Raw genomic sequence first — 57,671 nt, forward strand, 5'->3', positions numbered from 1 at the left:
TTCCACCACATTGGCGAACTGGTTTCTAAAGAATCCCATCGATACTCCCATCCCTTCTGTTAAAATGAACCTCTGCTGCCGCTGTGCGAATGCCCGCCGGAAGTCCGGCCCCCGCCGCCACCTCCGAAGCCGCCACCGCCAGAGTTGTTGTTTCGTTCGATTTTCCTTTTGGTTGTTGTCGTATGAAGATATTGGTCTCTGCGGGCCCGTACGCCCGACACGCTTGAGTTCTCATAAGTGCGGCCATTGACGGTGACCCGGCCTCCGGCATTGTAAAGCATCAGTCCGACCACAACGCCGCCGATGACAACGGAGATGCCAATCTGAACCCAGATATTATTAAAAATGCTGTCGTCAGCCTCACGCGATGGGGAATACGCCGAACCGGAACCGCCGCCTCTACCGGAACTCGAACTGTTCCCTCCGCCCGAGCCTGTGCCCGAGCTGGTTCCCGAGCTGGTTCCCGAACCCATACCTGAATTCGAATCCGTGCCCATATCCGGTTCCGGGGTTATGCCCATGTATTCATATACATCCTCGATGTACTTCTGGAAGGCAAGTTTATAGTCGCCGTTCGCCATATCGGGCGTAATGTGATCACGAATCTCGTCCGCCCTCTGATTGTTCACATATTCCTCCGCCTTCTTAAAACCGGCAACATAAAACTCGCGGTGGTACATATCCACCATCAGGATGGCCGTGTTTCCGTGAGGCTGATCGTAACCTGGCGCATATTCATCATAAAAGTCCTGTGTCATCCTCATCACATCATAGGCATCCGGACCATCCACCGTCAGGATCATAATGTCCGTCTCTCGTTCAGCCGACCGTTCATTTGCCAACTGATTCAGCTCTTCATACTCCTCGGTTGTGAGCAGACCGGCATCATCAAAGATCAGCTGTTTCTCATCGGCCCTGGCCTCCGTCGCCCAGGAAAGAGCCCCTGTCACGATCATCACGATGAAAAGAAGGGAAGCCAGCAGGATCCGAGCTCTTCTCATTAGGAACCACCTCCCTGTATGATGAGTGATATCAGCTGTTGAACGAGGAATGCTGCTCCCGAGATGCCGGTGAACCACGCAGTCACTTTCAGCTTGCTGATCGGCGGCCTCCCTACCACCTTTCCGGTCTGTCCGTTCATAGCGAATATATAATTTTTCTTATTATAGCTGTAATTGACCATCCATACCGGAAGCAGCACATATTCCGCATGCTTCGCTCTGGTATCGATATCGACATCGGTATAGCTTACCGTGGAATAACCCGTTACCGTGGATGAAATATAGGAGTCGATAAAACTTCTGATTTTGTCCTTGGCCCGAGGCAGCAGCTGACTGTCGGTGTAGCTGTATTTTTCAGCGATGTAACCGGCCAGATAAGGGGTTTTAAACTGCTCAAGCTTGCTGTAAGGGAACGGCTCCAGCTTATCCATGAGCTCGTCGTTCATTTTCTCCGAAGCGTCAATCGGCACCTTCACGTATTCCAGATGAATGTCCCTGTATATGCTGTAATGCTTCGTTTCCGTATACTCATAATCGCCCAGTCTGTAGATCCGGACCTTCGTCGCGCGGCCATGGACCTCTACATCGCTCTTCAGATCATAGAGCCAGAACGGAACGTACACCCCGGTGATGCTCTGCACCCGATTGGCCGTCATAAATCCGCTTGGGGTCAGCAGCCCTTTCCTGCACCATTTCCGAAAAGCCTCCATCGCCTGCTCCTTGCTGATCGAGAACGGAATGATCTGCGCCGGAGCAAGCTTTCCCGCAAGCCGGTCGCCAAGCACAACGGCCGACCCGCAAAAGGTGCAGTTCGTTGCGCTCGTCTCAGGCTCTGTCATAATGACGGCCCCGCAGCTGTTGCAGTGATATTCTCTCGTCCTGTCCTCCTCGGAAAACACCACGTTCGTGAGGGGATCAGAGATAGATTCAATATGATCTTGTCGTCCGCAGCTTTGGCAGGATAATGCTCCCGTATTCGCATCAAACACCATACCGCTGCCGCAGTTCGGGCATTTATACTCAATTACCGGCATTTGTTCACCTCGATCAGCCTATCTATGCGGCTATTCCTTTGGATTTAATCTGGCCTTTAATGCGGCCAGTTCGTCTTCAGCGCTCATCGTCTTCGGTCCATCAACCTCGCTGCTGGAGCCAGTACCCGCATTAACCCCCGCGTCGGGTCCAGCGTTCGACCCACCTGCACGCTGCTCCTTCTCCAGCTGTGCAATCAGGTCATCCAGATCGTCTTCCTGGGCTCCTCCCCGCAGCTCAGCCAGCGCCAGCGCCTCGTTCAGGGCCAGGCTTGCTTTCTCCTCCATGGCGGACAGCGCCGCATGCGCTCCCCCGGCGCCCGCGCCTCGCTCGTTCAGTTCCTGCTGCGACTTCGCCGCGGCCAGCTTGCCCTTCAGCTCCGCATAGCGGGCTTCCAACTGGCCGATATCCTTCACCAGCTTCGCTTCCATCTCCTTCATCTTGGCCAAGTTCGAGGCGGCCGCATCATAGGCTTCCTGAAGAGGGGCAAGCTTCTCAGTTTCCAGCGCCTTGCGCTCCAGAAACTTGAGTGCATCCTCGTCTTTGCCTTCCATCGCCGCTTTCTCAGCATACCGCTGCAGCTTGCGCACGTCAGCCTGACCTTCGTCCAGCGCCCGCTTCGCTCTTCTCTCCTGGGCAACCTGCGACTCCGTTTCGGCCTTCACCTGACCGAGGTCGCTGCGCAGGGCCTGCATATATTCCTTGATCGTCTTCTCCGGGTCTTTCGATCTATCCAGCCAAGCATTCACGTTTGCCGCCATAATATCCCTGAATCTCGACAAAATCGTCATCACGAACCTCCTTAAAAAGGATGATATGTCTCCTAATAATACATGATAAATGGGATGAAGGTTTCATTTTAGGTGAATTTGTATCTATTTGTCAGAAATCAATCATTGATTGTGAAAATAGTCACTTATTGTGGTGTCAGCCCGTGAACTGCAAAAAGAACGCCCCGATCACTTCTGCTCAGGCAGATAGATCGAGGCGTCCTTCGAGCTACAGGATGGCTGTGTGCGTTGCCACTTCGTACTTTTGTGACTTTGTGTGATTTATCATACAAATCCTAGGCTAAATCCAGGGATGACCAGCCATTTGTACGAATCATCATACAAATTCCCTCGTCATCCCCTCCAGGCTTCTGATTTTATATGAAAATCATACAAAATCGGCCATTTTACTGAATATCGGCTTGACCTGTACGAAAAATCATACAAGTCCTCCCCTTATGTTATTCCTGTACATGCAATTGGTACATGTATGGGGATACAAGCTTCTACAACCGCCTGCCACGGCTTACATACGCAAACAAGCGAGCCGAAGGAGCTCTTCCCCTCTCAGCTCGCTATACTTCTTACTTCTTACTTCTTGCCTCTCACTTAAACACCAATGGTTAACCAGACAACTATAACCCATCCAGCGCCTACAACGAAGAGCCGGTCTGATAATTCAGCAGCTGCCTGAAGGTGCCCTTGCTTTCCTGGGCCAGCTGCTGATAGCCCCCCTGCTGTACCACCTGTCCCTGCTCCAGCACGATCACCTGATCGGCGTGGCGAATCGTGGACAGCCGATGAGCGATAACAATGACGGTCATGCTGCCCTTCAGCTTATCCAGCGCCTCCTGAATCCGTCTTTCATTGTCGCTGTCCAGAGCGCTTGTCGCTTCGTCCAGCACAAGAATAGATGGCCGTTTCAGGATGGCTCGGGCCAGCACAATTCGCTGGCGCTCTCCCCCGGATAAACGTATTCCCCGATCGCCGATCACCGTATCCAGACCCTGAGGCAGCCGCCTCACAAAATCATCGGAGGAGGAAAATTCCAGTGCCGCCCACAGCTCCTCATCGGTCGCTTCCGGCGCCACCAGTTTCAGGTTATCGCGGATGCTTTCATTGAACAGAAATGGATCCTGCGCCACATAACCGACCGCATTTCTTAGCGCCATCAGCTGTGTCTGGTCCTTGAGGGATCGGCCATCGACCAGAACCTCTCCGCGTTCAGGCTGAATCATCCCCATCACAAGGTCGATCAGCGTGCTCTTCCCTGCGCCGGATTTGCCGACAATGGCCGTCATGCGGTTGGCGGGAATGAACACACGGATTCCGCTTAATGCGTACTCGGCCGAGGAAGGATCGTAACGGTAATCGACATCCCGGCATTCAATCCCTTCCTGCATATGAAGCCGCGGAGCGACCGCGGCGCTCACCGCCCCTGTCATCTCCCGCTCCGCTTCATACTCCTGCTGCAACTGCCGCATGGTGCGAAAGGCGGGAAGATTCGATACGAGCTGCTCGGAGCTCGTCTGAATGCTGATGAACCTCGGCCATAGCCGTGTAAAAATAAGCACCACCACAAGCAGCGATTCGGCCGGCGTGCGCAGCACCTCCAGCGCCAGAAACACAAAGCCGGCAATCAGCACCACCGAGGACAGCCGGTAAATAAGCTGTGACAGCGCATTGATCCGTCCGAACCGGATGAAGTTCTCCTCCATCTGGCCCGACAGGCGGCTGAACCAGCTCAGATGCGACTGCTCCAGCCGGTTGCTCTTGATATCCTTGATCCCGCTAAAATGGTCCGTAATCCCCGCAAAATAGCGCTTGGACAGCTCGGACGTCTGTTCGCCGATCGACTTCGATTTCCGGATGAATCTGCGTCCGAACAGTGCCAGCAGCCCGCCGCTGATCAGGACGGTCAGCGTAAGTACCGGCGACAGCCAGAAGGCCAGCCCGATCTGAACGAGCGTGAACAGCAGAGAAGATATCATCTGGAGAAACAGGAAGGTGCCCTGGTTCACGCGGCCCAGCTCATTGGACATCACATGATGAAAGTCGGACTTGCGCTTGCGCAGGAAGAACGCCCACTTGGCATGCAGCAGGCCTTCATAGGTTTCCATCCGAAGCGTGCGAATGAATTTCTGCAGAATGGCTGCATTTAGGATCGACTGACTCCGGGTCAGGAGAGCCTGACCGCCGACAATGATCACGAACAGGATCAGCACGCTTGTCAAACTCGGCTTCCACGACCAGGAACGGAGCAGCTCAAGCAGATGGGACACAAGCGGCACGCCGCCCATATCGCCCTGGAATACCCCGACCAGGCCCAGAAGCGGAATGATCAGGTATAAGCCGATCCCTTCCAGCAAACTGATCAGCAGAATCAGGAACATATTGAGATATAGTCTGCCTCCGGCGATCTGACGCAGTTTACGAACATAATAGAATAAATCCTTCACGGTCATAACTCCTTATACGCAGTAGACACCCTATGCCTTCACTCACCCTATGCCTTTCCCCATCTTCTTCTTCTCCCACGCCATGAACTTCACGCACCTTCATACATGCACTTCCTACATGCAGTAAGACATTTTCATGCACGATATCGGCTATATGCGCTGGCGCTTGACGGCCGCCGCTGCCCTGCTCCTCGCGCTATCCTTGCCAAAAATACCGACAACGGCATATCGCTCATGCCCTTCCTTGCCTGTCACGATATACGAGCCGCTGCGAAGCCAGGCGTGCGCGGCCATCTTGCCGTGGTCATCCCGGCCGCTGCCGAGATACAGCGTGCATGCCAGACCTCTTCGCTCCAGCATTTTCATCGCCGCCACCGCCTTGACCAGACACTGGCTCTCCCACCAGGTCACCCGGCTCATCGTATGGATCGCCCTGGAAATTTGACGAAGCAGCTGCTGCTCCCGCTCTGTACAGCCGCTGATTGGCGTCTCCTTCATATATTCGCCAAGGGTATGTCTGACCTTGTGGAAGGGAAGCAGCTTGAATATCCTCCCCCAAGCCAGGAACAGATACGCCTCGATGAACATGAACCGCATAGGCCATGGATAGGATATGAACCGGCGCGCTTTTCGAAGCAAGCTCATTCCGCTCTTGTCACCCGGATCAGGCCTTCGGTTGCCAGCTGGTTCACAAACCTCTCCACCTGCTGTCTGCAAGTGTCCGGCTCGATCTCATATTCGGCTACCAGCTGCTCCACCATCCCCGTGACCGAGATCGGCGATTCGGCCAGCTCCCAGATCCGCCCGCCGATCCGGCCCAGGTTGTAATATTTACCGCTTTCAATATTGAGCATCACTTTCTCGCCATCCATTTCGCTGACCAGAAAGCCCTCAGACTGCACAATCAGATCCTCGGCAGTGATAATCTCCGTGTTCATCCATCGTTCCCTCCTTCGGTGATAACATCAGACAGCCATCAACATCATAGTGACGGTTGTTTCATCCGCCGCCAGAACCATAGAAACGGCCGCAACGGATAATAAAGAAAGCGCAGCGGCTTGGGCAAAGGAAGCATCAACGCGTCCCTTGAGCTCGGGAGCAGCTTACCGGCAATGTAGGCTACGCGCTGCTTGCCTGACATAAGCAGGAACAGGTAGCGGTGATAATGCCAAGCGACGCTTTTCTCCGGCACCGGATTCAATTGGACCATTCGTTTTATATAATGAAGAGCCATTCCGGCGAGTCGATAAGAGCGCACACTCACCGTCTCGTCCGCTAGCGCTTTCGGAACCGCCGCAGACAGCAGCTGACCTGACAGCAGCAATGCCTGGCCTATATAGTGCCGGCCTCCATGCAGCTTAAGATGCGCGATCATATTCGCGCTGCTTGATTGTGGCAGCAGATCCGCGATATCCAGAAGCCACCGCAGCCGGAACCATCCGTGCCTGGCGCCATGCTCCGCAAGATAATGCAGCAGGTCCTCGCCTCCAATCCCGTAGAAGGACTGGCCCGACAGCACGATTTCCTTTCTCCGCGACCACAGATCGTCGAAGGTGCAGTCCTTGCCGGAATGCGGACTTAACTGCCAGTGAATTTCGACCTGGACCCCGTGCTCCGGATGCTCCATCGACAGATGATGGCTTTTCCTTTTCCAGTTGTTCAGGAGCCATTCCTCCTCCGGCACATATCCCAGCTCGATCAGAATTTCCCGGGCCTTCTCCACATCCCGGTCGTCCACAAGCACGTCCAGATCCTTGGAGGACCGGCGTGCCATATCCCCATACAGCTGTAAGGCCAATAAGGGGCCTTTTAGCCAGAGGCTGCGTATGCCGCTGTGCTCGAATGCCTCGCGGACCTGACTCATCGCCCTGCCCAGATGCAGCATCTTCATCATGTTCTGATGATAATGGCGATGCAGAAACGGAATAACATGTTCCGGAACGAGCGCCGAATGCTCTTGCAACGCCAGATACACCGGCGGGACCACCCGATGATGAACCACCAGCTTATTGAACAATGCCCAGTCGAGGTCCGCGGTTAATGGCCTTAACGCTTCCGTATCCAGCTGGCGCTTGCCCAGTAGATGAAGCAGCAATAACAACTCCCTGGACAGATCGTGGACGTATAGCGCATCAGCAGTATTGGTCATCATGATTCACCTCGCCTGCTGTCATAATGACAATAATGGCGCCGGTTCCTTCAAGCCGCTGTTCATGCCCGGGCGTCCGACGGAATAGTACACGATATTCGTGCCCGAAAGCTGCTCTTCTTCATATATATTTCTGCCGTCGATCAGGTATGGCGATTTCAACCAGCCTTCAACCTCCAGCGGCTCCTGCTCCTGAAATTCCTTCCATTCCGTCAGGATGCAGAGGGCATCCGCTTGCCAGGCGGCCTCCCGCGCAGTGCTGCAGTATACAATGCCATCCGAACCGTACTCTTTACGAAAATTGTCTGCAGCAACGGGATCGTACGCCTGTACCTGCGCTCCCCTTTTATGCAGCTCGGCAATGATTTCAAAGGCCGGGGCGTCCCGGACATCATCCGTCTCCGGCTTAAATGCCAATCCCCATACACCGATTGTGGTGCCAGCCAGGTTGCCCAGCAGCCCTTCCAGCTTGCGGATCACATTATAACGCTGCTCCCGGTTCACATCGACCACCGATTTGAGCAGCTTGAAGTCATAATCCATCTGTCCGGCAATTTGAATGAGCGCTTGGGTATCCTTCGGAAAGCAGGAGCCGCCATATCCGATCCCGGCCTTCAAGAAGGACGAGCCGATGCGCTTGTCAAAACCCATGCCATAAGCCACCTTGGTCACATCAGCTCCGACCTTCTCGCATATGTTCGCAATCTCGTTGATAAATGAAATTTTCGTAGCGAGGAACGCATTGGATGCATACTTGATCATTTCAGCACTGCGTATATCGGTGACAATCAGATGATCCGTCAAGCGGCTGTGCAGCTCTACCAGGCATTCCGCAGCCCTTGCACTATCCGTGCCGATAACGACGCGGTCCGGATTCAGTGTATCCGAGACGGCAGTCCCCTCCCGCAGGAATTCGGGCACCGATGCGATGTCAAACACTTCCTCCGTATGCTGACGGATCATATCTCTGATGCGCTCATTCGTACCAACCGGGACCGTGCTTTTGGTCACGATGATTTTGTAGCCGTTCATCGCCTGACCAATCTCCGCAGCGGCTTGCTCAATATAGCTAAGATTCGCCTGTCCGTTCGGCAATGATGGCGTCCCTACGGCAATGATGACAAGCTCGGACGCCTCTACGGATGCACGGAGATCGGTGGTGAAGCTCAGCCGTCCAGCCTCCCGATTGGCGCTGATGAGCGGCTGAAGCCCGGGCTCGTAGATCGGCACTTCGCCCCGGTTTAGCTGATCAATCTTGGCTTCCATTTTATCTACACAGATGACCCTGTTGCCAAGCTCTGCGAAGCAAACCCCGGACACCAATCCGACGTAACCCGTACCGATTACCGTTATTCTCATTGTTTTCACTCCTACTTTAAAAGATTTACCGGATATCCTGTCAAACTTGCTTCCAGAGCCGGAGAACGGGACATGTGCGTCAGCTCATCACAATCTCCTTGATCTCTTCCCAGTCCATCGCAAGCCTGACAATGTCATCCTCAATCAATTGACTTCCGGTCTGTACCTCGATGATTTCTATATCCGTAATCGCACGCAGGCTGTGCTTGGCCTCCGCCGTAATGAGCACCACGTCTCCCTTGCCAATGATGCGGACATCCCCGTCCAGAATCATCTCGCCGTGCCCGGACACGACCGTCCACACCTCGCTTCGCAGCAGGTGGTATTGATAGCTCAAATTTTTGCCCTCCAGCACACAGATCCGTTTCGTCAGCACCTCGTTGCCGTTCGGATACTTCGTGTAATCCAGTACACGGTAGCGCCCCCAGCGCCGTTCTTCGTACATCGGACGCTGATCGCCGAACTGAAGCACTTCCTTGATCCGTTTGCTGGCATGTTTATCGGACACGAGGATGCCGTCAGGGCTTGCCGCAACAATCAAATTGGGAACTCCGATCACCGTGATCGGTATGTCCAGCTCGTTAATGACATGGGTGTTAACACAATCTGTGGTGAGCGTGCCTTTCCCCACAAGCGGCACTTGGATTTCCTCGGTAAGCACATCCCAGGTGCCAAGATCCTTCCACATCCCCTGATACGGTAAAGCGACAATCTTGTTCGCCTGCTCTACAACCGCGTAGTCAAAGCTCGTTTTCTCGATCTGACCGTACTGCTTGAGCAGTTCGTCATACTGAATAGGCAGGGAGCGATCTTCCAGATACTGAATCACGTACCCGAGCCGGAATGCGAATACGCCGCAATTCCACAGCGCAGACTGCGACATCAATTGCCTGGCCAGCTCTTCATCCGGCTTCTCCACGAAGTGGCTGACCTTGAAGTAGCCGGTGCCATCCTCCAATTCGGAGGCTGCTTCAGGGACGATATATCCGAACTTGGAGGACGGGTGATCCGGCGACACCCCGATCAGTCCCAAATCAGCGTCCGTGCCTTGCATCAGCTGCTCCAGTTCCTTCACTTTCTCAAAGAAATGGTTCTCGACATAAGGGTCAACGGGAAGGACAACGATAATATCCCGCAGGCTTACCCCTTTAACGGAATATAAATAACAGGCGGATAATGCAATCGCCGGAAGCGTGTCTCGGCGCTCGGGCTCCACGATGATTTCCGCTTCATACCCGAGCTGATTTTGCAACAACTCGACCTGCGATTTCCCGGTGGCAATGACCGACGATTGCTGCAGATTCATCTCGCCGAGCTGCCCCCATACCCGCTGAACCATGGACACACGGTCACCCGAGCGGGTGTTCAGAATTTTCAGAAACTGCTTGGACCTCGTTTCATTCGATAGCGGCCACAGCCGGTTACCGCTGCCTCCGGACAATAAGACGACTTGCACGCTTACCAGCTCCCCTCCGCTTGCGTAATCTTCGCTTCTCTTTCTTTGGACTGGAGCAGCCGGTCAATGCTTGAGTACAGCTGCTCCATGAATACTTCCTCACCGAACTTCTCGGCATGCTCACGAATCCTTGATGGATTCCATTCATATTCATCAAAGCGGCTGAGGACGTCAGCCAGCGAATCGACGGTTTGCGCCTCAAAGAACAGCCCCGTCTGCCCGGCCAGCACCGTGTCCAGCGCTCCACCTTCGCGGTAAGCAACGATCGGCCTGCCGCATGCATTCACTTCCAGCGGCGTGATTCCGAAATCCTCAATCCCGGGGAAAATGAGTGCCTTGCAGCGCTGCATATAGCCCACAACCTCCTCATCGCTTCTTCTTCCGAGGAAGACGACACCCTCTCCTGCCCGTTGTTCCAGTCTAGCCCGGTCAGGGCCATCGCCGATTACAATCAGCTTGTGCCCCAGTTTCGTGCAGGCCTCGACAGCCAGATCGATTCGCTTGTAGGACACCAGGCGGGACACAACGAGGAAGTAATCCTCCGGCGCCTCATCGGAGATACCGAAGCGGCGGATTTCGACGGGAGGAAAAATAATCGGGGCATTCATGCCGTACCACTGCCGGATTCGCTCTTTCACAGCCGTGGAGTTAGCAATCAAGCGATCCACCTGTCTGGAATTGCGCCGATCCCAGGCTTGCAGCGGGAGCGTCAGCCATTTGGCGATCCGCTTCAAAGCGCCAGGAACCTGGACGCCTTCCATATAGGACTCGAAGTTCCATGCAAAACGCATCGGGCTATGGCAGTAGCATACATGCAGCGCTCCCCGTTCCTTGCGTACGCCTTTGGCATAAGCGCTGCTGGAGCTGAGAATAAGATCGTACCCCTTCAGCCTCATCGACCCTACCGCGAAAGGATACAGCCAGAAGAACAGTTTGAACCTGTGCAGAATTCCCGGGATGCGCTGCATCCACGTCGTGTGAATGACAGCGTCCTGCAATTCGGGCATCAGTTTGTCCCGGTCGATAATCGTCGTATAGATGGGCGCCTCAGGGAACATCTTGTGCAGCACGGCCACCACCCTTTCGGCGCCCCCCATCTGATTGAGATAATCGTGGACAATCGCCACTTTCAGTTTCTGCATTACATCATCTCCTTTGCCTGCTGGCGATCCATGGCCGGAGCGCTGGAGCTATTCAGCAGCTGATGGTAAATCCGCTCCACCTTGCGGGATGTCTCTGTAATGGAGAACATGGCTTCTGCTCTTTCTTGTCCGTTCTGGCTCAGCTTCAGCCACAGTGTCTCGTCATCCAGCACCCGCCGAATGCAATGAACAAGCTCGTGGCTCCCGCTGTCATACATCAAGCCGCTTTCGTTGTGCTCTATAATCTCGGGCACGCCTCCGCCGCGTGACGCTACGACCGGTGTTCCCTGGGACATGGCCTCGATGATGACCCTGCCAAACGGCTCGTTGTCCGAGCATAATAAAAGGAGATCCGCTCCGCAGCAGATCTCCAATATATCTTCTCTAAACCCAGTAAATACCACCCGCTCCTCAAGTCCCAGCGCACGTGTCTTCGCTTTCAGCTTGGCGAGGTAGCGCTCGTTCTCCTGCCGGAATTTGGCCTCTCCAACAATCCACAAGACGGCGTTACGCCCCTCCCGAACTAGCCTGGACAAGGCCTCAAGCGCATCCTCCTGCCGTTTCCACGGCGCGATCTGACCAATGATCGCCAGCACCTCCGCATCCGGCGGGGTTTGAAGCTGCTTGCGGATCCTGTCCCCGATCTCCCGCCTCCGGCTAGGATCAACCGCTCGGAGCTCGACGCCATTGTGCACGAGATGGACCCTGTCTACGGGCGCCGCATGCGATATGCCTTGAATGACCGGCTCGGAAATGCCGATCAGCGCCTGGGCCGTGCCGGCCATTCGCCCGACGACCCGCCCGATCACCCCTTGGGGCGGCATATCTCGGATATGCCATACCACCGGCAGCCGGTGATACCAACGAAATAGGCTGGCCATTATGCCGGCCCTAATCGAGTTCGCGTGAATCAGATCGACTCCGCTTCTTCTTATCGTCCGGGCCAGCTTCCAGCCCGCCCACCAGGTCCCTGCCGCATAAACGGCCAGCATTACCGGGTTGCGGGTCATTCTGGCCCGGAAGCTCGGAAGCGGACAGACCTCGATGCCATAGCTTCGCGCCTTCGCCAGCAGCTCGCCTTCCGGGGCGAACAGGACCGGACTGGCCTCGGTCATATGTTTGGCTGTCAGCAGCAGGCTAATCTCTGCACCGCTGATCGTGCTTGTATGGTTATAGAAGGCTATTTTCATGATCGGAATACCTTCCTCTTATCAACTTCTTCCTTGAACACCTCGGTCACCGCTTCAGCCACCCGGCTCCAGGTGTACTTCTGCAATACGAATTCCCGGCATGCTTCCCGGGACGGAAGGAACGACTCCTGATTGAGCACGTCGATAATCTTCCGGCCAATTGACTCTGAAGTGCCGTCTTGAAACATCAGCTCATCCGAAATCTGGTGCAGGATTTCCCTTGTCCCGCCGTATGGCGTCCCCAGCACAGGCGTTCCGCAAGCAAGCGACTCTACGGTAATCAGGCCGAATCCCTCAAGGGTAAGCGTGGGGACGATGCTGATATCCGCAGCCTGATAGCGCCTGACCAGCTCTTCGTTCGAAATTCTTCCAAGCAGCTCGACGTTCGCGGACAGTCCCAGCTGCCGGATCAAGGTCTCGTATTCAGCGCGCATCGGCCCGTCTCCGCCAATCCACAGCTGCGTGCCGGGATGATGGCGGACCACTTCAACCATGGCCTGAATCAGCCGGTCGATCCCCATCCGCTTCACCAGCCTCCGTATGCAGAACAGCACCGGCTGCCCAGGCTTGATGCCAAGCTCAGTCCTCAACTGGTCACGATCCGTATGCGGACGGAACAGCTGATGATCCACAGCACCCGGGATGATGTGAACCTTGCTCGGCTCCACACCATAGGTTTCCGTCAATATGTCGCGGAAGTATTCGCTGAGCACAATAAATCCGTCTGAGCGGCGGTAGGTCAGCTGTTCCACCTGTTTTTTCACCCAGTACTTCGCACCTTTAACCACCCCGGCCCTGGCCTTCTCCTCCACCCTGGACTCCATCGCCCACGGCCCGTGGAAATGGGTAACGATCGGGATATGAGCAGGAATATGCTGCCGTGTCACCATCGTGGTATAAAAGGCAAAATGCGGGTTGAACACATCGGGCTGAAAGCTGCGAATCGCTTGGACCGTGTGCCTTTGAACCGACCTCATGCGCGGGAGAAAGTGGCTGGCCTCAAGCTCGCCCGTGGCGTTATGAATATTGTGTTCCTTCGGCAGCTCGGCTCCCTTGGGGGCTACTACTAGTCCCAGCCCTTGATGGCCGTATTCCTTCATCGCTTTTGCATAATCGGCAAAATACCGGTTCAATCCGCCATGCTGAATATCAATCCATCCCATTCCGGTCGATAGCACATTCATGGTTATCTCTCTTTCCTCCATAAGTTTGGGCAGGCTGGGCCCTGTAGTTAACAGCCATTTGATAACATGCCAAGCGGGCTCTGGCAGCATTATCCCAAGTGAAGCTCTGCGCCGTATGATAGGCGTTATATCGCAGCTTCGTCAGAAGCTCCGGGTGATTGATCAGCTTTTCCAATGCCAGTACCATATGCGCCACGCTGCGTTTAGGGATGAGAAGTCCATCCTCGCCATCGGTTACAATGTCGCCTGGACCCGCGGTATCCGTCGTCACAGGAGCCAGCCCGCATGCCATGCACTCGATTAGCGTCTTGCCGAACCCTTCGGACAAGGTAGGAAACAGCTTAATGTGGTACCCCTTTAATAAATTCGGGAGGTCGCGATGGCTATACGACCGGATAACCGTGACCCGATGCCGCACCTCAGCGTCAAAATCAGACAGCACCCTCTCCTCCTCGCATCCGGTTCCCATAAAAGCCACCTCGACATTCGGATACCGGGCGAGAATCTCTCCCAGCGCTTGGGTGCTATACATAATGCCTTTTCGATGAATGTAGCTGCCCACCTGTGCGATTCGAATGACGGACGTATTCTCCATCCCCATCTCATCCAATGGCGGGTTCAACAAGTAATCCGGGATGCCATTAAACACCGCCTTCACTTGCCTCAAGTCCTTGTCTAACTGATGCTGGACGAAGCCCTCGTCCTGGGAATTCAGGACAATCGAGTAGTCCGCCCTTTTAATGGACTGGGATACCTCCCAGATGCGGTAGCCTCCCCAATAGACAAAATACTTGTTGCTCAGCTTCAAATGACCCAGCCGGTTCTCCTCCAACACTTCCTCATGCGCCAAATGCTCAAGACCATGACTGCTTGCGACAATCGCCGGACGTTTATGGAAATAAGACAGTACCCAGCTGTCGCCCGAAGCGATATCAAGCACATCATACGCCCGCCATTTCGACCGTTTGGAAGCGAGTCTCCAGGGGAATATCAATTTGTCGAGAATGCCGCCCTGAAACACTTTTAAGTCATCCATAAAATAGGTGTCCACATGGACCCCCAAGTTCCTTAATGCATCTGCAATGGCAAGCCTCGTTCCGGATACGCCGGAATTCAAGTTATGATCCGTATTGGCAATCATTGCTACTTTCATCGGATTCACTCCAATTGCTTAATGGTGAAGCTTCCAAAGCTTCAATCACTCATCCTTGCTCGGAATTGACTAAACGGTTCTCACGGACCAGCAGTTCCTCATAAATGCGCAGCGTTTCTTTTGCAACCCGCTCGACCCTATAGAAATCCAGCCCCTGCTGGGCAGAGCGCTTGTATTCTTGACGCAACTCTTCATCGCTTAACATGGTAATCAGCGCCTCTGCCAGCTTATCCGGCGACTGTGGGGGAACCAGCATTCCTGACTGTCCAAAGTCCAGCGCCTCCGGTATCCCGTCCACCTCCGTGGCCACGATGGCACAGCCTGACTCCCTCGCCTCCAGCAGAACGAGAGGAAACGGGTCCTTATGCGAGGCCAGAACGAATACATCGGACGAACTCATATACCGCTTCGGATCGGTTTGAAATCCTTCAAAGTGAATTTTGTGCCGGCTCGCCGACTGGGCAGCCTGCTGTTTAAACCGTTCACTTTCCGGTCCATCGCCCACAATATACAGCTCCGAATCCGGGCATCGCGCCGATACGATCTCAAACGCCTCGATTAAATCGGCGATGCCCTTCCGCTCGTTAAGTCCGGCCACCGTCACGATGGAGCGGCCTTTAAGCTGCACGGCCTCCAGATCTTCACTCCTTCTGCTGCCGATCGTTCCATTAAGCACGACCCGCAGCTTCTCCTCCTCAATGCCGCGCCTCGCCATCGACTCAGCCACCGCCTGGCTTACGGCGATGACGGTGTCGCCCACCTTCATAAAGTCCGCACTCTTCTGGAATTCATTATGAACATGCGTTACGATCTTGTATTTCCGAAATCCCCTCAGATACCGTGAAAGGAGCGCGCCCGTCATCATGTGGGCATGGATGACATCAGGCTGAAACTGTTTGGTAATGCGCCGAAAATGAAAAAAAGCCTGCAGCAATTGCCACGGCTTTCTCGTTTGATCCAACCTGTAATGTTCGACTTGATGCCGCTTCAGCAGCTCTATGTATTCCCCGCCTTCCGAAGCCACAGCCACGCGATGCCCGAGCATGGCCTGCTCGCAGGCCACGTCAATCATCACATTCACAATCCCGTTTCCTGACTGCTTTACATGATTCGCAATGTGCAAGATATGCAAAGGTTCCCCTCCTTATGGCTCTCTCCGCTTTTTTCTCCTCTTCTCCATGGTTACATCGCGGCACTGCCGCGCTCTTTCTGCCTCCGTACCCGGTCGATCAGCCAGACAACATCACTTTTGGAGAACATCCAGTGGCGAAGCTCCACACGATGTTTGAACGTATACAGCAGAAATATGACCATCAGTTCGATCAGCGCCGTAGTCAATAAAGAGATCGCTGCGCCTTGTACGCCTAACCGCGGGATAAGCACATTCATGAATACAACATTGAGGCCCAGTGTTGTCGCCCGAATGATGGTTACCGTTCCCGGCCTTCCGATCGACATGAAGCCTTGAGAGAGTATCCAGCATACGCTCGTGATCGCCGTTTGGAAGAGCAGTATCCGAAATATGCCGATCGCCTCGACAAAGGATTTCCCATACAAGATCACCAGCAGATACGGAGCTATGATAAAAACACCTGCGCCGACAATCAATGTAACGATCGTGCTGATCCGGAACACTTTAAACGTCAGCTTCAACGCTTCCTCGCGCTCAAGACCCGAGGCTTTCGGGAACAGCACCGAGGTGACCGCGCCCTGAAGCGTTCTTAATATTTTGGCAAGATTCAGGGATACAACATAAAGACCGAGGCTGCTTGGCGACAGCAAGCCGACAACTAGAATTTGGTCAATATATCCGGATAACGTCCCGGCCACATCCGTGCCATAGGAGCGCACACCATAGCTCAAAAGCGTTTTGCCGGATTTCACCTTGTTCTTCTGTCTGATCTTGTACTCCGAAACAAGCTTGAACGTAATCCATGCCGTGACCGGAAGTACAGGGAACAGATACGCCACCGACGTATAGAACGGGTTGATGCTTCCTGTCACAACCAGGCCGCACAGGATTAGCAAGGTGCCCACCACCGGCAAATATCTGGTCAGATTGTAGAGATGATACTCCTCCCGCGACTGAAGTGCCGCGGTATTGATCGTACCGATCATCGTAATCGGCGACATGATGAGCGCCCAGACTGCAAAGCTGATAACCTCCTGGGAGTAGTCCTTCATCCAGAACGGGATCAGCACGGCTCCCACACCCATCGCCACGAAGCCCAGAATCACGCTCAAATACAAGGAAGTCATGTAGAGAGAAGCCTGATCCTCGCCCTTCTTCTTCATGTAATAGACAAGGGCTGCCGGGATGCCCAGCGTAAGGCAATAGGCCAGGAACGAGGGCCACATGATCATCGCGGCTTGTTCCCCCCGCCCTTCGGGCCCGAGAAACCTGGCGATGATCACGCCCGTCCCTACATTAAGTCCAAGGATGAATATATTGGAGGCAAATACCTGCAGTACATTGGCTAGACTGCCTCCGCTTCTTCTCAGCTTCATCAAATTTGTGATCGCCATTTTATTCTGTCCCTTCAGGTCTGTTTACTGGTATGGAATTTCACCCTAGAGGTTTCTTGAAACAAACTTAAATATTGAATCGACATCCTCCCCCAGGAGTTCCGTCCAGCATCCTCCCTCGCTTTTTGCGCCATAAGCTGGATGCGCTCATGGTTGTTAACCAGTTCCCGAAGTGCGCTTACCAGCGCCTGCGTGTCTTCGGGATCGTCCATTACAACCGCCGCGTCTTCGGACAACAGCTCCACAACCCCGCATCTGCTGCTCGTAATCACCGGCAAGCCCGTCGCCATCGCCTCCAGGATGACAAGGGAGAACGGCTCATACCTTGAGGGAAAAACAAACAGGTCGGAAAGGGACATAATGTCCGCAATATCCTTCCTATAGCCGAGAAAAACAACACGTTCGTTTAATCCGAGCTGCTCCGCCAGCTTCGGATAAGGGCTCTTATCTACATCGCCCAGGACGAGCAAATGAATATCCGGAACCTCGGCGAGCGCCTTGAGCACGGTGTCCAGATTTTTTCTTTTGGACTTGAGATCGCCCGCGAATAGAGCATATATCCTGTTCTCTTCAAGCTGAAAGTCAGCACGGTTAACAGATCTCGGATAAAATTCGTTCAGATCCACGCCGTTTGGCACCACCGTAATCCGGTCGGCTGCGATACCCGCATCCTGCACAAGCTCCTGCTTGACCTGCTCCGAAACCGCTATAATGTGCCTTGTTCTTCTCAGGAAGATCCGCTCCAGAAAAGCGTTCAGACTGTTGTATACCAGTTGGTACAGGCTGTGTATCGTTTTCCGCTCCCGAAACGGATGGTACTTGGATTTCACCCATGCACTATGTACAAAATGAATGCAATTAATGTCCGATCCAGCATAGGTAATGAATCCGTTAACGACCACCAGATCGATGCGACTCCGGCGAATCCACAGCGAGATTGCAGACCATATGGCGAAGGCCTGGTATCTTAACAGGAATGTTGGCACCCTTCGCACATGAATCTGAACCCATTCCACCCTGGGGTCAGATCTCAGATCTTCCGATAATTCGGACGAGATAACGATAATCTCATGCCCTTGACGAAGGGCCTCGATGATGACCTCATAGTTGACTCGCCCCTGCCCATCGCCTTTTTTCACTTTATGTGTCACAAAACAGATTTTCATCGGCTTACCTCTTTCAACAGACATACTCATCCCCCATCCTGGATCTCCGGCTTTGGAATAAAGCCAAGGGCGGTGATCCATAGCAGAATAAATCCGCTAAAACCCAGCAGCACGTTGCTGCCTAGCAGGAGAAAGAGCAGGGCGCTGCTCCCTGCAAACGAAATCGGCGAGAACTTTTTCTCGCTCTTGCTGGCTTTGAAGCCATGGATAAACAGAAATATCACGACAGAAATCAGGGCCAGGCCAAACGGCAGGCCAAAGGTATAGAACAGATTCAAATAACCGTTATCGAACACCTTGACCACATTGTCGCTTTGAGCAAGCTTGGCTCCCAGGCCGGAGCTTCCCAGTCCCATGCCGACCGGATTCCCCATAACCATCGACATGATATGGGTGGAGAACACCAGTCTTTCGTTGAAGGAATGATCCTCATCCAGCGAGCCGAAGGTTTCGATTCGCGAGGAGACTTCGCCCGCCCCTGGCAGCAGAGGAAGCAACAATTGATAAGCCATCACGATCAGGGCACCTAATAGTAACAGCTGCAGTTTGCTTTTCAGCTGCGACCGAAGGAAATACGCTGCGATCATAATGACATATGCAATCCAGCCCACGCGGACCAAGGTCAACAGCAGCGCAAAGGCGACGATCAGGATACCCACCATGCCAAAAGCGCGCCATTTCCTTTGCACTGTCATCAGCGCCAAGGCAGCGGCCAGAAACACACCCGCAGGCCCCGGAGAATTCAGCAATGAGAACAGCCGGAATTTCTGAGGCTCTGGCTGACCTATGGAGTTCATCTCGGAGGATATCATCCAGAATTCATCCCAGGGCGGCAGTGCCAGATATTGATATATGCCGTATGCCCCGACTATCACGGCAAGGAATGAGAACCATTTCAGCCACCTGTCTCGCACCTCGCTGCTAAATGGCGTAACAATCACGTAGATCATGACCAGAAACGGCACCGTATAATTTAATAGATCATAGACAGAGGAGAACCCATATTTCAGAAACCCCAGGCAGAATCCGTAGGCTAATGCGGCGCATAAAATTTTCAGCACCAGGCTAATCTTCGGATCCAGCCGCTTAATATGCTTGGCAACAGGCATAATCATCACCAGGCTGACACAATAGGGAATGAGAATGATGATGGAAAGGTCGGTGTACGATTGAAACGACCAATCCAGCAGCCGCCTGATCTCCGGGCTGATGACCCATAGCAGCAAGGTATAGGAAATGAGCATGTGAGGTCGGTTCAAGCAGAGATATAGCGCCATCAGCATACTGAGGAGCAGGAGAGTAAATTCCAGCATGCGCATGTGAAGCGAGCCTATAGAGCTGGCCAAGCCTACCATTACGCCGAGAATGACAATCCCCGCCAAGATGAGCACCATCTCGGCCCATCTTCCAAGGCGAGACTTGAAAGCGCCTAATCCAAAGAGCCTCTCCATGTTCTCCATCCTCCCCATCTGCCTTTTAAGGCGAGCCATGCCTTCTTGAACGCCGTGCCCTTCTGCGAAGGCAGCATTCGAATGCACTGCAGAAGACCAGGGGAAGACTTGCTGCCAACGATGATGATCCACAGAACATACAGAATTCTTCGAGCTCCGCTTAAGTGCTTCAGCAGGGAGTAGGTTTCGTTATGCGACATATTCAGAAAGGCGGTTTCGTTAAAAGCATTGCGCTTGTCTTCATCAAACCGCTCCGCCGGATAATGATCCACGCACACTTCCGGATCGTAAATCAGCTTCCAGCCCTGTTTCTTCACCGATAGGCTGAATTCCAGCTCATTATGGACCTGCGCCCCGGTGCCTTTTAAATTTTCGTCAAACCTGAGGCCCTCAATGGCCGCTCTTCGGTAGCTCATATTGGCGCCCTTCAGAATGTCTACCTCCCGAACGCCTCCGAGTCCGACATGATGATTGCCTATGATCCGGCCGTACGGCTTAATGACGCCAACCTCCTGCCTCTGGGCCGGAATGGGCTCCCCGCGCAAATGGACAATATCGCGCCCCCCGACTCCACCGACCTCGGGACGCTGTATATAGTGCTGCTCAATCTTCTCCAGCCAATCGGAATGAGGAATCGTATCATCATCAGTCAGCACAACAATCGCTCCGGTGCTGTGCTGAACCCCTGTGTTCAATGCATGAATCAGACCTGACTTCTCCACAAGGGCGATGGTTTGATTCGGCAGGTTTCGCAGCGACAGCGCTTGAAGCGTATCGTCATCCGTGCTTCTTACGACAAAAATGATTTCATCAGGGTATCGGCTTTGCTCCAGAAGACCATCCATACAGTTCATGAGTGCCTCAACCCGGTGATACGTCGGAATGATCACGCTTATTGTCATATTCATGTTCTACACAACTCCATTTAGTAGGCTGAGTTCGGGAATACCATCACTTTGACGGTACGCAGCATCACCTTGATATCCAGCCACAAATTTCTTCGCTCAATGTACTCCAGGTCCAGCTCCAGCATTTCCTGAAAACTGAGATTGTTGCGTCCGCTGACCTGCCATAAGCCCGTGCACCCCGGGCTGACGCTTAAGCGCTGTTTGTCATAGCTCGTATACTGCATCACCTCTCGCGGCAATGCCGGCCGCGGTCCTACGAGCGACATATCCCCGCGCACCACATTCCACAGCTGAGGGAGTTCATCAATGCTGGTTTTGCGAATGAATTTTCCGATCTTCGTAATGCGAGGGTCCTCTTTCATCTTGAACATGGCGCCGCCCACTTCATTCTGATCCAGCAGCTTCTCCAGCAGTTCCTCTGCGTTGGACACCATCGAACGGAATTTGTACATCCGAAACGGCCGCTCGTTCTTGCCAATGCGTGTCTGGTAAAAGAAAATGGACCCTTTCGGGTCCTCCATTTTAATAAGCAGGGCAACAAGGATAAAGAGCGGAGACAACAGCACCAGCCCGATGAGCGCGAGCATAACATCCATGATCCGTTTGATCACCAGATACGAAGCTTTGGAATCTCGCTCTTCCAATGCCGCCTTGGCATATTCCGGGGCGCTTTTGAAAACGACATCGACTTCGTTTCGTTGCGGATTAGGATACATCCTTTCGTTCACCTCATCAGCGTTTTGTTTTGGATTTTCTCGCGTTCAAGAATCGTCTCCATGCCTTGCAACAGCGGTGTTCGAAGCTCCTCGTACTGAAGTGCAAAATCCAGGGTCGTCATAATGAAGCCGAGCTTCTCGCCGACATCATGGCGGGTTCCCTCGAAATCATAGGCGTATACCCCGTCGCGCTCATTCAGCCTCTGGATCGCATCGGTCAGCTGAATTTCTCCACCGGCGCCTTCCTCCTGCCGTTCCAAGAAATCAAAGATTTCCGGCGTTAATATATACCTGCCCATAATCGCCAACCTTGAAGGCGCGTGGCCTTTCGGGGGCTTCTCGATAAAATAGTCCACCTTATATAAGCGGTCGATCTTTTCCAGCGGGGAGATAATCCCGTAACGGTGGGTCTGGTCTTCAGAAACCGTCTGCACCCCGATCACCGATCTCTGAACCTGTTCGAACTGCTCTGCCAGCTGCTGGATGCAAGGCACTTCGGACTTCACAATATCGTCCCCAAGAAGCACTGCAAACGGTTCGTCCCCTATAAAGTTGCGCGCACACCACACAGCATGTCCAAGACCTCGCGCTTCCTTCTGTCTTATGTAATGAATATCCACGTCGGAAGAGCGGCGCACCTCATCAAGAAGATCAAACTTCCCTTTACTGAACAAGTTATGTTCCAGTTCAAATGCATGATCAAAATGATCCTCGATGGAGCGCTTGCCCTTGCCTGTCACAATGATGATATCCTCGATACCGGAGGCAACCGCTTCTTCAACAATGTACTGAATCGTCGGCTTATCCACGATCGGAAGCATTTCTTTCGGCATGGCTTTTGTCGCTGGCAGAAAACGTGTTCCGAGTCCCGCTGCGGGTATAATGGCTTTTTTCACTTTCTTCATTTCTTCACTCTCCAACTCTTTTTATTTTTTTACATGCCAAAATCATTGTGATGGTGAATCAGAAGGGCTTAGCTATATGCTCTTCCGCTGAAAAAAACATAGCTAAGCCTTCTATAAGACCATAGGGCATTCAACCCATCCTCACATTACACCCTCGACAATCATGTCTAAGGTCCGATCAAGACCCACAGCGTAACCGAGTGCCTACAGTGATAAAGGTGCAGTAGACATTACCTGATTCAAGCTTGCCGAAGGCGCCTTCCTTCCCATTCCGGATTGTTGTCTAAGGCAGGCCTGATCCTGACGGGCATCTATTTATGGCGCGTTATTGCGCACGATTCAGCACGATCCCCAATAGGCGGGCATTGACGTGATCCAGCTGTTCCTTCGCTTTCCTCAGATTATGCTTCTGCACTTTTCCGGCTGCGGCCACGATGATAACGCCATCGCATAGCGGACTGACGATCGTGCTGTCCGAAACCGACAACATCGCTGGCGTATCGACAAGAATCACGTCATAATCCTCCTTCAATTGCGTCAGGAGCTCACGCATCCCCGGGGAGTCGATAAGCTCGGACGGATTCGAAGGAACCGGCCCGGAGGGAAGAAGGTACAGGTTGCTAATATCTGTCTCCGCAATGGAGTCCTGTATATTGCTGTGGCCCGACAACAAAGTGCTCAAGCCGCGGTGGTTTATCATGGAGAACATTTTGTGAAGGGAAGGTTTTCGCATATCCGCATCGACCAGCAGCACCTTCTTGCCCTCTTGGGCATACGTAACGGCTAGGTTGCTAATGGTGGTCGTTTTTCCTTCCCCGGGCTGGGAGGATGTCACCATTACCGTTTTCAGGTCTTGATCTTTGGAGAAGAACGGAATTTTAGCACGAAGCAAGCGATAGACTTCGGAGATAGGGGACTTCGGGTTCAGAGAAACAACGAGACTGTTGCTATTGATTGAGCGGCGCATACTGGTTTTCACCTACCTTTTGCTGTTTCATGGCCTTCGGCGGCTTCGGTTTCTTCATGTCGCCTTTGGAGATGCGGCCCACCACGGCGAGCACTGGGACATCCATGAGTCTAGTAATCTCTTCTTCCGTCTTGAGCGTGTCGTCCAGATAGTCGAGAAGAAACACAAAACCGATCGCCAGCAGAAATGACACCACGAAGCTAATCAATATGTTCATCAAAGGGTTAAAGTTAATAGGGGCGGGGGATATGCTCGTATCTGCCTCGCTCAAAATCGTGATGTTATCGACATTCATGATATGAGGGATCTGCTCCTTAAACACCATCGATACGGCATTGACCACATTGGCGGCCTTCTCATAGGAGATGTCCTGGTACATCAGGTTCATAACTTGCGAATTGTTAGCAGCCGAGACCGACACCTTCGCTGCCAGACTCGCCGAGCTTTCTCCTAACTCGGGATACTGCTCAACTACCTTGTTCATCACTGCCGAGGACTTGATAATTTCCTTGTACGAGTTAATGAGAAATATGCTGGTCTGGATCGTGCTGGTGTTGAGTCCGTCGCCTGAGGACTGGTTCACAATCAGCTTGGCATTTGCGGAATATACCGGTGTCGTAAAATAGAAACTTTTGATCCCTGCCGCCGCCATGGCTACGATCACAATGACTGCGATGATCCACCATCGCTTCTGAATCACCCGAAAATAATGCTTAAGCTCCATCTGTTCGCAACCCCCCGCGCTTAATGTAGATTCCTAATCATGCTTGTTTTGGAGTCCACTGAAACCCGTGACTTTTCATACTCGCACAATCCTCAATCCCAAATTGCTACGATTTGTATAGTTCATATCCCATAATTTACGATACAGATTGTATCATGTCAACGGTAATTTTCATGACTTTTCATAAGCGACGACACATTTCGTAGCAACGATTCCCCTAGCCATACCGCTTGTTAACGCTTACTCGTCTTGGATTTTGCCCCAAAAAAATACGGCCTCGTTAATCAAGGATTAACGAAACCGCAGATTGCACAAATAAGAAAAGCCCTTGTTATCACTATGGTACTGGGGGATAGCTTCAATTCATTTTCGTAATCTGAATATTGCCGTTCGCCATGGATAACAAGTATCGCTCCTGAGTGACCGAATCGGTTAGAATCACCCCGCTGCCTTGACCGCCAATCTCGAGTGAACTCGTCATATAACTATGCGGATAAGGCGAGTAGGAGCCGATATGGTCCCAGGTGACCATAACCCCGGCAATATAAGTGTCGCCTGATTTGGGAATAAATCCGATGCTGAAGTCGTAGAGAAGGCCGGTTTTGCTCGCGATCTCCCTCCCCCGCTGATGCTTCCACTCTTTATTTTGCCAACTGGAAGCGTCGTTGAAGATATACTCGTGGTTTTCCCCGCTGATACGTCCAATCGTTTTATAGTAAGGAGGGGTCTCATATTCTGTTTCCAGAATAAAATATTGCATCGCCAAGTTCCGGCCCGCATCCCCCCGATAAGGCAGTCTGTCTGCGTTAAATTTAATACTTAACGTCGGCGACCTATCGCCGTCCGGCGTTACCTTCAGAATGACCGGGTCTGAACCTAAAATCTGTTTCATCTCGTTGCTGATCGGCACGGGCACTTGATCCGCCCGCACCAGACTGAGCGAAGCGCCATTCGTGGCTGTCCAATTGGACAGCACCTCCGGATTTCGAAGCAGATTGGGCGACGAGACAGGCATTAGAGCACGATGCTCCCTTTCCATCATGCGGGTATGCAAGTCCTCGTTACGGTATATCGATGAAACTTTTCGCCGAATAACGACATCTGCCATTTCGAGTCCGGAAAGATCCGAGGCCTGATACCCGGTCAGTGTATCGATAAACGCGGTGCCTCTCGCACCCGGAGCAGACGATCTCCGCAGTTTTCCCAGATGCTCACTGATGGTGACCGGAGCCTGAACCGTGCCAAACCATGCAGCATACTGCTGCTTCTCCTCCCGGGGCTTCAATGTATCCGGCAACGGATAAGCCCAGCCCGAATGTTCGGGAGGGTAGTCCAGAACAGACCATGAGAACCCGAAGCCGAACATCCTCAAATTGGAGGTAAGCGACTTGGTCAGCAGTTTAATCGCCGCTTCTCCGCACTGCTCAAACTGGGCGTTTGTGAATATGCCCCTCAGTCCCAATACCGAAGGAGCACGGTTATAGTCGTCCACACCGCCATCAATACATTGATATATTCCATAAGGCGCAAACCCCATATGCACTCGATGCAAATTCACTTCGATTCCGCCGCGATGACCTGCATGCAGAATCGTACCGAGCAGGATTCCGCAGAACGCTCCTGTAATCATGCCGCCTTGATACAGATAATCCCCGGAGTTGATCCGGCAGTAGACGCCAACAAGCCCTCCCCAGTTGCAGTCATACGAATAGATATGTCCGTTGGTGCTGTTTAGCAGCTGTCCGACTTTCACGCCTAGCGTGCGGATGTTTCGGAATATCGGTTGAGCTCTGCCTGCGATTTCGATCCCCGCCGGACCCGGGGAGAACATCTCATACAGCCCTTGTTCAAACCGCTCCTTGTCGACCCAATTTGCCAGGTTCTTGGGCGTATAGCTTGTCTTTCCAGACACGGTGAAGTCCTCAAAGACCGCATGGATGCCAGCATCCTGGATTCGTATGCACGGAAGCAAGTCAGCTTCTTTATCCTCCGGATCCCAGATGATTCTGCTGCCCGCCTGGGCACCATCCACATAGGAGGCCACCCCGAAAATCCCCCGGCTATGATTCTCGATCGTCTGCCGAACCAGGTAGTCCCCGGCCGGGATAAACAAGCGGTATCTCTTGTCGCAAGCTTGCATCGCCGCCTGAAAGGCCGCCGTGTCATCCGTTATCCCATCCCCAACCGCACCGAACCATTTGACATTAACGCCCTGATCCTTCAGCGATTCATCGATCTTCATGAAATTGGAATTAAGCTCCTCCGGCTCTAGCGGATCAGCCTTTGACCCTATATTCATCCTCAAATTGTCTGTGAGCTTATCGGACATTCCTCATCCCTCCTTCCTACATAGTAGTCAATGGTGAAGAAATGGGTTCATTCATCTGCCTACTCTGCTGCTCGGATCACACCCATTTATGAAATTTCGAACGATTACGCTATTGAAACTAACGCCAAGCTGATATAATATACTATCCCAATGGATACATAATGTATCGAAAATCTTCTCATCGGTGAACATCTATATTATAGAAGCGTTTTCATAAAGGAGCCGTGCCATGCGAATGTTGTTAACTGTGATATGGGCTGCTGTCCTGCTCATATTTACCTGCTCCCTGAACTTTAACCTGCTCATCCGTTACCACATCATCAACTTCCGCTTTAATCCGTCTCCGGATTGGTCAGAGCTGCTCAGGCTGGATTTGTATTGGTCCGAGGTGGGATGGATCATACGCAAAATAGGACACTTCATCGGTTTCTTCATCCTTGCTCTCCTGGCATCCAACTTCGGCAAAATACGATCGGCCTTCCTGTGGTGCCTCGTCTACGCGGCCTTCACCGAGGTTCTCCAGCTCTTCTTCTTCCGCGGAGGACGAATATATGATGTGGTAAATGACGGACTGGGCATTCTGCTTGCATATCTATGCTGTGAACTGCTGTTCTCTGCAAAGGAAAAGGCGTCCATCCAGCCTAAGCAATAATGCCCATAACACTGTCACGAATACCTAAAACCAAAATTAGCTGTTGCTACATTACGTATACACATTATATAATTGGGTAGATACATTTTGTATCGAAGTAGATGAGACAGGAATGGAGTCCTAAACGGAGGAGCAGACAATGAGTGCAATTGCCGGTATTTATCGTGGCTGCAGGGAACCGATTCCTTCCGAGGATATTCATCGCATCATGGGCGCGCTGGGGAAGTACCCCGCTGATCGAACCGATGTATGGCATAAGGACCATATTATGCTGGGCAATCATGCGCAGTGGGTGACGGTCCAATCCCATCATGAACAACTCCCGTTCTATGACGCCCGTCGCGGCCTTGCGATTACCGCAGATGCCATTATTGACAATCGTGATGAGCTTATGGAGCTGCTGCAAGTCCCGCCCGGGAAGAGAGCTCACTTGACCGACAGCGAAATCATTCTGCTGGCGTATGAAGCGTGGGCAGAACGAACGCCGGAGCGGCTGGTTGGGGATTTTGCGTTTGTTATCTGGGACGAACAGCAACAGCTGCTGTTTGGAGCCAGAGATTTCTCGGGGGCCCGAACGTTGTATTACTATCATGATGCCGAGCAGATGGCCTTCAGCACGATGATAAGCCCGCTGCTCTCCCTTCCCTATATACATAGAAAGCTTAATGAATGTTGGCTGGCCGAGTTTCTGGCCATTAGCGGCGTGTTCGAACCGCCAGATCTTTCAAGGACGATCTATGGATCAATCTACCAGCTTCCGCCTTCCCATACGTTCAAGGTGCAGGACCGGAAACTGTCCATCCAACGTTACAATAGCCTGTCGGATATTCAGCCATTAAAGCTTGGCAGCACAGAAGAGTACGTTGAAGCCTTTCGGGAGGTGTTTCACACCGCTGTCACCTCCAGATTACGCCGGACCCGCCTGAATGTCGGCGCTCACCTTAGCGGCGGCCTGGACTCTGGCTCTGTTGTCAGCCTGGCAGCCCGGGCGCTGCAGAAGGAGAATCGGACATTGCATACCTACAGCTACGTTCCTGCAGATGGCTTTGTCGATTGGACGCCCAAGCGAAGACTCGCCGATGAGAGCCCGCTGATCAGGCAGACGGTTCAATATGTCGGAAATATTAACGACCAGTACTTGAGTTTTCACGACAAAAATCCCTTTACCGAAATCGACGACTGGCTGGATACGCTAGAGCATCCCTACAAGTTTTTCGACAACACATTCTGGCTGCGGGGAATTTACGAGCAGGCTCAGCTAGAGAAGGTCGGCATTCTGCTGAATGGAGCGCGAGGTAATTACAGCATATCCTGGGGCCCGGCGCTCGATTATTATGCCAGGCTGTTCAAGAAGCTCCGCTGGTTGCGGCTGTCGCGGGAGCTGGGTCAGTATGGGAGGAACGCAGATATCGGGCGCAGACGGCTGATCTCCGTTCTAGTTCGCAAAGCCATTCCTGCGCTGGATCGATGGAAACCCGCCGCTTCCCACCCGGCGATTCCGCAACTGATCAATCCCGATTTTGCCAGAAGAGCAGGAATTGAAGAGAAGCTTCAAGACCCTGCATTTACAGGCATCGGCTCCATGGCGGATCTCTCGCCAGACCCCCTTGAAGCCCGGCAGCAGCATTTCAACCGGGTAAATGTCTGGAGCACGACCGGGACAACCAACTGCAAGCTCTCTCTTCGCTACTCGGTATGGAGTCATGATCCGACCAATGACTTGCGAGTCATCCGCTTCTGTCTAGGCACACCGATCGAGCAATTCGTCAGCAACGGCATGGACCGGGCACTCATTCGTCGCTCGACTGAGGGCTTGCTTCCGGACTCGATACGCCTAAACCAGCGAACGAGAGGCATTCAGGCTGCCGATGCTGTGCAGCGCATGAACAAGGACTGGCCACAATTTCTGAATGAGCTTGATCACATCAGCAAGGATTCCCGTATGCAGCAATTCATCAACATGCCGGTGTTCCAATCGGCGCTCGACGAGGCTCGTCACGGGCTGGAACCGAACCAGGCCTACAGTCCGACGATAAAATTGCTCATGCGCAGCATCATCCTGCACCGATTTCTGAAGAAAAACTTTTGAATACAGATAGTCAGGCTCTGTGCCTTGTCTATAGATATATTCTAATAAGGAGGTGAAACCATATGAAAAAGGAATGGAGCACACCTACTTTGGAAGTACTGGACATGAAAATGACGATGGCTGGTCCCGGGAGCTCTCTTCCGGATGCCGTTCAGCCGGATCCGGATGAAGTGGTTCACTACAGCTAATTCACAAACATTATCCTCCAAAAAAAGAAAGCCCTTATACCACTCGGGGTATACGGGCTGACTTTTTTTATTCTCCACTATAAAACAAATGGAGTGAGTGCGATGTTCCCAGCCTTGAAGCAGCCGGTCTACCAGGCCTTCGGCTTAACGATACAAAGCGAGCTGCCCTTGCCTGAGCTGCAGCCATCTCCCCATAACCGTCCTGCCGATATAGCCGTTCTATATGCCGACCTTAGCGATATGTGGTCCGCTCATTCAGACGGCCGCAAGTCTTACCATTGCTCCCCGCATCGCATCGTGTTCCGGGTGCCCGGGCTTGCCGTCTTCGCGGTGGAAGATGGTACCTCCATCCGGATCTCCCCGGAGGAAGCCATTTACGAGGATCACGAGGATAAACTTCGCCTCTATGTCCTCGGAACCTGCATGGGAGCCGCACTGCTCCAGCGGAGAATCCTTCCCCTTCACGGTAGCGCGGTGGTTATCGGACAACAGGCGTATGCCTTTGTCGGCCATTCGGGTCATGGCAAATCCACACTGGCGTCAGCGCTGCTTCAGCGCGGCTGTCATCTGTTAAGCGATGACGTCATTGCCGTCAAGCTGGGGGATCAGGATAAACCGTATGCGATGCCAGCCTATCCGCAACAGAAATTGTGGCAGGAAAGCCTCGATGTCTTCGGGCTCAGCTCGGACGAGTACCGTCCTTTATTCGATCGTGAGACCAAATACGCCGTTCCGGTGGCGTCCCGCTTCACCAATGAAGCCCTGCCGCTGGCAGGTGTATTTGAACTTGTGAAGGCTCATGCTGGCGAGGTCAGCATTCGGCCGGTGAACAAGCTGGAGCGTCTTCCTCTCCTGCACCGCCATACTTATCGCAATATGTTTCTTGAGGGCAGCGGTTTGACGAAATGGCATTTTGATGCCACAGCCCGAATGGCCGCTCACCTCGACATGCATCAGCTTGTTCGCCCGGCAGAAGCCTTAACGGTCCAGCAACTGACTGAACTGGTGCTTCACACCGTTGGCGAAGCTTCGATGATGCTGGACAGATGATCCAGGATCAGACAGACCGGCCTGCCTGACCGGGCTCGAAGCGGCTCCCCCATAGACAAGTCCCGCTTCTTCAGCTCTGTCTGCCTCGAATGCTTGCCCCCCTGTTCATCGTGATCCATGGTCGTCGCGGATCTGAATACGCTTGGCGCGGGATTGTGCAAGCTTCGGCACCTCAAGCTGCAACACCCCGCGCTTCAGGGAGGCAGCAATTCCGTGTTCATCAATGCCCGGCATATACAATCTGCGCATATATTTTCCGAAGCGATGCTCTTTCCGGATGATATGATGCTTCGAGTCCTCCATAGTGGCTTCTTCACTTCGGACCGCTTGAATGACCAAATAAGGCGCTTCATATCGTATATCGATGTCCTCCTTCGGAAAGCCAGGCAGCTCCACAGCAATCCGGTATGCCTTCTCCGTCTCCTGGATGTCTGTCTTGAAGGACAGCGCCGCACCGTGAAATGAGGACAGCCAGTCCTGAGCGAGAACATCCTGAAACGATGGGATCATCCGATCGATGGATTCTTCTCCACGTTTACGAAACGGTGTCCACCCCAACATATTCCCTCTCCCCTTTATTTGACGTTATCTGACCTTTATAATCATCATATGCGGCAGATGGAGGATTGCCAAAAACGGCAGGAACGAAATTCACCTGAATTCAGGACACATCCGGCAATCATTCGAAAAAGAGCTCTCGCTGTTCCAGTTTGGGCAGTTTGTTACGACATGCTTGTCATGGAGAGGCAGTCGCATCCCAGCAGCAAAAGAGCACCGCAACAAGCGATGCCCTTACACTGTATCCTCAGATTCTAGAAAAGACTCGCTGGCCAATTGCCGTACCAGCTGTAGCCGGTTCTCCGTTCCTGCTCAATCTCACTGAGCCTGTACTTTACGATGCCGTCACGACCGACGAAGATAGGTCGGTTGGTTCCAATTTCATAGAACCTCGCCCAGATCGGCGTGGTTACACTCGGATCTTCAACCACGATGACATCATCATTGGTTTTCACTACACGAATCCCCGTGATCTTCACCGTCTGGAACCAGGCTTCGGCGGCTTGAATGGAGGCTCTGATCTGTGAGGTTTGAGGTCTTGTTTTCAGAAAACGTACAATGCCTGTGCTTTCACTTGCTGTAAGGGAAGGCACTTCATAGGAGCGCGCTCCCGCTGGCGCCAGACTTACAGAGTCATGCTGCTGTCCCCATGCAGTCAACCGGCCGCCTGCAACGACCTGGGTTCGTAATATACAATCTACTCCTCGAGTAACCGCTGCTCTACTCTGATCCGCCAAAGAAGTGTTCACAAAGGCGAAATCGCCCCTCCGATTGGCTACATCATCCAGCAGCATCATCACGTTAATCATCGCATTATCATTGTACGTAATATGGCGGTGATAGCCTGTGCCCTGATAAATTTGCGGCCAGCCGCCATTCGCATACTGCATATTCAAGAGGAAGTGGATCCCTCTTACCGCTGCGTCCGAATATCGGCTATCCCTCGTTTTGGTGTATTCTGCTGCCAATCTTCTGATTTCCGTATAGGTTGCTTTATTGTCTATTGTGGACTTTGCCCACTCTCCGCTCGTTACAGAATAATCCTTCCGCCAACCGCCGTCCGGCCTCTGATTCCTCAAAATTTGCTCGATGCTGGCCGTGGTCCCGTCACCATCCGCGGACACGGGCGACACCGGCGGCAGCAGAAGTCCAACCGCGGACAGCACCACAGTGAAGGCCAGAATCGCCGACACATACCTTGAGAGCGTTCGTTTCATCATCACATCTCCTCTGTAATGGAATACAACCCAGCGACACGTGCAGCTATAGGAAGCATCACCTCTTTCGGGAAATGGTAGGGGGATACACTAGTTGCTAGTAAAGGTAAGTAAAAGATATATCTATGATTGTAAGCGCTTACTATAAGTATAATTTAGATGTAATATTATGTCTATAGTATATTTATTTGTAAAATACTACTCTGCATCTGTCCATGCAAAAAAGAGAAACCCTTCAAACTTCCGGGTTTCTCTATCCACGGTGCAGTGACGTTCATCTTCCCAAGCAGCAAGTTTCAATTCAATCTCGTAAACTTCCACAGCTGGGCATCGGATCCGTTGTCCTCCCACTGCTGTACAGCTGCCCCATCAGCCCTGGAAGCCCCGGACACATCCATCACCAGTCCGCTCGCCTTGGACACCAGTTTGTAATATCCCCCGCCTACAGAGACGATTCGCCATCGCTGGGCATCGGTGCCATTATCGGTCCACTGCTGGAGCTGCACGCCACTATTCCTGCTGGAGCTGGGCACATCAACCACCTTCCCGCTGTGCATCGCTACCAGCTTGTAGTAGCCGTCTCCCGTACTCTCTAATCTGAAACGCTGGTTGTTGCTGTTGAAATTCGTCCACTGCTGCATCTTCGCCCCATCTGCTGTCGACACTTCAGCCACGTCCAGCACTTTGCCGCTGGCTTTGGACGCCAAAGTATACACGCCACCATTCACAATACTGGACAGGTTACTATCCTGGTAAACGCGTACGTAGTCTACCAGCATCTGAGCCGGGAATGGTGTCGATGCATTCGGGCTCCCTGGCCAATTGCCACCTACCGCCAAGTTCAGAATAATAAAAAATGGTCTTTGAAACTCTTCCGTGTTCCCAGTTCCATTCGCAATGTAGAACTCGTTATATTGGACCCCATCGACGAACCAGCGAATATAATTCGGGTCCCATTCCACACTGTAGGTATGATATTGCGAGAAATCCAGATTCCCCGATGTCCGTCCGTACTCTGCATGACCGTTCGCATCCCAATGGACCGTTCCGTTCACATGCGGATTATTGTTCACCCGCTCCATAATATCGATCTCACCACAGTACGGCCAGCCTACCGAGCTGAAATCCTCCCCAAGCATCCAGAATGCCGGCCACAGTCCCTGACCGGACGGCAGCTTAATTCTCGCTTCGATCTTGCCATACGTAAAGCTCTGCAGTCCTTGGGTTTTAATTCGTGCAGAGGTGTAATTCATCCCTCCGTATGACTCCCTTTGTGCTGTAATGATCAGATTGCCGCCGCTCACCTGCAGGTTCTGAGGGCGACTCGTATAATACTGCAGCTCGTTGTTGCCCCAGCCCCCACTGCCAGTTCCGATCTCGGCGGTCCAGTTGGCCGGGTTCAGCGAATTTCCGTTGAATTCGTCACTCCAGACCAAACTCCAGTTAGGTGCAGCATTGGCGTTTCCAGCAGGCACGAAAGCAAAGAGGAGTGTAAACATCAGAAATAGGCACAACGGTTTACCTCGTTTCAACATTTCAATCGCTCCTTTAATGAAATATTGCCTTGCAAATTCCCTACACACACTGCACCCTGAAGCTAATCGACACTTGGATGACTGTATCATCTTCTATTTCTATCATTTTATGTAATCTCATTATAAGATAGATAATAATGCGCTTACAACCTATTTTTGGAATTTAAAGCGGGGTAGTATCGCTAAACGGTCCACACCTGGAGCTGCCCTACATATCACAGCAAAAACCCGACCTTGGACAATCCAAAGACGGGTTCAGTAAGCAACGATTTCAATTAGCCTTGACTCACTTCACAATGCTAGAATCGAATATGTCTTATTTTCGTGATAAACCGATCGAGCTTCCTTCGAAATCGCCCACGAGGATCGGGCTGGATCTCAATCCCGCACGCCCCTGCAATCTGCTCAATAACCTGTTCCGGTGTTAAATCATCCGTATGAAGATGCATGCGAAACATGTCCTCAGATAGGCTGGATACACAGCGGTCAATTTGCTGGGCAGGCCATGACTGTGCATGGTCGCCTCTGCTCTTCAGCCGCTTCAGCAGCGTTTCCCGGCTTGCCCCCTGTGGGGTACAACGCTGGGCAAAGACCCCATGTTCACAACAAGTTTTTACCCGCAATATAGTTTAGAAATTTTTTTCAATAGCAGCCACAGGTCCAAGCATATTAAGCCTTTGACGTGTCTATTTAACCGACTTATTTTTAAACATTACATTCGTAATCGTGCCAAAAATAGAGATAATGACCGAAGCCACAACAGCCCCCATAATTGAATTTGTCCCCGCAATATTCAGAAGTGTTAAAATAAGGGAAACGGTAAAAAATATAATATAATCCAACATCCTAAACTTTTTCATACATTCCGACACTCCGTTTCTTCAAATAGCCAGAGGAAGCTATTTACATATAGTATCCAAATAGTAGGATATCCCTGTAATATCATACCATATTTAGGGAGTGGGAATGAAAAAAGCTTTTGTCCGCCTTTTGTTCATTGTTCTTGTCATTTCATTAATGTCAACGATACTCGCTGCAAAAGATAAAAAAGAAAACGCTATAGTAAAGAACAGAAACAGCCCGAGTTACACTTCCCAAAGGTTTGAATGTAGCGCCCTTGTAATCAAGCAGCATCTCAATAGCCGCCAGGAACTCAATATCGTTTATAACCCAGTAGGAAAACATATCGCTATCCGCGAACTTACTAACACTGCTGATTTCCTCATCAGTTAAGTTACTAACGAATTTAGCGAAGATATTACTACAACGTGACCTTTTAAATAAAGATTTCAATTGGACTCCGCTTCTGTCCATGTCGTCCTGACATAACCCAGCTTCATCCCGGCCCGCTCCATATTGCGTTGGCTTTGAGATAGGAAAGCACACTGGCCAACCACCAGCTCACAATTTTGCTGATACGCCCGCGCAATTCGGGTATTCAGCAGAAGCTGATGCAGGCCTTGTCCTCTGTACTCCGGCAAAGTCGCCGCAAAGGTCAATGAGCAGATGCCATCCCGGATATACATGACGGCCGCTGCCGCAGGCTGCCCGGAAACATAGGCGATGTAAAATTCCCAGCCCGGCCGCCGCCACAATACACGATTATTGCGAGCCACATGCGGAATCCCCTCTTCCGGCAGTCCTGTCCCGCGACAATGGATGGCCGCATAGGTCCTAAAGTCCCCCTCTTCGACCTTCCTAATCTCAATATGATCCGGCCTGCTCAGCAGTTCCTTAGAGGGGACACCATAGGTGGAGGCATGGAAGCCCGATGGGTACAATCCGCGGCGGGTTAACTCGGCCAACAGATGGCCATCCACTCTGGTCGGGACCATTTCAAATTGCATCTTCCGCCCCCGGCTTCTGTAGAAGGCTATGATCTCATCCAGATAAATCCGATCCTCAGATGTCATTCCTTTCACCGTGTTAAAAGAAGGCCAGGGCATCGTCCGGCTATATAAACACAGCGCTTGCCCGAAACGGACCATTTCAATCCCTTCCGGATTCCCTTCTCGCTCTTGAATCGCTAACATTCTGTCGCTCATATAATCTTTCTCTGACTGTTCAATCTGCATGATTAGTTCTGGAGAAGGCAGTCGCATATTCAACCTCATCACCTCATTATGTACGGATAGGTCGCCCTTTTCCTTGCAGACGATATCTACTTGCGCTCTTCTTGGGATCCCGCTTTATTCATCCCTTCCTGCTTCCGAATCTTGTGCACAATATGGTTCGTTCCCCATTCATGCATTGCTTCGAGAATCGGCTCCAGGCTTCTTCCATACGCCGTGATCGAATACTCGACCTTCGGCGGGACTTCCGGATACACGATACGCTCCACGATATCCTCCTCCTCTAATTCCCGCAGCTTTTGGGTAAGCATTTTCTGCGTGATCCCCGGCATACTCCGCTTCAGCTCGCTGAAGCGCTTCGTCCCTTGCTGAAGCAGATGCAATAGAATAATCGGCTTCCACTTCCCCACCAATATGTCCAAGGCGTCCTCAACACGACACAGATCAGGTTGCTTTTCCATAGGAAACCTCCTTGGTATCTTTTTAGATACTATACCACTTTTAAGTGTGTACTTACTATCAACAATAATGACTTATATAATAGCAGCATGAAGGGCATAGTCCCGTCAAGAATGAACACCATAAACCAAGAGGTGATGACATCATGGAACAATACCGTCTGGCCCCTCACAAGGGACTGGAGTTTGGCATATATACACTGGGCGACCATCTGCCCGATCCGAATACGGGAGAACGGATATCGACCCAGGCACGAATCCATCAGATTATTGAATACGCGAAGCTTGCAGAACAGGCAGGGCTGGATTTCTTTAGTGTGGGTGAAAGCCATCAGGATTATTTTGCGACCCAGGCTCACTCGGTAGTGCTGGCGGCGATCGCGCAGGCCACCCGGAAGATCAAAATTGCCAGCTCCTCCACCATTATCAGTACGTCAGATCCGGTTCGCGTCTATGAAGACTTTGCCACCATCGATCTGATCTCGGGGGGGCGCGCGGAAATCGTCGCAGGGCGTGCTTCGAGAATCGGCCTGTTCGAGCTTCTCGGTTACGATGTTCGGGACTATGAAGAATTGTTTGAGGAAAAATTCGAGCTACTGCTGCAAATCAACGAGCAGGAGATTGTGAATTGGAGCGGAGAGTATCGTGCCCCACTGCGCAATGCGAAGGTGCTACCACGACCGCAAGGCGGCTCGATGCCGATATGGCGGGCCGTCGGCGGCAGTCCTGCCAGTGCCATCAAAGCCGGGATGGCCGGCGTTCCGATGTTTATGGCGCATCTGGGCGGCCCCGTATCCGTCTTCAAGCAGACGATTGACGCTTACCGCCAAGCGGCCCGGCAGGCAGGACATGACCCAGCCCAGCTGCCGGTTGCCACCGCAGGCTTCTTCTATGCGGCAGATACATCGCAGCAAGCGCTGCAGGAGCTGTACCCCTATATCAACGAGGGCATGAAGAAAACGAACGGACAAGGCTTCTCCAAGCAGCTGTTTGCCCAGGGCATCGACACACGCAGCATTATGAATATCGGCAGTCCGCAACAAATCATCGAGAAAATATTGTACCAGCATGAAGTGTTCGGTCACCAGCGCTATATCGCCCAGATTGATTTTGGCGGCATGCCGTTTGATAAGCTGCAGCGAAATATCGAGTTAATCGGCACCGAAATTTTACCTGCCATTCGAAAATATACAGCTAAACCATGAATAGGAGGTCCGGCAGATGAACATTGTATTGTTATCCGGTTCCATCGTCGGTTCCAAGACGCGAACAGCCATGAATGAAGCCATGCAGGTCCTGGCCGACAAATATCCTGACGTAACCGCCACGATGATCGACCTTGCCGAATATGATGTGCAATTCAGTGACGGTCGAAACTATCTGGAGTATCCAGGGGACACCGGCTATGTGACAAGCGCGATTATGAACGCCGACGCACTGATGATCGGGACCCCCGTGTTTCAGGCATCCATTCCTGCTACATTGAAAAACATTTTTGATCTGCTTCCGCAGAACGCTTTGCTGGATAAAGTGGTCAGCATGATTGTGACCGCTGGGTCCCCCAAGCATTTTCTGATGCCGGAGCAGCAGCTGAAGCCGATTCTGGCTTATATGAAGGCCCATATCGTTCAGACTTATGTATTTATTGAGGAAAAGGATTTTATGCGCAAACAGATCGTCAACGATGATGTGAAATTCCGCATTGAGCGGCTGGTTGAGGATACCGTCACGCTGACCGAGACCCATGCGCAAATCCGGGAGACGAAGGAAGCTGCATACGATTTCTAGCAAGGACTGGCGTATATTCCCGCCTCGCCATACAAGAACCCGCTATGATCAGCCAAAGCGCTGCCATTAGCGGGTTCTTTCTTATTTCATACACTTATTCGAGGCACAGCTCCAAGTACCATGTGTAAGCACCCATACCCGGAGCTTCGGCGGCTGCGTAGGCGATATCGATCTGTCTCCTGTCCAGAGTCACATCTTGTATGAGATGAATCGTCAACAATAGATCGTCCATGAAGCTAATAGCCGACGCTCGGCATCGATATTACGACGCTCAGCCGTCAAATCCAGCCCTTAATCAAACTGAAGCTAGTACAAAAAACACCGATACCTCGGATCGAAGAGTAGACATTTTATCGCTGACCCGCAGAAGGAAAATTCGTAGCAACAACCATTGATCATTAATGAACACATATGGAGATGAGGTCATTTCTTACATGAGTGAGTTCGACTGAGAAATGGTGATGTGTTCTATTAATGCATGCTGATCGATGTTATGATCATGGAGAATTTATTGTAGTGCCGCTCACAAGTGCTTCCACCACACCCCCGCACACTCTGGCACGGTTGACCATTGATTGACCGTAATCTGATGTGCGATACTTTCACCGAAGAAAAAGGCCATGTTCTCCTTCGTCTCCTCCACGTCCCGGAATGTATAATCCGTGCGTATCCATGTATGTTGAAATCCGTAGTCCTTTTCAAGAGAACTGTAGTATAGCTTCAAAATTTCTGGGGGATCTGGAGTTATCGTCCCCGTACCCAGCGTCTCGAAAATGACGATCGTTCCATGCACCCTGACGACACGGTATAATTCTGACATTATACGTTCAAGATTGCTTCTCCATTCCGGGTTGCCCGAGTTTGTTAAATAACTGATGCTCCAACCGGAAACCGCTAAATCTACGGATTCGTCCGGAATAGGAAGCTGACGGTGATCAGCCACAACAGTCTGCCAGTGACGAGCCGTTCCCTGCTGAATGAACTTACGCTCTAATAAGTCCAGCATCGAAGAAGAACGGTCCGTACACACCAATGAACGGGCCTTCTGGGCAAGAATCATCGCCAACCTCCCAGACCCTGCCCCCAGATCAAGTACATCCAGATCGTGAAAACCTTTGATCTCACTTATCACTTCGGTCAAATCAGGCTGCCGGCTAATCATCAAATCATAAGCAACCGCTTGGTTTGCATAGATCTCTTCATGTGTTGTCATCCGTTATCGCCCTGTAAAATGCATCGCTACAAACTCCATATCGCGCTCGCCGACTTTGCTGCTGAACTTTTTGCCTTTCACAAATCCCGACCGTTCATAAACGGCTATCGCTCTCTTGTTAAACAGAGCGACGACCAGCTGGAGCCGCTTAGGCTCAAACCGTTCCTTCAGGAAGGCGATTCCCTCCAGCAGAAAGTCCCGTCCCTTCCCCCTCCCTGTGACATCGGGTCTTAACCCCAGCCCCATATCCATAACATCGGCATCATCATAGAGGCCGGCCTGAACCCCGCCGGGAACCCGGGCTGAATTGCCCTTGCATATAAATCCTGCCAGAGCATTCTGCATATCCAAAGCGTAGAAATAATCTCCATTCATCAGTTCAGCGATATCTTCATCACTGTGCTCCATACTGTATAACGAGTAAGGCTCCGGGTATTTCCAAGTCGAGATTTCGGCTGCATATTCCTCAGTCATTGGGTGGAATCGATATTCTGTCATGGTTATCCTCATTCCTATTATAATTCTTATAACACGCTTAACCTATCAACCAGCTCGTGAGTGAACGCATGCTATTCCCGGATATAATCCAACACATCTTGGATATAACTGTCGAGTGGCTGGGAAGAATCCACTACCAAGCTTTTGATATGGGATGGAGGCCGCTTGCTGTCCTGAATGGCAGCTATAAAATCGGCTTCCGCCGTCTCCGCGATTTGACTGATCATCCGCTGGCGGGTCCGCAATCGGCGGTTGATTTCGTTGAAATCATGAAATAGACACTCCACATATTTATATGTAGCTCCATACTTTTCCGCTAGATTCATGCCATTCTCAATCATCTCGGAATATAAACATGGACTATCAAAAATCACATCATACCCTTGTGATAAATAAAACTCAACCAATGCCCAATCCACCGTATATGAGAGCCTGCCGAGTGTCCTCAATTCGATTCTTTCGCCCTCTGATGCCTTTAATAGTGCGGTTTTGGAAACATCATGATCAATAATGAGCGCCCCCGTCATGGCGGCGATTCGTCTGCTCAGCGTCGATTTCCCGGAACCGGGGAAACCCGACATTTGAAGAAAATACATGAAAGCACCCCGCTTTATATGTTCGCTCCCATCGTTTTACATAGTGAAGAAAGTTTGCCTTGATCAGAAGCATGAGCAGCGTGAATGCCTTGTTGAACATCCCGCTAGCCTACATCAAGAAATCCGACCTGTCCCTCATGCCCTCTCATCTCATAACCATTCGATGTAAACGTTCCTGTCAGCGCCCAGTCGATGTGTGGAATCATGTCCTTAGACCATGGGAGCTGCGCGAATTCATCGAACTCTGCAACTAATGCTTCCTCTTCCACCAGAACAACCCGCTCGCGATCCCCGGCAGCCTCACCACCCAGTCCCGAGCATCCGGTCGCTACTACGATAACCAGAACAAAGAGTAGGTATCGCTTGCTTCCTTTCATCATAACCCCTCCGCTCTACACCATTTTATTTCGAGGTTGCAAAATAGGGCCCGCACATAGCTTCATGCGTGTGTACATAGGTCCAGCTAAATTCCCTGTCAAAAACATAGATATCCTGCTGTGCATCAAAATCCGTGGATACCAGATCCTTCGCATGCTCATATAGGAATACATCAGGCCCGTGCTGATACATCACATACAAGTCACCTTTCACCATCTGATCGAAGGCTGCTCTGGCCTCCTCAGCCTGGAGACAGTCGGCCTGTTCATAGCTGAACAGATGCCACTTGTATTGGTCATAGTGGATGGCTTCCTTGATCTCGTCCGGAACATGATGAGCAAATGCTTTGTCCCAACATGCTTTGATATGTTCTCTATCCTCGTACAGCGGAGAGATGACCACACCTTTATCCTGTAAGGTTCTGTTGAAGGCATAATGTTCATGAAAAATCCGAATAGACCAATACAGCTTCTGCAGCTCCTCATCCGGCAGTTCATCCAATATCTCATTGATGGCATCCCTTATCTTCATAATAAGCTCCTCCTGCAGTGACGTTCTCGCTATAGCTCCTGACCGTGACCTTCGTTTCTTTTCGTTTCCATATGATACCATTTAATGGATCTGTAAAGGTATCAAAAACGTTATAAAAAGACTGCCATAAAAATGGCAGTCTCGTTCTTATCTATGATGTTATTTCCTCGCATGAAGAATAAACTTCTCAAGCTGTTCGGTATCGGTAATGCTCTGATTGCAAGCCTGGTTATCCATGCATACGTACTGACCGATCGCGGAGATATTATCCGGCGAAGGGTGGGACGGCTTGGTTCTGACCGAGAAGAACGCCAGTTCCTGATGCCGATTGCAGAACATGCAGTAGCCTTTCTTGTTGGTCGGCGTAATTCTCCCCTCAATGCCCACAAACTGGCCTTCTAGCGGATAGACAATAAACAACCTGCTCGTGGCAATATCCACCCAGCTCAGATACGTGATATAACGGAAATCTACCGATGGGAGATCCGGTATTTTCAGCTTCTTGCTCTTGGGGAACAGCTTCTGGATCTGCTTCTCCGTAATCGCCGGGAAAGGCTCCAAATACCGTTCAAACCCGCTCAGATAGCTCTGGAAATCATAGGCCGTCTCGCAGGCCAATATGGATTCCAGCATCCGTCTCTGCTCCTCGGTGACAGCAGGAAAAGCCGCCATAATGTTCGTCACGGCACTGTATCTTACCGTCTCCAACACTCCCCGATCCGCAACAGATCGCAATGTCTTCAGGAGGAACTCGGATTGTTTCTTAATGACGTTGTACTGATGGTTTCTAATAAATGGTGTGCTCATCGCTTTTTACGCCCCTTATTATGATTTTAAAAAATTCAATAAGGCGCAAAGCCAATCATTAGAAACGATAATATGAAGTTTGGGCGATCGAATTTCATCCTAACCGCACCTCACGCAAAGTATCGCCCCAAATCAGGCTTTGCATGAGGACTTCCTAGCAAATGAGCAAGTTAACACTGCCACAAAACCTACCCCCAATCCTATCTCATACGCAAAAGTATAGCAGCAGGAAACAAGGGAGGCAATTTGATTGACTTCTTTTGATTTCTTTCGAGCAGTGCATCGCCTTAAACGAAAGGCAGCTACCTTCCAGAAAATGAAGTTTGAGAGATCCGCTCACCCTCAAGATCAAATCTGTGCAATCTATCGCCAGACACATCATGATAATACCAGTGAATAGGGGTGTCATCCGTTAACCCCGGGTTGAGATTATTCAGGTCCATACGCTCTATATCCGACACCAAGCCTTCTCGTACAAGAACTTCTGCAATTTGCTCATAGGTTAAACGCCCTTCCATTCCCAGCGGAATCTCGGTCCATTCAGCAGAGGGAGAGATGACCACGATATACTGCTGGCCATTAAGCTCGGAACATAAGCAGAGCCAGGGCCGCTCTTGGTGTTCAAAGTTCTGGCTTTGATTCAGCTTTAATGGTTGATAGGCACGCTCCTCCAGCAGTTCCTCCACCTGTTCGACGGAAATGCCTTTACCGCTTTGGCATCCCATAATGGCAAACAACATGGTGAGTAACAATACGACCCTTTTCACACATTCCATAGATTCACCTTAGTTTCGGGAATATCTCCAGCCCTACGCTTGGTCCAGGAGCTTATACAGCTCCCTTTTCGTCACAGGATGGTAGGTTAGCAGCTTTCCGTTATAAATCACATTGAACGACCCGTAAGCCGATACAGCGTGCTGCGCGTCCGCCGAGCTTTCCATCTCCATCACCTGGATCGGTATATTTCGTTCTTGGGCAACCTCCACGATGGTTGTCACCGCATCCTGAATGTAAGGGCATTGGTCCGATTTCAGAATGGTCAAGCCTTCACGATAACCGGCAGCCCTCTCCTCCCATCCATGAACCAACCGGGGCACAGGAGAATCGTCAAATCGCCTTGCAAGCAGCTCGAAGCCAGACGGAGTCTGATCGACCAGCTCGAACCCTTGTTTAGTAAAAAAGCTTTTGTCAGCCAACCAGGTCTGACTGCTTGTCATGATGGAAACTCCTGATTTACGGCTGCGCCTGGCGTCTTCCATGCAATCATTCAGCAGCTGCTTGCCGTATCCTTTGCCTTTGCCCCGGCCTACAATCCACAGACAGTGGATAAACAAATAATTCTTCCCGGTAACCCCACGCCAGGCAAACTCAATGGGGGTGTACTCCATAAAACCCCGAGGATAACCATCTTCCTCGATGATCTTCAGCTTCAACCCTTCCTCAAATCGGCGAAGCAGCCACTCCTGCTTTCGTTGATAGCCCTCCGTTTTCGGTTTGCTTCGCATGCAGAAAAAACCCTTGTCCTGGATATTATCCGCCGTTACCTCGACAATTTCGATCAACCCGGCTCCTCCTCGATCCGTTGGTTATGATATAGACACCCGTTTGCTATAGCTCTTTGATCATATGGATATCATAGGGCTCCTTTTGAAAAGCTCCTCATCTACCTCCTCTGCAATGGCGCTCCCCATATGCTGATAGAAAAATACCGCTAATCCGCAATCAAGGTCAGCTGAGGCCACAGCTCCAGCCATCCCTTCTTCTGTACGCGATTCAAGAATACATCCCTCTTCTTGAACAGCGGGCTTTGTCTCACCTTCAATTCAAAAAGATCATCCACCCCATACGGCGCAACCAGAACCAGATGATCACGCTCGTCCAGGCGAACCCCAACCGCTGTGGCCGTTTCCGGCCAATGCGCCAGCGCATTCGCAGTATCGGCATACGGCGAGTCTCCATTGTTCACATGCATTCTGGCTTGATTTTTAACCGACCACTTCCCGTTTCCGGTCACTTCGCGCAAATGCCGTTCAAGCAAGCGATCTCTGTCTTCGGACAGATTCTGGCGATCATAATAGACGACATCAATATCGCTGTGGTTATCCCGGACGTCGTAACCGTGTAATCGGTCCCACACGTAGTTGCGGATATATCCTGCGGCGATGCACCAGTCCGGCAGCTCCAGCGCTCTGACCCGCTTCAGGTCTGATATCAGCGATGCATGCTCTGACAGGCAGGCTTGCAATCGATCCTCCATCCGCTGCAAAAAGGCACCTCCATTCCGTGAAGCTCTTCTCGTTAACGCTATTGTATCACTTAGTTGATGTCCTCCTCCTTAGTGAGCCTGACGGTTGTGTGAATACTGCCAGATTATCCCGTCCAGGCCAGAAGATTGGTCATCCATCCAGGTATCCCTGGTAAAGCTTGTTACTCCCAGTAGAACGGACCATACCCTTTCAATCGCGCCAGACCCTCTACAAAGTAGAAATCGCCGTAAATCAGCGGAACGTCTATATTGGTGCCCTGCGGGTAATTGCTGGTGCCGGACAGGATCAGCCCCTCCTCATCCGGACGATCCCAGGCGCCGTAATTTTCGTATAGCGACTTCAGGATTCGCACAGCACCTGCTCGGTAAGCTTCGGCATCTCCGCCTTCACTTTTATCCGCGAGAAGAAGCAGACCGCTTGCGGCACATGACCCAGCCGAGGTGTCCCGCAAGCTGCGCAGCTCCTCCGGAGCACGAAAATCCCAAGCCGGCACCTGGTCCTCCGGCAGCCTGCTGAGGAAGAAGTTCGCCACCCGTGTGGCTGCTTGGTAATATTCGTCCTTGCCGGTATGGTGATAAGCCAGCGTCAAACCATAGATCGCCCATGCCGCTCCCCGCGACCAAGCTGACTCTGGCGCATAGCCTTGTCCTCCTACCGCCTTCCGTCTTTCTCCCGTATGGGGATCAAAAATCACGATATGATATACGGAACCATCCGCACGGATAAAATGCTTCAGCACCGTATCCAGATGTGCCTCGGCAATATGCGCATACCGCGGATCACCGCTGATGCGCGATGCCCAGAACAGCAGCGGCATGTTCATACAGCAGTCGATAATCGCCCATCCCTCGTTGCGTTCGCCTTCCGACCATGGATTCCAGGCCCGGATGTATTGCCCTTTGACATTGAAGCGGGCGGCTAAATAGTTCGCTGCTTTTAAGCCCCTGATCCGTGAAGCCTCACTGCCGGTCAACTTGTAATTAGCCACGCTCGTCAACGTCCACATAAACCCGATATCATGGTCCAGCCGCACATATCCGTCCAGCACTTCGTCCAGCTTCGCCTCACACGCTTCGGCCAGTGCTCTCAGCTCTTCCTTCCCGCTCTGGGCATATAACAGCCACAGCTGCCCCGGCCAGAAACCGGCGGTCCACCAAGCCGGCTCCGCCAGCTGGTATACACCGTCCTGACTGGCATGCGGAAACCCCGAACCGATCCTAGTCGTATTGCGCAGCGTCTTGTCGAGCGACCTCTGCCACGCTTCATCCACCCACGCATTCACCATTTCCATCCCTCTCCCTTCTCATTTGCCGTATCCCCTGCGTCACTAAGCGTCAGCCTGTTGCTTGTTTAGCGTCTTACAAACTGAAATATAAAGTCCAATTCCACATGCCGCTCTGGCCGAAGCACATGAAAATCCAGCGTATACCATACCTCGTCCTCCCCATCATGATTGCGCCAGATTCGTTCGGTCACCTCCAGCCGCAGCAGCTCCCGGTCATAGGCGAGCTTCAATGCAAGCGTCCCGCGGTCCAGCAGCAGCTGCCCTTCGTCATCCTCCGCTTGCTCCGGTCGAATCAGCGTCACGAATCGCTCCAGCAGCGCGTCCGGTCTGTCAGTCAGCACAAATACATCCTTTAATTCCAGGCACGGAAGCTCATGCTTATGCCACCGCCAGGTGCGCCGCAAGCTCTGAAGCGAAGGGCATTCATAGGCGGCGGCCAGCTCAATCGTAAGCCGAGCCTCCTGACCGCTGATCGCCTGCTCCACGACAGATGCCTTCCGCTGCCTTCCCGCAGCTTGCAGACAGCCGTTCACGATCGGAACCGAATGCCCCTGAGCACCATTGCAATCGTAGAGATAACGGCCAGCACCGAAGTAATCCTTCGTATATTCTCCACAGCCCAGATCCGATAGATAAAACTCCCCGTCTCCTGCGAGCATAAACTGCCCGAGATCCAGATGGTTATGCGGCTCGTCATTATGACCGCCCTTGGCAGCGAAGCCGAAGATTCCGGCGCTCGATACCGTGCGGGAGATCAGCCAGCCGGCATCCTCCAGCATGTAGTCTCCGGGAGGCCAATCCGGTACGTTGCTGGCCTGCTCCCGCCACAGCAAATTGCGAAGGGCCGTTGCCCACCTGCTGCAATGATCCTTCCGGTAGTCTGCTCGAAGCGCGGACGGTGGCGACTGCACGCTGTCATAACGGCCGGCAAGATAACGGGACAGCCCAAGCTGCACCTGCTCATGTGGGAATGAATCCGAGAAATTGACGACGGCGTTTCCGCCCAGGAAACACTTCTGCTGGAACCCCGCAATCGCCTCAACCTTCTCGAGGCTGAACCAGTCCAGCTCCCCTTGAGTACGCTTGAACAGCAGATCCGCGTAATACACAAAATAACCGAACCCGTAATTCCAATAGCCAAGCCCCTCCAGGCATCCCCCGTCTTCCCCGAAGCCCTTCAGGTAACAGGCCATACTGCGCTCGGTTTTCTCCAGAATCCGGACCAGCAGGTCCTGCTCCCGCTCTTCTTGCAGCAGCAACAGGGAAGCAGCGCCAATGGATCCCGCGCATACTGCCGCCCAGTTATGCTCAGCTTCCTCCCATTCATACGGGCCCTTCTCAAGGAATGGCAGAAGCAGCCTGCGGTGCACCAGCTCCAGGATGTGCGCCTTCAGCATCTTCGGCAGCCGATCCCCGAGCAGCAGCGTAAGCTCAGCGAGTGTAAACCCGGTCTCCGCCGAGAAAAGATCTATCGTATCCGCAACCGGACGCCGCTCGCCAACATGCGCAGGCAGACACCAGGTCAGTTCACTGCAAATCGCCCAAACCGCATTCAGCAGCTCCTCCACATAATCCTCGCGTTCCGGCTCCAGCAGACCTAACAGCGCAAAAGTGTTCAGCCGCCGTCTCCGCTCAAAATAAACCCGCTCATATTCCAGTCTCGAACCCTGCTTCGCATACAAGGAGAACAAGGCATAGGTTAGCTCCGGGACCGCTTGCCCCAGAAGGCGCTTGCCTTCCGCCTTGATTTCGGCTACATCAGCAGCGTACGCCTTGCTTTCCCTAACCCTTTGCCAGAATGCCGGTCCATCCCCGTCAGGGTAATAGAAATGCAGCCCTGGAGGTACCATCCTCTCAACCACATCCGATAGTTGGCGCTGCCCGATTCTGTTCATATTCGGATTGTCCATGACGATTCCTTTCCTCATCTAAATCTAGGGAAGCTGAGTCGATAACAAAGCGAGATCACGATCATCGTCGTGCTTTTAGAATTGCTGCCGATCTAGCGGCAGCCTAAGCTTGATCTTCTTGTCCCGCCCGCTATAAACGATCATATCATCCTGACCGATTTCCACCTTCAGCCCAATCTGCGGCAAATCGTCCAGCCCATCTTCAGTCAGAACGAATGGCTGCTTGGCACAAGCGCGGCCGCTTTCTGTCTTATCCATCACCGGATCGCCGTATATAGCAGAGGCCAGCCAGTGAACGCCGGGCTGAAGCGAAGCGGTCAGCGTCGGAATCACGGTGCGCGGCCGCAGCACGTTGGTATTCGCATTCGGCCAGATGAGGCGGGCCCCGTCATAGCCAAGCAGGCTCCTCACCCTGCTGATGCCCCAGGCACTCCCTGCCCAGGCTTCGTCATCCCCGACGCGCTGAAGGGGCGGTTGCTCAATACCCAGCGCAAATCCTCCCTCGGCTGCATCCAGCACCCGCTGGGTCGCGATCCGATGAATCCGGATGTGCCACGGCAGCCCTGCGATGAGCCATGTGCTGACCTCTACATCGGACCATGGCTTCCACACGGCATGGAGCAGATCTTCCTCGATCAAAGTGCTCCTATTATGTCGTCTCACCCGGTACAGATTGTCCCCGCCCTCGCTCAGGGCAAGCATGGAGTCAAAGGCCCCCTGGGACAACCCCCACTCGGAGCGCGGCACGCTGAACCCGAACCCCGTCGAATACACAAACTTCTCATACTTGGCCGACGTATGCGTATGTTCATTCGTCCCGGCATGCCCGCTGTTGAACGCCGCCACATGCCCCGATGCCGGATCCCGCACCAATACCAGATGAGCGGGCTTCTGAACGTCCACGGCAGCCATCTCTGGTAAAGGCTGCTCCTCCGAGATCCAGAACGAGTGGTCAGCAGGCAAAGCCAGCGGCAGAAACGCCTTGAGCGCCCAGTAAGGAGAGCCTGGCGAATTGTAGTTCTCCGCCATCACCAAATTCGGGTAGGCGTATCCGATGGACAAGAGCCCTCCGGAATCCACAATCGGCTGGCTGAACCACCAGCGCAAATGGCGGAGGAGCAGCCCTTTTAACACGCCCGGTGCCACTCCATCCGTATCCGCAAAAGCCATCGCCCCCCAGAACGCCGCTTGTGAGAAGCGGTACGTCAGGCTGCGTCCATAAGGAAGCGCCGCGCCGTTCGGGGAGAACCAGGCCATGAAATGCGGAGCAAAGGCATTCGCCCGCTCCCGGTACAGCGCCGCGCGCTCCGGATCCTCCCCGGACATGAGCTTGGAATAAAGCAGACCATAGTAATGAAAGGCAAACGGCACGTAATAATCGCTATGCCCCTCCGGCCCGTCACTGTACCAACCGTCCCCCAGATAAAAAGTGTCAAGCCGCTCCAAATTCCGCTGCAGCTGCGCTTTATCATAGGGAAGACCGGCTTTGTGGAATCCGATGTTCACCAGTACCTGAAAGAACAGCCAGTTGCAGTCATGACAAGGATGCGCATTGATTTGATGAAGCCAGGTGTACAGGTTATGCCGCGCCTTCTCCCCAAGCGGCTTCCAGATTCGATCCGGAATCAGGGCCAGCGCATAACCGAACACCGCCATTTCCACCAACCGCTGGTCATAGTCCGAAACAACGCCCCAGTACTCCTCGTGCTCAGGGTCCGTACCGTTGGCAATGCCTTCAAGTACATGCTCCCACAACTCACTCTCTCCCCCGCCGGCGAGCAAAGGCACCAGTCCCCACAGCACCCGAGAGAACGCTTCCATTTCAGCGATGACGGATGGATAGCTCGCTCCGGAGTGGCCCAGCGCAAGCCGGGCCTTCCCCTGACTGTAGTACGGCTCCAAAGGTGCAAGCAGCTGCTGAAGCAGGGCTTCCATGTCCTCGCGGGACCGAAGCGGATTCGCCGCCAGCGCTGCACGGATATCCTTATCCCCCGTATTGCATGCCATCTTGGCCACTTCCCTTCATTAGAATCTGATCCTAATAGCCTGCCACTATCCTTTAATGCCGGTGGAAGCCACGCCTTGCACGAAGTTTTTCTGCAGCACCAGGAACACAATCAGCACCGGTATGATCGATATGACGCTGGCCGCCATGATCAGCCCATATTCCGCTGAATATTGCGAGATGAACATTCGCAGGCCGATCTGGATCGTTTTGAGCTCGGTTTTCGTCAGATAAATCATCGGTCCCAGAAAGTCGTTCCAGGTGGAAACGAAGGTGAAAATAGTCAGCGTGGACAACGCCGGCTTGGACAGGGGCACCATAATCCGCGCCCAGATGCCGTACTCGCTCAGCCCGTCAATGCGGGCTGCCTCGCACAGCTCATCCGGAATGCTCTGGTAGAACTGCCGCATCAGAAATACGCCAAAAGCCGAAAACGCCTGCAGTAAAATAATCGCCAGGTGCGTATTGTTCAGCCCCATGGAACGCATCATGATAAACTGCGGCACCATGTACGCCTGCCAAGGAATCGCAATGGTCGCGATATAACCAAGGAACAGCGCATGCTTGCCTGTAAAATTCAGCTTCGAGAACGCATAGGCGGCAAAGCTCGAGGTCAGAATCTGAAGCGCGGTCACGATCACCGACAACTTGGCCGTATTGTAAATAAAGGTTCCCAGCGGAATGCGCGTCCAAATCTCCTTATAGTTGCTCCAACGCGGAGATTCCGGGATCCACTGCATCGGAAAGGTGAACACGTCCTTGTTCAGCTTGAGCGAAGAGGAAAGCATCCACGAATAGGGAACAAGCATACATAGGACAACAACAAACAATATCAAATAGGCCAGCACCTTGACCCCGATTTTAACCCTTTTGTTAGTTCCTACCATATCTGTTAATCCTCCTATTGTCCATACTTCTTCTCACCCTGGAACTGAATCAACGTAATTCCAAGGACGAGCAGGAATAATACGATGGCGATGGCACTGGCATAACCGTAATCCAACGAACGAAATGCCGTATTGTAGATTTGATAGACCAGGACCCTGGTCGTATCGTTCAGCTGGTTATCCGCACCGGCAAACAGGTTGATGAAGATATCGTAGACTTTAAACGAGTTAATGATCAGAATCATCAGGACAAAAAAGCTCGTTGGCGCTAACTGAGGAATCGTCACATTCCGGAATCGCTGCCAGGCATTTGCGCCGTCGAGCTCGGCGGCTTCATACAGTTCGGGGTTGACGCCCTGAAGCCCGGCCAAATAAATGACCATATAATAGCCCATGTTCTTCCATACGGTGAACAGTACGACCGTGAACATGGCCCAATCTTTATCCGCAGCCCAGCGAGGCAGATCCTCGATCGGCACGCCTGTCAGTGCGTGCAGGAGATTGTTCACGGGGCCCATCGTCGGACTGAATATAAAGTTCCACACCGCAGCAACCGCAACGAGCGAGGCCACATACGGGAAGAAGAACACCGTTCTCATAAAATCGCGGGCGAACAGCTTCTGATTGAGCAGAATCGCCAGCCCCAGCGCACACACCATCGTCAGCGGCACGACGCCGACGGTATAAACAATGGTGTTCCACAACGCTTTATGAAAAGTGGGGTCCTTCCATAAACGAATAAAATGACTGACCCCGGTAAATTCCATCGGGTTTGCGCCATCCCATTTTACAAATGCCAGAATAAACGCAAATACCATCGGCACCAGCGTAAAGAGCGCAAAGCCGATAAAGTTCGGGGCAATAAAGCTATAGGCAATCAAATGCTCTCGGGTCTTTTTGGATAAGCGACTCTTTCTTATTGTTTTCGGATTGATTGTCGTTTCGTTCCGCATCCGTTCTCCTCCAAACTTGTTGGCGCTACATAGGAAGGGCGGGCTGCTATAGCCCGCCCTCGATACACGCCCTTAGGTTGCTTGATGCCGCGCGCTTGCACCGCTGGTTAAGACCGTCAATTCATCGGTACCCGGCATACTGTCTCAGTTGTTCAGAATCAGCTGTACCCGTGTTGTCATATCCTCCAGCCCTTGTTCGATGGTGGTGTTTTGGGTCATAATGCTGTCATGAGCTTCATTAAGAATGACTTCGATGTCCGCGCTCTTGTCATGCAGAGGCATCTCGAGATAGGTGGTTGCCGTCGTTAATGCTTCCTTGCTCGCTTCATCCGTCGGGAATCCATCCATGGATGCAATCGAGTTGATCACTTCCTCGTTCTTGATCGCCGGAAGCGTGCCTGTGGAGGCAATGACGGCCGCGCCTTCTTCACCGGTCACGAATTTCAGGAAATCCAGCGCCGCCGCTTTATTCGCGGATTTCTGGTTTACCGCCAACGAGGTGATGGTGCCGAGCGTCGTGCCTGCTTCTACCCCTTCCGGATGCGGATACTTCACAATCCCCCAGTTGGTTGCCTGCGATTCACCGCTCTTAACCTTCTCGATTTGAGTGGATATGAACCAGCTGCCCATGTTCATCATCGCCACCGAATTGTTGTAGAACACGCCGGAGTAGTGGGTGCTGGATGTTTTCAGTGTCGCGTAATCCATCACGATCCCGTCCTCCTGCTGCTTCAGAATTCGCTCATAGGTCGGCTTCAGGAAATCATACTCCCCCTCAACCACCGTATGCTGCCCGTCCAGAATGCCGAATAACTGAACCGCGCTTCGCCACGTGTGATAATGAGCGCCATATACTTTCTCCGCTCCGCTGCCGGAGGTTACCTTCCGGGCCAGCTCATCATATTGGTCCAAGGTCATGTCATTCGTCGGATAAGGAACGCCCGCTTGGTCGAACAGATCCTTGTTGTAATAAATAATCCAGAAGTCACTGCGGAAAGGAAGCGCATACACTTCATCGTTCATTACGATCTGCTCAACGGTTCCGTCATAGCGCGCCGGATCGATGTTCTGCTCGCTCATGAACGCTTTCAGCGGCTCCAGATGATTCTGCTTCACCAGGTTGGCATAACCCGGAATGTCCTTTACGGTCAAAATGTCCAGATCGGCCCCTCCCGAAAGCTGCGTGCTGAGCATCGTCATATAATCGGTGGAGCCCAGATCCACGTATTCAATCGTGACATTCGGATTCTTCTCCCGATACGCGTCGATCAATGGCTGATAATACGTCGTTGCCTCCCAGTCCCACAGCGCCCACTTCAAAGTGACCGGGTCTGTCGACGGAGACTCGGAAGCGCTTCCAGATTGGTCCGGCGCAGGAGACTCGGCCGAAGGTGTGGTGCTTTTCTGACCGGAGCAACCGGCCAGCAGAGTGAATGACAGGATCACCGTCAACGTCATTCCTAACAATTTACGCATGCTCATATGTGCTCCCCTTTTCGTCTGGTTTGGATGCCTGACTTCCTTGTCGAACTTCTATAAATATCCTAGTTGAATTTATAATGAAAGGGCATACATTTTTGTTGTCTGTTCATTCACTTTTGTGTTCCTTTCTCTAAGCTCAGGTCAGAAAGCTGTATTATTGTGATGAAAACCTGTAAAAATTGCAGTTTCTGTCCTGGGAGGAGTATCAGCTGAAAAATGATTCTGGTATGGTAAGAATACCAACGCTTTGGAAGCGCTTTTAATTTTGCCGGCAAGGGGGAGGCGGTTCTGACGAGACGAAAAGCGACCATCAAACGTCGAATTATTATGCTGATGACGATTTTCGCCCTGCTCATGGCTTCGTTGCTGTCGTTTTTCAGCTATGAGCTGATCTCCTATTTTCAGCGGAAAACGACGATCCAGGCGACCGAGTTCAATCTGCAGCTGGTGTCTCATATTATCGAACAGGATTTTATCAATTTGTCCATGCTGGCGATGACCAGCAGCACCAATTCCTCGACGAACCGGATGCTGAATGAATATTTTCGTTCGAGCCCGGCCAGCTCCGCTATGGGGGCGATTCATGCATTCACCTCGCTGCAGGAGGACTTCCGGGTGAACCGCTCCAACGGCTATGTGCGTCGGCTGATCGTAACCGACAATGAGGATAAGTTTATTCAGGTGGACAATTCCGTCAGTGCCTCCGTTCCCTTAACCATTCATAATCTTAGCCAGCTGACCGGGCTGTTTCCGGACGTCTCCGAGGAGTGGGTGCGAATCATTCGAGACCCGTTCTCCCTCACCCAGACCATCCCGTTTGTCATGCCGATTTACGGAGACCGGGCCAGCCACACCGGGACCGTATACCTGCTGGCGAGCACCAACATCATCACTGACAAATTGAAAGGTTATCCTCTGCCGTCAGATTCGAGGCTGCTGCTGACCCTGGGCAGCAACAGCTATGAAATTCAAGGGGATCGCATTCTCCCCATCACGGCGAGCTATACGGTCTCCCCGTATGAAGAAGATACGGCCAGCGGCAGCGTGACATCCGTATCTCTGCTGGAGAATGAAGCTGGGGACCGAATGATCTCGGTGACGTATCCGATACGCAAAGGGGTTGCTTTATCACAGACCTTAATGAAAGGACAATTCGCCCCCCAATGGAATATCTGGCTGCTGCTGATGATCGGAGTATGCCTGTTTGTCCTGGCTTCCAGCGGGTTCATTACGGTGTATTTGACGAGAACTATCAGTCTCCCGGTCGAAAAGCTGAAGAAACGCATCGATAAAATCGCACAAGGAAACTTCCTCGTTGACCGTAATATGGAATGGAACAGCGAGCTGGGCGATGTCGGTCGGGGAATTAACCGGTTGTCCCAAGATATCGTTGCTCTTATGGAAAGACGGGTGGCTGACGAGAAGCTGAGGCAGGAGCTGGAATATCGCATGCTTCAGAGTCAGATTAACCCGCACTTCCTCTACAACACACTCAACTCCATCAAGTGGATGGCCACCATCCAGAACGCAACCGGGATTGCCGAGATGACAACGTCCCTCTCGCGCCTTCTGCGGAGCGTCGCCAAGGATATGCGCAAGCTGGTGACGCTTAAGGAGGAGCTCAGTCTGCTGGATGATTATTTCCTGATTCAGAACTACCGTTACGGCAATAAAATCACGATGGAAACGGCCATCGAGGATGAACGGCTGCTGTCCGGGCTAATCCCAAGGTTTACGCTCCAGCCGCTCGTGGAAAACGCAATCTTTCACGGGGTTGAACCGAAAGGCGGCGGCCATATCAGGCTCAGTGTGCAGCGCAGCGGAATGAACGAAATTATGATTGTGCTGGAGGATAACGGCGTGGGGATGAGCGAAGCACAGATTGCCAGCATCTTATCAAAGCACGCTCCTGACCCGGAGGGCTTGACCACTGAAGGTATGGGCCTGCGCAATGTCAACGAGCGGCTCCGCCTGACCTACAGCGAGAGATACGGCATATCGATTGAGAGTGTCCTGAACGAATATACCAGGATGCGCATTCTGCTGCCCCATCTCCGAACCGAGTCGCCCGGCCGATTCTGACACTCCCCTTACTGCCAGATAAGGGCAGAGCAGTACCAGGATAATGAAGAGAAACGGAGGATGTCATCATGATCAAATTGCTGATTGCCGATGATGAAGCGCTGGTGTGTATCGGGCTGCAGTCCATGCTGAAATGGGAGGATTACCATATCGAGATTGTTGGGGTCGCTCATAATGGCGCGCAGGCCGAGGAGATGATCGAAGCCCTTCGTCCCGATATCGTTCTCTCGGATATCAAAATGCCGGTCAAGTCTGGCCTCGAGGTTGCGGCATCCGCCCGCGAGCGGTATGGACGCCTTCCGCTGTTCATTATGCTGACCAGCTACGAGGAATTTGAATATGCCCGCAGCGCCATCGAGCTGCAGGCGGTGGATTATCTCGTCAAGCTTGATTTGACTCCGCAATCGCTGGGCGAATCCATCCGCAAGGCGGCTTCCTTGCTCCGGGATTACCGAACGATGGAGACTTATCCGGATCTGCTGCAGCGAGGCAATTTGCAGGCACAGCGGGATAAATTTTTCATCCGTCTGTTCAACCATCTGTTTGAAAGCAAAAGCCAGTATGTGCTTCAGAAGGAAGACCTGGGGATCGAATTTCCGGCTCCGGCTTACCTGGTTTGCACCTGCCGTATTCTTGGGCCGGATACCGTACCGTCTCGGGGTGACAAACTGGTGGCCTTATGCGCCAGCACCGTACAGATGGCCAAGGACACCTTGAGCACGGTCAGCGACTGCTACGTCACCAGTCTGGACCTGCGCAATTTCGCCATCACCCTGCCGGCCCTAGGAACGGCCCCGGACACCTGGATGCCGGAAGTACAGAAGCTGCTAGCGGACATGGCAGGCGTCCTGCATAATTACTTCAACGTCACCGTGATTGGCGCGGCGGGCTTTGCGGTAGAAGACCCGTACCAGCTGCGGGACAGTTACTGGGCCGCCCGGAAGATATTGCCGGCAGCCGTGAAGGAGCAGTCATTCGTCTTCTATGACCAAGCGGAGCATGGGGATGCAGAGCAGCCCCTGTTCGATTTCACCGAACTTCGTGCCGAGATCCGGCGCGCCTTCGAGGAGCTTGATACGCACGCTCTACATTCGGTAATATCCAGCATGATCAACAATTTCGATGAGCGGCCTGATCTACTCGTGCCGGCCATGGACGCCGCTTGCAGTGTCCTGTACATGGCCACATCGCTGCTGACAGACGGCGAGGACATCGTCGAATCAATTTTCGAACATGAACCGGAAGGTTATCGCGCCCTCTACCAAATGAAATCCATCGATGGCATTGTAAGCTGGCTGGTCTGCTTCCGCGACGGCTGCTGCGAGATGCTCGCCTCGCGCAAGACGAGTTACAAAGAACAGGTGGTGCGAAACGTTCAGGCATATATTCGCCGGAATCTCGATACCAAGCTGTCCCTGAACCAAGTCGCCGATGTGTTCAACTTCAGTCCGAATTACTTGAGCCATCTGTTCTCCAGAATTGCCAAGGTCAATTTTGTGGAGTATGTGACGAATACCAAAATCGCCGCAGCCAAGGACATGATGCTTCGCGGTGAGGGAAGAATCTACGAGATCTCCCAGAAGCTCGGGTACGAAAGTGCATTCTATTTTAGCAAGGTGTTTAAGAAAGTGGAGGGCGTCTCGCCAAGGGAATACATGCAGCGCATGGAGTCGGTTCGATGAGTTAGAGGAAGGTCATAACGTAATGCCGGGAATACTTAACGAGGAAAGAAAAAAAGACTCGATGTCTGGGTAAGTAAACATCGAGTCCAAATTATGTAGGGATACCTTTGGGGTGACTGCGCCTCCTTGCGTCATTATCCCTTTCGCTCAGGAGCTTGGTGTGACTGCCCCTCCTTGCGCCGTTATCCCTTTTGCTCAGGAAATTGGTGTGACTGCGTCTCCTTGCGTCATTATCCCTTTTGCTCAGGAGCTTGGTGTGACTGCGTCTCCTTGCACCGTTATCCCTTTCTCTCAGGAAATTGGTGTGGCTGCATTTCCTTGCACCGTTATCCCTTTTGTTCAGGAGACAAGGGGCGGGAGGTGGAAATAGAGCGGTGGAAATGGAATGGGTGGTATGCCGTTGCCGCCCTGATCCAACGGGATAATGATACAAAGCGGCCGGGGTGTTGATCTACCGCCAACCCACCGGCCACCGTCCATTGGCACCGACCTGCTTTTGTACACATGCTCTTATTGCCCTTCCACGTTTCTTGCCACCTTCCACGTTCCTGCCACGATCTGTTACGGGACTAACTGGCGTACAAGGAGAATAAAGTCCCCTAATCCCCTTACTTGTGCTATTCTTCCATCAACCCGCACTGTCTTATTGAGCGAACACGTAGATCTTGGGCACAGCCACTTTCTCGCTTATATCTTTACTCCGCGAACAATCTAAACGTATGCGTAATCGGTGCTGCCTCCGTAACCTCCGCCGAAGGGAGTGTGACCACCAGTCCCGCCGCAGTGCGCTCATAGGCCAATTCGTCACTCGTACCCACAAGCTCGATCCGCTTCACGCCTCCGGTATAAGGAATCACCAGCTGCTGCTGCACGTCCTCGTCCTTCTTGTATAGACGGAAAG

General features: G+C 52.3%; 54 protein-coding genes (2 of these 54 cut by a window edge). 9 read left to right on the forward strand and 45 right to left on the reverse strand.

What is annotated here, in order from left to right; all coding sequences use genetic code 11:
* From CHH75_RS12355 to CHH75_RS12475, 24 genes are all read right to left on the reverse strand, one after another.
* A protein-coding gene (locus CHH75_RS12355; protein ID WP_095264277.1) for an SPFH domain-containing protein crosses the window boundary here: on the reverse strand, positions 1–39 show its 5' end (the start). 960 nt of this gene lie to the left of the window's left edge; 39 of the gene's 999 nt are visible here — the first part of the coding sequence; its start codon is at positions 37–39; the stop codon falls past the left edge of the window.
* 20 nt (positions 40–59) lie between these two features.
* Entirely contained in the window at positions 60–1,001 is a 942-nt protein-coding gene (locus CHH75_RS25290) for a TPM domain-containing protein (RefSeq protein ID WP_255223025.1), read from the reverse strand.
* Entirely contained in the window at positions 1,001–2,035 is a 1,035-nt protein-coding gene (locus CHH75_RS12370; RefSeq protein ID WP_095264276.1) for a TFIIB-type zinc ribbon-containing protein, read from the reverse strand. The genes CHH75_RS25290 and CHH75_RS12370 overlap by 1 nt, the downstream gene beginning before the upstream one ends.
* 30 nt (positions 2,036–2,065) lie before the next feature.
* On the reverse strand, positions 2,066–2,824 hold the full coding sequence (locus tag CHH75_RS12375; protein ID WP_176475545.1) for a PspA/IM30 family protein: 759 nt from the start codon (positions 2,822–2,824) through the stop codon (positions 2,066–2,068).
* Between the two features lie 632 nt (positions 2,825–3,456).
* Positions 3,457–5,268: an ABC transporter ATP-binding protein gene (locus CHH75_RS12380; RefSeq protein WP_483310933.1), complete on the reverse strand. Its 1,812-nt coding sequence runs from the start codon at positions 5,266–5,268 to the stop codon at positions 3,457–3,459.
* Between the two features lie 144 nt (positions 5,269–5,412).
* A complete protein-coding gene (locus CHH75_RS12385) occupies positions 5,413–5,907 on the reverse strand; it encodes a lasso peptide biosynthesis B2 protein (RefSeq protein ID WP_095398300.1) in 495 nt (164 codons plus the stop codon).
* Positions 5,904–6,200, reverse strand: a complete 297-nt coding sequence (locus CHH75_RS12390) for a lasso peptide biosynthesis PqqD family chaperone (RefSeq protein ID WP_095398301.1) — start codon at positions 6,198–6,200, stop codon at positions 5,904–5,906. Before CHH75_RS12390 ends, CHH75_RS12385 begins: the two co-directional genes overlap by 4 nt.
* Before the next feature lie 44 nt (positions 6,201–6,244).
* On the reverse strand, positions 6,245–7,414 hold the full coding sequence (locus tag CHH75_RS12395) for a nucleotidyltransferase family protein (RefSeq protein WP_095398302.1): 1,170 nt from the start codon (positions 7,412–7,414) through the stop codon (positions 6,245–6,247).
* A gap of 18 nt (positions 7,415–7,432) precedes the next feature.
* Positions 7,433–8,770, reverse strand: coding sequence for a UDP-glucose dehydrogenase family protein (locus tag CHH75_RS12400; RefSeq protein WP_095398303.1), 1,338 nt, complete (start codon positions 8,768–8,770; stop codon positions 7,433–7,435).
* 79 nt (positions 8,771–8,849) lie between these two features.
* Positions 8,850–10,226 (reverse strand): sugar phosphate nucleotidyltransferase, encoded by a 1,377-nt coding sequence (locus CHH75_RS12405; protein ID WP_095264269.1) that lies wholly within the window; start codon positions 10,224–10,226, stop codon positions 8,850–8,852.
* Positions 10,227–10,228: 2 nt separating this feature from the next.
* Positions 10,229–11,368 (reverse strand): glycosyltransferase, encoded by a 1,140-nt coding sequence (locus CHH75_RS12410; RefSeq protein ID WP_095398304.1) that lies wholly within the window; start codon positions 11,366–11,368, stop codon positions 10,229–10,231.
* The gene (locus tag CHH75_RS12415; protein WP_095398305.1) at positions 11,368–12,558 is read right to left on the reverse strand and encodes a glycosyltransferase family 4 protein; all 1,191 of its coding nucleotides are present in this window, start codon (positions 12,556–12,558) and stop codon (positions 11,368–11,370) included. The genes CHH75_RS12410 and CHH75_RS12415 overlap by 1 nt, the downstream gene beginning before the upstream one ends.
* A complete protein-coding gene (locus CHH75_RS12420; RefSeq protein WP_244908108.1) occupies positions 12,555–13,721 on the reverse strand; it encodes a glycosyltransferase family 4 protein in 1,167 nt (388 codons plus the stop codon). Before CHH75_RS12420 ends, CHH75_RS12415 begins: the two co-directional genes overlap by 4 nt.
* Positions 13,708–14,895, reverse strand: coding sequence for a glycosyltransferase family 4 protein (locus CHH75_RS12425; protein ID WP_095264265.1), 1,188 nt, complete (start codon positions 14,893–14,895; stop codon positions 13,708–13,710). The genes CHH75_RS12420 and CHH75_RS12425 overlap by 14 nt, the downstream gene beginning before the upstream one ends.
* Before the next feature lie 49 nt (positions 14,896–14,944).
* The gene (locus tag CHH75_RS12430; RefSeq protein WP_095398306.1) at positions 14,945–16,027 is read right to left on the reverse strand and encodes a glycosyltransferase family 4 protein; all 1,083 of its coding nucleotides are present in this window, start codon (positions 16,025–16,027) and stop codon (positions 14,945–14,947) included.
* 50 nt (positions 16,028–16,077) lie between these two features.
* Positions 16,078–17,403 (reverse strand): lipopolysaccharide biosynthesis protein, encoded by a 1,326-nt coding sequence (locus CHH75_RS12435; RefSeq protein ID WP_176475546.1) that lies wholly within the window; start codon positions 17,401–17,403, stop codon positions 16,078–16,080.
* Positions 17,404–17,435: 32 nt separating this feature from the next.
* Positions 17,436–18,587 (reverse strand): glycosyltransferase family 4 protein, encoded by a 1,152-nt coding sequence (locus CHH75_RS12440; protein WP_176475547.1) that lies wholly within the window; start codon positions 18,585–18,587, stop codon positions 17,436–17,438.
* Positions 18,588–18,613: 26 nt separating this feature from the next.
* Positions 18,614–20,038: an O-antigen ligase family protein gene (locus CHH75_RS12445; RefSeq protein WP_176475548.1), complete on the reverse strand. Its 1,425-nt coding sequence runs from the start codon at positions 20,036–20,038 to the stop codon at positions 18,614–18,616.
* Complete coding sequence (locus CHH75_RS12450; protein WP_255223026.1) at positions 20,017–20,946, reverse strand: glycosyltransferase family 2 protein; 930 nt, start codon at positions 20,944–20,946, stop codon at positions 20,017–20,019. Before CHH75_RS12450 ends, CHH75_RS12445 begins: the two co-directional genes overlap by 22 nt.
* A gap of 17 nt (positions 20,947–20,963) precedes the next feature.
* Positions 20,964–21,662, reverse strand: a complete 699-nt coding sequence (locus tag CHH75_RS12455; RefSeq protein WP_095398309.1) for a sugar transferase — start codon at positions 21,660–21,662, stop codon at positions 20,964–20,966.
* Between the two features lie 8 nt (positions 21,663–21,670).
* Complete coding sequence (galU, locus tag CHH75_RS12460) at positions 21,671–22,567, reverse strand: UTP--glucose-1-phosphate uridylyltransferase GalU (RefSeq protein ID WP_095264259.1); 897 nt, start codon at positions 22,565–22,567, stop codon at positions 21,671–21,673.
* Between the two features lie 325 nt (positions 22,568–22,892).
* Positions 22,893–23,546: a CpsD/CapB family tyrosine-protein kinase gene (locus tag CHH75_RS12465; protein WP_425320432.1), complete on the reverse strand. Its 654-nt coding sequence runs from the start codon at positions 23,544–23,546 to the stop codon at positions 22,893–22,895.
* Positions 23,515–24,258, reverse strand: coding sequence for a YveK family protein (locus tag CHH75_RS12470; protein WP_095398310.1), 744 nt, complete (start codon positions 24,256–24,258; stop codon positions 23,515–23,517). Before CHH75_RS12470 ends, CHH75_RS12465 begins: the two co-directional genes overlap by 32 nt.
* Before the next feature lie 358 nt (positions 24,259–24,616).
* The gene (locus tag CHH75_RS12475) at positions 24,617–26,587 is read right to left on the reverse strand and encodes a glycosyl hydrolase family 28-related protein (RefSeq protein WP_095398311.1); all 1,971 of its coding nucleotides are present in this window, start codon (positions 26,585–26,587) and stop codon (positions 24,617–24,619) included.
* Positions 26,588–26,816: 229 nt separating this feature from the next.
* Between CHH75_RS12475 and CHH75_RS12480 the strand changes: the two genes are divergently transcribed.
* From CHH75_RS12480 to CHH75_RS12490, 4 genes are all read left to right on the forward strand, one after another.
* Positions 26,817–27,239: a VanZ family protein gene (locus CHH75_RS12480; protein ID WP_095264255.1), complete on the forward strand. Its 423-nt coding sequence runs from the start codon at positions 26,817–26,819 to the stop codon at positions 27,237–27,239.
* Between the two features lie 139 nt (positions 27,240–27,378).
* A complete protein-coding gene (locus CHH75_RS12485) occupies positions 27,379–29,328 on the forward strand; it encodes an asparagine synthase-related protein (RefSeq protein WP_095398312.1) in 1,950 nt (649 codons plus the stop codon).
* 62 nt (positions 29,329–29,390) lie between these two features.
* Complete coding sequence (locus tag CHH75_RS24645; RefSeq protein ID WP_141235837.1) at positions 29,391–29,516, forward strand: paeninodin family lasso peptide; 126 nt, start codon at positions 29,391–29,393, stop codon at positions 29,514–29,516.
* 102 nt (positions 29,517–29,618) lie between these two features.
* Entirely contained in the window at positions 29,619–30,566 is a 948-nt protein-coding gene (locus CHH75_RS12490) for a phosphoenolpyruvate carboxykinase (ATP) (RefSeq protein WP_095398313.1), read from the forward strand.
* Positions 30,567–30,671: 105 nt separating this feature from the next.
* Here CHH75_RS12490 and CHH75_RS12495 read toward each other — a convergent pair whose 3' ends face one another.
* The 3 genes from CHH75_RS12495 to CHH75_RS12505 form a co-directional block, all read right to left on the reverse strand.
* A complete protein-coding gene (locus CHH75_RS12495) occupies positions 30,672–31,127 on the reverse strand; it encodes an Hsp20/alpha crystallin family protein (RefSeq protein ID WP_095398314.1) in 456 nt (151 codons plus the stop codon).
* 251 nt (positions 31,128–31,378) lie between these two features.
* On the reverse strand, positions 31,379–32,344 hold the full coding sequence (gene pelA, locus CHH75_RS12500; RefSeq protein WP_095398315.1) for a pectate lyase: 966 nt from the start codon (positions 32,342–32,344) through the stop codon (positions 31,379–31,381).
* Positions 32,345–32,637: 293 nt separating this feature from the next.
* Positions 32,638–33,876 (reverse strand): RICIN domain-containing protein, encoded by a 1,239-nt coding sequence (locus CHH75_RS12505; protein WP_095398316.1) that lies wholly within the window; start codon positions 33,874–33,876, stop codon positions 32,638–32,640.
* A gap of 966 nt (positions 33,877–34,842) precedes the next feature.
* Between CHH75_RS12505 and CHH75_RS12510 the strand changes: the two genes are divergently transcribed.
* Positions 34,843–35,109: a hypothetical protein gene (locus CHH75_RS12510; RefSeq protein WP_095398317.1), complete on the forward strand. Its 267-nt coding sequence runs from the start codon at positions 34,843–34,845 to the stop codon at positions 35,107–35,109.
* Between the two features lie 56 nt (positions 35,110–35,165).
* Here CHH75_RS12510 and CHH75_RS12515 read toward each other — a convergent pair whose 3' ends face one another.
* Together CHH75_RS12515 and CHH75_RS12520 are read right to left on the reverse strand one after the other, a co-directional pair.
* Positions 35,166–35,951: a GNAT family N-acetyltransferase gene (locus CHH75_RS12515; protein ID WP_255223027.1), complete on the reverse strand. Its 786-nt coding sequence runs from the start codon at positions 35,949–35,951 to the stop codon at positions 35,166–35,168.
* Between the two features lie 86 nt (positions 35,952–36,037).
* Positions 36,038–36,409 (reverse strand): winged helix-turn-helix transcriptional regulator, encoded by a 372-nt coding sequence (locus tag CHH75_RS12520; RefSeq protein WP_095264246.1) that lies wholly within the window; start codon positions 36,407–36,409, stop codon positions 36,038–36,040.
* Between the two features lie 143 nt (positions 36,410–36,552).
* Here CHH75_RS12520 and CHH75_RS12525 point away from each other — a divergent pair, with 143 nt between their 5' ends.
* Positions 36,553–37,611, forward strand: coding sequence for an LLM class flavin-dependent oxidoreductase (locus CHH75_RS12525; RefSeq protein ID WP_095398319.1), 1,059 nt, complete (start codon positions 36,553–36,555; stop codon positions 37,609–37,611).
* Between the two features lie 16 nt (positions 37,612–37,627).
* Positions 37,628–38,194: an NADPH-dependent FMN reductase gene (locus CHH75_RS12530; RefSeq protein WP_095398320.1), complete on the forward strand. Its 567-nt coding sequence runs from the start codon at positions 37,628–37,630 to the stop codon at positions 38,192–38,194.
* 523 nt (positions 38,195–38,717) lie between these two features.
* On the opposite strand, the gene CHH75_RS12535 is transcribed toward CHH75_RS12530, so the two are convergent.
* The 15 genes from CHH75_RS12535 to CHH75_RS12605 all read right to left on the reverse strand — a co-directional run bounded on the left by CHH75_RS12535 (position 38,718) and on the right by CHH75_RS12605 (position 53,000).
* On the reverse strand, positions 38,718–39,407 hold the full coding sequence (locus CHH75_RS12535; protein ID WP_095398321.1) for a class I SAM-dependent methyltransferase: 690 nt from the start codon (positions 39,405–39,407) through the stop codon (positions 38,718–38,720).
* Between the two features lie 3 nt (positions 39,408–39,410).
* The gene (locus CHH75_RS12540; protein ID WP_255223028.1) at positions 39,411–39,881 is read right to left on the reverse strand and encodes a GNAT family N-acetyltransferase; all 471 of its coding nucleotides are present in this window, start codon (positions 39,879–39,881) and stop codon (positions 39,411–39,413) included.
* Positions 39,882–39,976: 95 nt separating this feature from the next.
* A complete protein-coding gene (locus tag CHH75_RS12545; RefSeq protein WP_095398323.1) occupies positions 39,977–40,501 on the reverse strand; it encodes a P-loop nucleotide/nucleoside kinase family protein in 525 nt (174 codons plus the stop codon).
* Between the two features lie 104 nt (positions 40,502–40,605).
* Positions 40,606–40,881, reverse strand: coding sequence for a hypothetical protein (locus CHH75_RS12550; RefSeq protein WP_141235838.1), 276 nt, complete (start codon positions 40,879–40,881; stop codon positions 40,606–40,608).
* A 22-nt stretch (positions 40,882–40,903) separates the two neighbouring features.
* Positions 40,904–41,410 carry a DUF4275 family protein gene (locus CHH75_RS12555; RefSeq protein ID WP_095398325.1) on the reverse strand — a complete coding sequence of 169 codons (507 nt, stop codon included), beginning with the start codon at positions 41,408–41,410 and terminating at the stop codon, positions 40,904–40,906.
* Positions 41,411–41,569: 159 nt separating this feature from the next.
* On the reverse strand, positions 41,570–42,217 hold the full coding sequence (locus CHH75_RS12560) for a FusB/FusC family EF-G-binding protein (protein WP_095398326.1): 648 nt from the start codon (positions 42,215–42,217) through the stop codon (positions 41,570–41,572).
* 302 nt (positions 42,218–42,519) lie between these two features.
* Positions 42,520–42,957: a hypothetical protein gene (locus CHH75_RS12565; protein ID WP_141235839.1), complete on the reverse strand. Its 438-nt coding sequence runs from the start codon at positions 42,955–42,957 to the stop codon at positions 42,520–42,522.
* Between the two features lie 69 nt (positions 42,958–43,026).
* Positions 43,027–43,779 carry a GNAT family N-acetyltransferase gene (locus CHH75_RS12570; protein WP_095398327.1) on the reverse strand — a complete coding sequence of 251 codons (753 nt, stop codon included), beginning with the start codon at positions 43,777–43,779 and terminating at the stop codon, positions 43,027–43,029.
* Positions 43,780–43,928: 149 nt separating this feature from the next.
* On the reverse strand, positions 43,929–44,474 hold the full coding sequence (locus tag CHH75_RS12575) for a nucleotidyltransferase family protein (protein WP_095398341.1): 546 nt from the start codon (positions 44,472–44,474) through the stop codon (positions 43,929–43,931).
* Between the two features lie 170 nt (positions 44,475–44,644).
* The gene (locus tag CHH75_RS12580) at positions 44,645–45,775 is read right to left on the reverse strand and encodes a glycoside hydrolase family 88 protein (RefSeq protein WP_095398328.1); all 1,131 of its coding nucleotides are present in this window, start codon (positions 45,773–45,775) and stop codon (positions 44,645–44,647) included.
* A gap of 59 nt (positions 45,776–45,834) precedes the next feature.
* The gene (locus tag CHH75_RS12585; RefSeq protein ID WP_095264401.1) at positions 45,835–47,664 is read right to left on the reverse strand and encodes a hypothetical protein; all 1,830 of its coding nucleotides are present in this window, start codon (positions 47,662–47,664) and stop codon (positions 45,835–45,837) included.
* A gap of 90 nt (positions 47,665–47,754) precedes the next feature.
* Positions 47,755–49,686, reverse strand: coding sequence for a DUF2264 domain-containing protein (locus tag CHH75_RS12590; RefSeq protein WP_176475549.1), 1,932 nt, complete (start codon positions 49,684–49,686; stop codon positions 47,755–47,757).
* Between the two features lie 45 nt (positions 49,687–49,731).
* The gene (locus CHH75_RS12595; protein ID WP_095398329.1) at positions 49,732–50,571 is read right to left on the reverse strand and encodes a carbohydrate ABC transporter permease; all 840 of its coding nucleotides are present in this window, start codon (positions 50,569–50,571) and stop codon (positions 49,732–49,734) included.
* A gap of 14 nt (positions 50,572–50,585) precedes the next feature.
* A complete protein-coding gene (locus CHH75_RS12600) occupies positions 50,586–51,524 on the reverse strand; it encodes a carbohydrate ABC transporter permease (RefSeq protein ID WP_095398330.1) in 939 nt (312 codons plus the stop codon).
* Positions 51,525–51,668: 144 nt separating this feature from the next.
* On the reverse strand, positions 51,669–53,000 hold the full coding sequence (locus CHH75_RS12605) for an ABC transporter substrate-binding protein (protein WP_230875585.1): 1,332 nt from the start codon (positions 52,998–53,000) through the stop codon (positions 51,669–51,671).
* A gap of 333 nt (positions 53,001–53,333) precedes the next feature.
* On the opposite strand from CHH75_RS12605, the gene CHH75_RS12610 reads away from it, so the two are divergent.
* Both CHH75_RS12610 and CHH75_RS12615 read left to right on the forward strand, forming a co-directional pair.
* A complete protein-coding gene (locus tag CHH75_RS12610) occupies positions 53,334–55,088 on the forward strand; it encodes a sensor histidine kinase (protein ID WP_095398332.1) in 1,755 nt (584 codons plus the stop codon).
* Positions 55,089–55,156: 68 nt separating this feature from the next.
* The gene (locus tag CHH75_RS12615) at positions 55,157–56,770 is read left to right on the forward strand and encodes a response regulator transcription factor (RefSeq protein WP_095398333.1); all 1,614 of its coding nucleotides are present in this window, start codon (positions 55,157–55,159) and stop codon (positions 56,768–56,770) included.
* 695 nt (positions 56,771–57,465) lie between these two features.
* Here CHH75_RS12615 and CHH75_RS12620 read toward each other — a convergent pair.
* On the reverse strand, positions 57,466–57,671 hold the 3' end of the coding sequence (locus tag CHH75_RS12620) for an alpha-L-fucosidase (protein ID WP_095264229.1). It continues 1,195 nt past the right edge of the window; 206 of the gene's 1,401 nt are visible here — the last part of the coding sequence; its start codon lies beyond the right edge, outside the window; the stop codon is at positions 57,466–57,468.

The organism is Paenibacillus sp. 7541 (assembly GCF_002276395.1).
In the GTDB taxonomy this organism is placed as follows: Bacteria; Bacillota; Bacilli; order Paenibacillales; family Paenibacillaceae; genus Paenibacillus_AQ; species Paenibacillus_AQ campinasensis.

Excerpts from the sequence above, each read along its gene's own strand:
- CHH75_RS12545 (WP_095398323.1), bottom strand. The coding sequence starts at position 40,501 with ATGTATTTTCTTCAAATGTCGGGTTTCCCCGGTTCCGGGAAATCGACG.
- CHH75_RS12445 (WP_176475548.1), bottom strand. The coding sequence starts at position 20,038 with ATGGAGAGGCTCTTTGGATTAGGCGCTTTCAAGTCTCGCCTTGGAAGA.
- CHH75_RS12565 (WP_141235839.1), bottom strand. The coding sequence starts at position 42,957 with ATGTTGTTTGCCATTATGGGATGCCAAAGCGGTAAAGGCATTTCCGTC.
- CHH75_RS12410 (WP_095398304.1), bottom strand. The coding sequence starts at position 11,368 with ATGCAGAAACTGAAAGTGGCGATTGTCCACGATTATCTCAATCAGATG.
- CHH75_RS12425 (WP_095264265.1), bottom strand. The coding sequence starts at position 14,895 with ATGAAAGTAGCAATGATTGCCAATACGGATCATAACTTGAATTCCGGC.
- CHH75_RS12440 (WP_176475547.1), bottom strand. The coding sequence starts at position 18,587 with ATGAAAATCTGTTTTGTGACACATAAAGTGAAAAAAGGCGATGGGCAG.
- CHH75_RS12395 (WP_095398302.1), bottom strand. The coding sequence starts at position 7,414 with ATGATGACCAATACTGCTGATGCGCTATACGTCCACGATCTGTCCAGG.
- CHH75_RS24645 (WP_141235837.1), top strand. The coding sequence starts at position 29,391 with ATGAAAAAGGAATGGAGCACACCTACTTTGGAAGTACTGGACATGAAA.
- CHH75_RS12455 (WP_095398309.1), bottom strand. The coding sequence starts at position 21,662 with ATGTATCCTAATCCGCAACGAAACGAAGTCGATGTCGTTTTCAAAAGC.
- CHH75_RS12375 (WP_176475545.1), bottom strand. The coding sequence starts at position 2,824 with ATGACGATTTTGTCGAGATTCAGGGATATTATGGCGGCAAACGTGAAT.
- CHH75_RS12370 (WP_095264276.1), bottom strand. The coding sequence starts at position 2,035 with ATGCCGGTAATTGAGTATAAATGCCCGAACTGCGGCAGCGGTATGGTG.
- CHH75_RS12400 (WP_095398303.1), bottom strand. The coding sequence starts at position 8,770 with ATGAGAATAACGGTAATCGGTACGGGTTACGTCGGATTGGTGTCCGGG.
- CHH75_RS12380 (WP_483310933.1), bottom strand. The coding sequence starts at position 5,268 with ATGACCGTGAAGGATTTATTCTATTATGTTCGTAAACTGCGTCAGATC.
- CHH75_RS12470 (WP_095398310.1), bottom strand. The coding sequence starts at position 24,258 with ATGGAGCTTAAGCATTATTTTCGGGTGATTCAGAAGCGATGGTGGATC.
- CHH75_RS12535 (WP_095398321.1), bottom strand. The coding sequence starts at position 39,407 with ATGACAACACATGAAGAGATCTATGCAAACCAAGCGGTTGCTTATGAT.
- CHH75_RS12390 (WP_095398301.1), bottom strand. The coding sequence starts at position 6,200 with ATGAACACGGAGATTATCACTGCCGAGGATCTGATTGTGCAGTCTGAG.
- CHH75_RS12540 (WP_255223028.1), bottom strand. The coding sequence starts at position 39,881 with ATGACTGAGGAATATGCAGCCGAAATCTCGACTTGGAAATACCCGGAG.
- CHH75_RS12495 (WP_095398314.1), bottom strand. The coding sequence starts at position 31,127 with ATGTTGGGGTGGACACCGTTTCGTAAACGTGGAGAAGAATCCATCGAT.
- CHH75_RS12525 (WP_095398319.1), top strand. The coding sequence starts at position 36,553 with ATGGAACAATACCGTCTGGCCCCTCACAAGGGACTGGAGTTTGGCATA.
- CHH75_RS12560 (WP_095398326.1), bottom strand. The coding sequence starts at position 42,217 with ATGAGCACACCATTTATTAGAAACCATCAGTACAACGTCATTAAGAAA.
- CHH75_RS12605 (WP_230875585.1), bottom strand. The coding sequence starts at position 53,000 with ATGCGTAAATTGTTAGGAATGACGTTGACGGTGATCCTGTCATTCACT.
- CHH75_RS12590 (WP_176475549.1), bottom strand. The coding sequence starts at position 49,686 with ATGGCATGCAATACGGGGGATAAGGATATCCGTGCAGCGCTGGCGGCG.
- CHH75_RS12415 (WP_095398305.1), bottom strand. The coding sequence starts at position 12,558 with ATGAAAATAGCCTTCTATAACCATACAAGCACGATCAGCGGTGCAGAG.
- CHH75_RS12580 (WP_095398328.1), bottom strand. The coding sequence starts at position 45,775 with ATGGAAATGGTGAATGCGTGGGTGGATGAAGCGTGGCAGAGGTCGCTC.
- CHH75_RS12520 (WP_095264246.1), bottom strand. The coding sequence starts at position 36,409 with ATGGAAAAGCAACCTGATCTGTGTCGTGTTGAGGACGCCTTGGACATA.
- CHH75_RS12435 (WP_176475546.1), bottom strand. The coding sequence starts at position 17,403 with ATGAAGCTGAGAAGAAGCGGAGGCAGTCTAGCCAATGTACTGCAGGTA.
- pelA (WP_095398315.1), bottom strand. The coding sequence starts at position 32,344 with ATGATGAAACGAACGCTCTCAAGGTATGTGTCGGCGATTCTGGCCTTC.
- CHH75_RS12550 (WP_141235838.1), bottom strand. The coding sequence starts at position 40,881 with ATGATGAAAGGAAGCAAGCGATACCTACTCTTTGTTCTGGTTATCGTA.
- CHH75_RS12585 (WP_095264401.1), bottom strand. The coding sequence starts at position 47,664 with ATGAACAGAATCGGGCAGCGCCAACTATCGGATGTGGTTGAGAGGATG.
- CHH75_RS12600 (WP_095398330.1), bottom strand. The coding sequence starts at position 51,524 with ATGCGGAACGAAACGACAATCAATCCGAAAACAATAAGAAAGAGTCGC.
- CHH75_RS12420 (WP_244908108.1), bottom strand. The coding sequence starts at position 13,721 with ATGGGATGGATTGATATTCAGCATGGCGGATTGAACCGGTATTTTGCC.
- CHH75_RS12475 (WP_095398311.1), bottom strand. The coding sequence starts at position 26,587 with ATGTCCGATAAGCTCACAGACAATTTGAGGATGAATATAGGGTCAAAG.
- CHH75_RS12510 (WP_095398317.1), top strand. The coding sequence starts at position 34,843 with ATGAAAAAAGCTTTTGTCCGCCTTTTGTTCATTGTTCTTGTCATTTCA.
- CHH75_RS25290 (WP_255223025.1), bottom strand. The coding sequence starts at position 1,001 with ATGAGAAGAGCTCGGATCCTGCTGGCTTCCCTTCTTTTCATCGTGATG.
- galU (WP_095264259.1), bottom strand. The coding sequence starts at position 22,567 with ATGAAGAAAGTGAAAAAAGCCATTATACCCGCAGCGGGACTCGGAACA.
- CHH75_RS12575 (WP_095398341.1), bottom strand. The coding sequence starts at position 44,474 with ATGGAGGATCGATTGCAAGCCTGCCTGTCAGAGCATGCATCGCTGATA.
- CHH75_RS12555 (WP_095398325.1), bottom strand. The coding sequence starts at position 41,410 with ATGAAGATAAGGGATGCCATCAATGAGATATTGGATGAACTGCCGGAT.
- CHH75_RS12515 (WP_255223027.1), bottom strand. The coding sequence starts at position 35,951 with ATGCAGATTGAACAGTCAGAGAAAGATTATATGAGCGACAGAATGTTA.
- CHH75_RS12610 (WP_095398332.1), top strand. The coding sequence starts at position 53,334 with ATGCTGATGACGATTTTCGCCCTGCTCATGGCTTCGTTGCTGTCGTTT.
- CHH75_RS12530 (WP_095398320.1), top strand. The coding sequence starts at position 37,628 with ATGAACATTGTATTGTTATCCGGTTCCATCGTCGGTTCCAAGACGCGA.
- CHH75_RS12385 (WP_095398300.1), bottom strand. The coding sequence starts at position 5,907 with ATGAGCTTGCTTCGAAAAGCGCGCCGGTTCATATCCTATCCATGGCCT.
- CHH75_RS12505 (WP_095398316.1), bottom strand. The coding sequence starts at position 33,876 with ATGTTGAAACGAGGTAAACCGTTGTGCCTATTTCTGATGTTTACACTC.
- CHH75_RS12595 (WP_095398329.1), bottom strand. The coding sequence starts at position 50,571 with ATGGTAGGAACTAACAAAAGGGTTAAAATCGGGGTCAAGGTGCTGGCC.
- CHH75_RS12450 (WP_255223026.1), bottom strand. The coding sequence starts at position 20,946 with ATGAATATGACAATAAGCGTGATCATTCCGACGTATCACCGGGTTGAG.
- CHH75_RS12480 (WP_095264255.1), top strand. The coding sequence starts at position 26,817 with ATGCGAATGTTGTTAACTGTGATATGGGCTGCTGTCCTGCTCATATTT.
- CHH75_RS12615 (WP_095398333.1), top strand. The coding sequence starts at position 55,157 with ATGATCAAATTGCTGATTGCCGATGATGAAGCGCTGGTGTGTATCGGG.
- CHH75_RS12490 (WP_095398313.1), top strand. The coding sequence starts at position 29,619 with ATGTTCCCAGCCTTGAAGCAGCCGGTCTACCAGGCCTTCGGCTTAACG.
- CHH75_RS12485 (WP_095398312.1), top strand. The coding sequence starts at position 27,379 with ATGAGTGCAATTGCCGGTATTTATCGTGGCTGCAGGGAACCGATTCCT.